The sequence below is a fragment of the Undibacterium sp. Rencai35W genome, from assembly GCF_049340185.1.
In the GTDB taxonomy this organism is placed as follows: Bacteria; Pseudomonadota; Gammaproteobacteria; order Burkholderiales; family Burkholderiaceae_D; genus Undibacterium.
Genome location: NZ_JBMPPC010000005.1, coordinates 345,115 through 402,785, shown reverse-complemented (window position 1 = coordinate 402,785; position 57,671 = coordinate 345,115). Strand labels below are relative to the sequence as shown.

General features: G+C 50.0%; 47 protein-coding genes, 1 tRNA gene and 1 pseudogene (2 of these 49 only partly in view). 29 read left to right on the top strand and 20 right to left on the bottom strand.

The features are described 5' to 3' along the window. The 3 genes from ACO0K3_RS13690 to ACO0K3_RS13680 all read left to right on the top strand — a co-directional run. Window positions 1–124, top strand: the final stretch of a protein-coding gene (locus ACO0K3_RS13690) for a two-component system sensor histidine kinase NtrB (RefSeq protein WP_422985452.1). The gene continues 1,904 nt to the left of window position 1, outside the view; the window shows 124 of its 2,028 coding nt (coding positions 1,905–2,028); its start codon lies off the left edge, out of view; the stop codon is at window positions 122–124. A gap of 81 nt (window positions 125–205) precedes the next feature. Next, window positions 206–796: a response regulator transcription factor gene (locus ACO0K3_RS13685; RefSeq protein ID WP_422961508.1), complete on the top strand. Its 591-nt coding sequence runs from the start codon at window positions 206–208 to the stop codon at window positions 794–796. 197 nt (window positions 797–993) lie between these two features. Further along, window positions 994–1,884, top strand: a complete 891-nt coding sequence (locus tag ACO0K3_RS13680; protein ID WP_422985450.1) for an AEC family transporter — start codon at window positions 994–996, stop codon at window positions 1,882–1,884. Window positions 1,885–1,968: 84 nt separating this feature from the next. On the opposite strand, the gene queG is transcribed toward ACO0K3_RS13680, so the two are convergent. Next, a complete protein-coding gene (queG, locus tag ACO0K3_RS13675; protein ID WP_422985448.1) occupies window positions 1,969–3,123 on the bottom strand; it encodes a tRNA epoxyqueuosine(34) reductase QueG in 1,155 nt (384 codons plus the stop codon). A gap of 60 nt (window positions 3,124–3,183) precedes the next feature. On the opposite strand from queG, the gene tsaE reads away from it, so the two are divergent. Further along, complete coding sequence (tsaE, locus tag ACO0K3_RS13670) at window positions 3,184–3,669, top strand: tRNA (adenosine(37)-N6)-threonylcarbamoyltransferase complex ATPase subunit type 1 TsaE (protein ID WP_422985446.1); 486 nt, start codon at window positions 3,184–3,186, stop codon at window positions 3,667–3,669. Beyond that, on the top strand, window positions 3,633–5,048 hold the full coding sequence (locus tag ACO0K3_RS13665) for an N-acetylmuramoyl-L-alanine amidase (protein ID WP_422985444.1): 1,416 nt from the start codon (window positions 3,633–3,635) through the stop codon (window positions 5,046–5,048). The genes tsaE and ACO0K3_RS13665 overlap by 37 nt, the downstream gene beginning before the upstream one ends. Window positions 5,049–5,088: 40 nt before the next feature. Here ACO0K3_RS13665 and ACO0K3_RS13660 read toward each other — a convergent pair whose 3' ends face one another. After that, complete coding sequence (locus ACO0K3_RS13660; RefSeq protein ID WP_422985442.1) at window positions 5,089–5,490, bottom strand: hypothetical protein; 402 nt, start codon at window positions 5,488–5,490, stop codon at window positions 5,089–5,091. A 3-nt stretch (window positions 5,491–5,493) separates the two neighbouring features. Next, window positions 5,494–6,138, bottom strand: a complete 645-nt coding sequence (locus tag ACO0K3_RS13655; protein ID WP_422985440.1) for a VTT domain-containing protein — start codon at window positions 6,136–6,138, stop codon at window positions 5,494–5,496. Between the two features lie 325 nt (window positions 6,139–6,463). Here ACO0K3_RS13655 and mutL point away from each other — a divergent pair, with 325 nt between their 5' ends. From mutL to ACO0K3_RS13625, 6 genes are all read left to right on the top strand, one after another. Next, window positions 6,464–8,368: a DNA mismatch repair endonuclease MutL gene (gene mutL, locus ACO0K3_RS13650; protein ID WP_422985438.1), complete on the top strand. Its 1,905-nt coding sequence runs from the start codon at window positions 6,464–6,466 to the stop codon at window positions 8,366–8,368. 382 nt (window positions 8,369–8,750) lie between these two features. After that, on the top strand, window positions 8,751–9,689 hold the full coding sequence (gene miaA / locus ACO0K3_RS13645) for a tRNA (adenosine(37)-N6)-dimethylallyltransferase MiaA (RefSeq protein WP_422985436.1): 939 nt from the start codon (window positions 8,751–8,753) through the stop codon (window positions 9,687–9,689). Window positions 9,690–9,778: 89 nt separating this feature from the next. Further along, a tRNA-Met gene (locus ACO0K3_RS13640) sits at window positions 9,779–9,855 on the top strand. Between the two features lie 301 nt (window positions 9,856–10,156). After that, window positions 10,157–10,360, top strand: a complete 204-nt coding sequence (locus ACO0K3_RS13635) for a hypothetical protein (RefSeq protein ID WP_422985434.1) — start codon at window positions 10,157–10,159, stop codon at window positions 10,358–10,360. Further along, entirely contained in the window at window positions 10,330–10,587 is a 258-nt protein-coding gene (locus ACO0K3_RS13630; protein WP_422985432.1) for a hypothetical protein, read from the top strand. Before ACO0K3_RS13635 ends, ACO0K3_RS13630 begins: the two co-directional genes overlap by 31 nt. A gap of 74 nt (window positions 10,588–10,661) precedes the next feature. Next, window positions 10,662–12,650: an AAA family ATPase gene (locus tag ACO0K3_RS13625; RefSeq protein ID WP_422985430.1), complete on the top strand. Its 1,989-nt coding sequence runs from the start codon at window positions 10,662–10,664 to the stop codon at window positions 12,648–12,650. Between the two features lie 287 nt (window positions 12,651–12,937). On the opposite strand, the pseudogene ACO0K3_RS13620 reads toward ACO0K3_RS13625, so the two are convergent. The 3 genes and pseudogenes from ACO0K3_RS13620 to ACO0K3_RS13610 all read right to left on the bottom strand — a co-directional run. Beyond that, window positions 12,938–13,189, bottom strand: a pseudogene (locus tag ACO0K3_RS13620) (DUF2058 family protein); the annotation flags it as partial. A gap of 56 nt (window positions 13,190–13,245) precedes the next feature. Beyond that, on the bottom strand, window positions 13,246–14,427 hold the full coding sequence (locus tag ACO0K3_RS13615; RefSeq protein ID WP_422985428.1) for a Fic family protein: 1,182 nt from the start codon (window positions 14,425–14,427) through the stop codon (window positions 13,246–13,248). Between the two features lie 447 nt (window positions 14,428–14,874). Continuing rightward, window positions 14,875–15,411: a DUF2058 domain-containing protein gene (locus tag ACO0K3_RS13610; RefSeq protein WP_422985426.1), complete on the bottom strand. Its 537-nt coding sequence runs from the start codon at window positions 15,409–15,411 to the stop codon at window positions 14,875–14,877. A 406-nt stretch (window positions 15,412–15,817) separates the two neighbouring features. Between ACO0K3_RS13610 and ACO0K3_RS13605 the strand changes: the two genes are divergently transcribed. Continuing rightward, a complete protein-coding gene (locus tag ACO0K3_RS13605; RefSeq protein WP_422985424.1) occupies window positions 15,818–18,886 on the top strand; it encodes an EAL domain-containing protein in 3,069 nt (1,022 codons plus the stop codon). Window positions 18,887–19,023: 137 nt separating this feature from the next. On the opposite strand, the gene ACO0K3_RS13600 is transcribed toward ACO0K3_RS13605, so the two are convergent. Together ACO0K3_RS13600 and ACO0K3_RS13595 are read right to left on the bottom strand one after the other, a co-directional pair. Continuing rightward, entirely contained in the window at window positions 19,024–19,518 is a 495-nt protein-coding gene (locus tag ACO0K3_RS13600) for an antibiotic biosynthesis monooxygenase family protein (RefSeq protein WP_422985422.1), read from the bottom strand. A 134-nt stretch (window positions 19,519–19,652) separates the two neighbouring features. Continuing rightward, a complete protein-coding gene (locus ACO0K3_RS13595; protein ID WP_422985420.1) occupies window positions 19,653–20,582 on the bottom strand; it encodes an NADP-dependent oxidoreductase in 930 nt (309 codons plus the stop codon). A 141-nt stretch (window positions 20,583–20,723) separates the two neighbouring features. Between ACO0K3_RS13595 and ACO0K3_RS13590 the strand changes: the two genes are divergently transcribed. Next, window positions 20,724–21,647 carry an AraC family transcriptional regulator gene (locus ACO0K3_RS13590; RefSeq protein WP_422985418.1) on the top strand — a complete coding sequence of 308 codons (924 nt, stop codon included), beginning with the start codon at window positions 20,724–20,726 and terminating at the stop codon, window positions 21,645–21,647. A gap of 155 nt (window positions 21,648–21,802) precedes the next feature. On the opposite strand, the gene ACO0K3_RS13585 is transcribed toward ACO0K3_RS13590, so the two are convergent. Then, window positions 21,803–22,441, bottom strand: coding sequence for an NAD(P)H-dependent oxidoreductase (locus ACO0K3_RS13585; RefSeq protein WP_422985416.1), 639 nt, complete (start codon window positions 22,439–22,441; stop codon window positions 21,803–21,805). 428 nt (window positions 22,442–22,869) lie between these two features. Beyond that, window positions 22,870–23,547, bottom strand: a complete 678-nt coding sequence (locus tag ACO0K3_RS13580) for a GntR family transcriptional regulator (protein ID WP_422985414.1) — start codon at window positions 23,545–23,547, stop codon at window positions 22,870–22,872. A gap of 157 nt (window positions 23,548–23,704) precedes the next feature. Between ACO0K3_RS13580 and dctP the strand changes: the two genes are divergently transcribed. The 11 genes from dctP to ACO0K3_RS13525 all read left to right on the top strand — a co-directional run bounded on the left by dctP (window position 23,705) and on the right by ACO0K3_RS13525 (window position 33,594). Then, window positions 23,705–24,727, top strand: a complete 1,023-nt coding sequence (dctP, locus tag ACO0K3_RS13575) for a TRAP transporter substrate-binding protein DctP (RefSeq protein ID WP_422985412.1) — start codon at window positions 23,705–23,707, stop codon at window positions 24,725–24,727. Beyond that, window positions 24,724–25,278, top strand: a complete 555-nt coding sequence (locus ACO0K3_RS13570) for a TRAP transporter small permease (RefSeq protein WP_422985410.1) — start codon at window positions 24,724–24,726, stop codon at window positions 25,276–25,278. Before dctP ends, ACO0K3_RS13570 begins: the two co-directional genes overlap by 4 nt. Then, entirely contained in the window at window positions 25,275–26,624 is a 1,350-nt protein-coding gene (locus tag ACO0K3_RS13565; RefSeq protein WP_422985408.1) for a TRAP transporter large permease, read from the top strand. Before ACO0K3_RS13570 ends, ACO0K3_RS13565 begins: the two co-directional genes overlap by 4 nt. Continuing rightward, window positions 26,624–28,291, top strand: coding sequence for a malonate decarboxylase subunit alpha (mdcA, locus tag ACO0K3_RS13560; protein WP_422985406.1), 1,668 nt, complete (start codon window positions 26,624–26,626; stop codon window positions 28,289–28,291). The genes ACO0K3_RS13565 and mdcA overlap by 1 nt, the downstream gene beginning before the upstream one ends. A gap of 74 nt (window positions 28,292–28,365) precedes the next feature. Continuing rightward, on the top strand, window positions 28,366–28,692 hold the full coding sequence (mdcC, locus tag ACO0K3_RS13555) for a malonate decarboxylase acyl carrier protein (RefSeq protein ID WP_422985404.1): 327 nt from the start codon (window positions 28,366–28,368) through the stop codon (window positions 28,690–28,692). After that, window positions 28,689–29,603, top strand: coding sequence for a biotin-independent malonate decarboxylase subunit beta (locus ACO0K3_RS13550; RefSeq protein WP_422985402.1), 915 nt, complete (start codon window positions 28,689–28,691; stop codon window positions 29,601–29,603). The genes mdcC and ACO0K3_RS13550 overlap by 4 nt, the downstream gene beginning before the upstream one ends. Continuing rightward, window positions 29,603–30,319 carry a biotin-independent malonate decarboxylase subunit gamma gene (gene mdcE, locus ACO0K3_RS13545; protein ID WP_422985400.1) on the top strand — a complete coding sequence of 239 codons (717 nt, stop codon included), beginning with the start codon at window positions 29,603–29,605 and terminating at the stop codon, window positions 30,317–30,319. Before ACO0K3_RS13550 ends, mdcE begins: the two co-directional genes overlap by 1 nt. After that, on the top strand, window positions 30,303–31,019 hold the full coding sequence (mdcG, locus tag ACO0K3_RS13540) for a malonate decarboxylase holo-[acyl-carrier-protein] synthase (protein ID WP_422985398.1): 717 nt from the start codon (window positions 30,303–30,305) through the stop codon (window positions 31,017–31,019). Before mdcE ends, mdcG begins: the two co-directional genes overlap by 17 nt. A gap of 110 nt (window positions 31,020–31,129) precedes the next feature. Further along, entirely contained in the window at window positions 31,130–31,969 is an 840-nt protein-coding gene (gene mdcB / locus ACO0K3_RS13535; protein ID WP_422985396.1) for a triphosphoribosyl-dephospho-CoA synthase MdcB, read from the top strand. Continuing rightward, entirely contained in the window at window positions 31,966–32,880 is a 915-nt protein-coding gene (locus ACO0K3_RS13530) for an ACP S-malonyltransferase (protein WP_422985394.1), read from the top strand. The genes mdcB and ACO0K3_RS13530 overlap by 4 nt, the downstream gene beginning before the upstream one ends. Window positions 32,881–32,976: 96 nt before the next feature. Continuing rightward, window positions 32,977–33,594 carry a carboxymuconolactone decarboxylase family protein gene (locus ACO0K3_RS13525; protein ID WP_422985392.1) on the top strand — a complete coding sequence of 206 codons (618 nt, stop codon included), beginning with the start codon at window positions 32,977–32,979 and terminating at the stop codon, window positions 33,592–33,594. A 92-nt stretch (window positions 33,595–33,686) separates the two neighbouring features. On the opposite strand, the gene ACO0K3_RS13520 is transcribed toward ACO0K3_RS13525, so the two are convergent. The 4 genes from ACO0K3_RS13520 to ACO0K3_RS13505 all read right to left on the bottom strand — a co-directional run bounded on the left by ACO0K3_RS13520 (window position 33,687) and on the right by ACO0K3_RS13505 (window position 38,709). Beyond that, window positions 33,687–34,418, bottom strand: coding sequence for an ABC transporter ATP-binding protein (locus tag ACO0K3_RS13520; RefSeq protein WP_422985390.1), 732 nt, complete (start codon window positions 34,416–34,418; stop codon window positions 33,687–33,689). A 1-nt stretch (window position 34,419) separates the two neighbouring features. After that, entirely contained in the window at window positions 34,420–36,414 is a 1,995-nt protein-coding gene (locus tag ACO0K3_RS13515; protein WP_422985533.1) for an ABC transporter permease subunit, read from the bottom strand. A gap of 14 nt (window positions 36,415–36,428) precedes the next feature. Next, entirely contained in the window at window positions 36,429–37,319 is an 891-nt protein-coding gene (locus ACO0K3_RS13510) for a branched-chain amino acid ABC transporter permease (protein WP_422985388.1), read from the bottom strand. Between the two features lie 232 nt (window positions 37,320–37,551). Next, on the bottom strand, window positions 37,552–38,709 hold the full coding sequence (locus ACO0K3_RS13505; protein ID WP_422985386.1) for an ABC transporter substrate-binding protein: 1,158 nt from the start codon (window positions 38,707–38,709) through the stop codon (window positions 37,552–37,554). Between the two features lie 440 nt (window positions 38,710–39,149). On the opposite strand from ACO0K3_RS13505, the gene ACO0K3_RS13500 reads away from it, so the two are divergent. Continuing rightward, window positions 39,150–39,857 carry a haloacid dehalogenase type II gene (locus ACO0K3_RS13500; protein WP_422985384.1) on the top strand — a complete coding sequence of 236 codons (708 nt, stop codon included), beginning with the start codon at window positions 39,150–39,152 and terminating at the stop codon, window positions 39,855–39,857. Between the two features lie 83 nt (window positions 39,858–39,940). Here the strand turns inward: ACO0K3_RS13500 and ACO0K3_RS13495 are convergent, their stop codons facing one another. After that, complete coding sequence (locus ACO0K3_RS13495) at window positions 39,941–42,115, bottom strand: S9 family peptidase (protein WP_422985382.1); 2,175 nt, start codon at window positions 42,113–42,115, stop codon at window positions 39,941–39,943. 129 nt (window positions 42,116–42,244) lie between these two features. Further along, the gene (locus ACO0K3_RS13490) at window positions 42,245–44,164 is read right to left on the bottom strand and encodes a glucokinase (protein WP_422957515.1); all 1,920 of its coding nucleotides are present in this window, start codon (window positions 44,162–44,164) and stop codon (window positions 42,245–42,247) included. Between the two features lie 868 nt (window positions 44,165–45,032). Here ACO0K3_RS13490 and glk point away from each other — a divergent pair. After that, window positions 45,033–46,040 carry a glucokinase gene (gene glk / locus ACO0K3_RS13485; RefSeq protein WP_422985380.1) on the top strand — a complete coding sequence of 336 codons (1,008 nt, stop codon included), beginning with the start codon at window positions 45,033–45,035 and terminating at the stop codon, window positions 46,038–46,040. A gap of 116 nt (window positions 46,041–46,156) precedes the next feature. On the opposite strand, the gene ACO0K3_RS13480 is transcribed toward glk, so the two are convergent. Beyond that, window positions 46,157–49,030: an alpha-1,6-glucosidase domain-containing protein gene (locus ACO0K3_RS13480; protein WP_422985378.1), complete on the bottom strand. Its 2,874-nt coding sequence runs from the start codon at window positions 49,028–49,030 to the stop codon at window positions 46,157–46,159. 245 nt (window positions 49,031–49,275) lie between these two features. On the opposite strand from ACO0K3_RS13480, the gene ACO0K3_RS13475 reads away from it, so the two are divergent. From ACO0K3_RS13475 to ACO0K3_RS13465, 3 genes are all read left to right on the top strand, one after another. Continuing rightward, entirely contained in the window at window positions 49,276–50,955 is a 1,680-nt protein-coding gene (locus ACO0K3_RS13475) for an alpha-amylase family glycosyl hydrolase (protein WP_422985376.1), read from the top strand. Window positions 50,956–51,018: 63 nt separating this feature from the next. Next, window positions 51,019–52,926 carry a glycoside hydrolase family 13 protein gene (locus ACO0K3_RS13470; RefSeq protein ID WP_422985374.1) on the top strand — a complete coding sequence of 636 codons (1,908 nt, stop codon included), beginning with the start codon at window positions 51,019–51,021 and terminating at the stop codon, window positions 52,924–52,926. 66 nt (window positions 52,927–52,992) lie between these two features. Beyond that, window positions 52,993–54,339 carry an alpha-amylase family glycosyl hydrolase gene (locus tag ACO0K3_RS13465; protein ID WP_422985372.1) on the top strand — a complete coding sequence of 449 codons (1,347 nt, stop codon included), beginning with the start codon at window positions 52,993–52,995 and terminating at the stop codon, window positions 54,337–54,339. A gap of 219 nt (window positions 54,340–54,558) precedes the next feature. Here the strand turns inward: ACO0K3_RS13465 and ACO0K3_RS13460 are convergent, their stop codons facing one another. The 3 genes from ACO0K3_RS13460 to ACO0K3_RS13450 form a co-directional block, all read right to left on the bottom strand. Further along, window positions 54,559–56,226 carry an alpha-amylase family glycosyl hydrolase gene (locus ACO0K3_RS13460; RefSeq protein ID WP_422985370.1) on the bottom strand — a complete coding sequence of 556 codons (1,668 nt, stop codon included), beginning with the start codon at window positions 56,224–56,226 and terminating at the stop codon, window positions 54,559–54,561. 272 nt (window positions 56,227–56,498) lie between these two features. Further along, window positions 56,499–57,506 carry a substrate-binding domain-containing protein gene (locus ACO0K3_RS13455; RefSeq protein WP_422985368.1) on the bottom strand — a complete coding sequence of 336 codons (1,008 nt, stop codon included), beginning with the start codon at window positions 57,504–57,506 and terminating at the stop codon, window positions 56,499–56,501. Window positions 57,507–57,645: 139 nt separating this feature from the next. After that, window positions 57,646–57,671 carry the 3' portion of a TIM-barrel domain-containing protein gene (locus tag ACO0K3_RS13450; RefSeq protein WP_422985366.1) on the bottom strand. 2,392 nt of this gene lie beyond the right edge of the window, so 26 of the gene's 2,418 nt are visible here — the last part of the coding sequence; the start codon falls outside the window, past its right edge; the stop codon is at window positions 57,646–57,648.

Sequence of the window (57,671 nt, the reverse complement as noted above, 5' to 3'; positions counted from 1 at the left end):
ATCGAGTGGAATGGGCATGGGACTGAACATCTGTCGCACCGCAATTGAGTTCCACGGCGGACAGCTCAGTCATCAGGATAATCCGGCTGGTGGTACTATCTTCAGGTTTTCGCTGCCGGTTTAATTTGCATTTCCCATTCCCGTATATAAAAAATAAAAGAGAGTTGTCACGCTCCCGCTAAAAATTTCTTCGGAGACTAAGTTTATGCTGCACATTGTGGATGATGAAGATGCTGTCAGAGACGCCCTGTCCTGGCTGGCGCGCTCGCGAAATATCGCGGCAACCAGCTACGATTCCGCCGAAAAATTCTTGTCCGCACTCGATCATCCCCTACAGTTCGATCCTCAGGGCGACTGCCTGTTACTCGATGTAAGGATGCCGGGCATCAGCGGTACTGCCCTATTCGATATGCTGACAAACCGCCAGATCATAAGGCGCTTGCCCGTCATTTTCTTGACGGGTCACGGCGATGTTCCGATGGCAGTCGACACCTTGAAACGCGGCGCCTTTGATTTTTTTGAAAAACCGTTTAACGACAACAAGCTCATGGACAGGGTGCAAGAAGCACTGGCCCAGTCGCGCGAAGCAGGTGCGTCGGCGGTGATTCATGAGCGGCTGGCGACCTTGTCGGCACGCGAGCGCGAAGTGCTCGATCTGATCCTGCTGGGAAAAATGAACAAAGTCATCGCCGATCAATTAGGCATCAGCATGCGCACGGTCGAAGTACACAGAGCGCATATTTTTGACAAAATGCAGGTAAAAACTGCGGTCGAATTAGCCGGATTATTGAAGTAACGCCAGCAGACAAGCTAGCTGCCGCTCATTGGCCCAATTTAGCCGATTTACCCATCCGTCTCAGCGCCATTCGCAATAGTACGCATATCTACGCATATTCTTTTGAATTTTAGGGGAGTATAGTCAAATTTAGTGCTGATTGCGCTGGTTATACGGCGCGCTTAAAATATACTCCTATCCAGTAAGACAATTTACCCATGTCTGTCGCCACGCTCCTCATCCCTGATTTTGCGCTTATCGTGCTGGGCTTTTTGCTTGCTCGCTTTGCGAACTGGGGCGGACATTTTTGGGCTGGTGTAGAAAAAATCGTCTATTACCTGATGTTCCCGGCGCTGCTGTTCTACACCACGTCGCGGACGCCGTTTAACTTCACGACCACAGGACATTTTTTGCAAATCGCGTTTATCGCGACCGCTTGTGGCATGGGCTTGGGTTATCTCGCCAAATATTTTTTCACCAGCGCACCGAAAGTGTTTGAATCCGGCGTCCAAACCGCGTTTCGCTTTAACTCGTACATCGCACTGGCGCTGGCCTCGCGCCTCGCGGGTGATCAGGGCACGGCATTGATGGCTTTGCTGATCGGTTTTCTGGTCCCTTTGTGCAATATGGCGGCGGTGTATGCGCTGGCACACAATAGCGGCAAACTTCTCATCGAAATCGCCAAGAATCCGCTGGTCGTGGGCACCGCATCCGGCGTCATCGTCAACCTTTGCCAGATCCCGGTTCATGAAGCGATCAATGCAACCTTATCGCGTCTGGGCAATGCCTCGATTGCACTCGGCCTGCTCGCAGTTGGGGCTGGCATTCGCTTATCTGCCTTACACGAAGCCAAAGCAATGGCGAGTTATTTTCTGACGATTAAATTATTGGTACTTCCACTGATCGCGCTCTTACTTGGTCACTGGATGCAATTACCTTTGCTGCAATTACAAATCGTCGTGATTTTTTGTGCCCTGCCGACGGCATCCAGTGCCTTTGTACTCGCAGCACGTATGGGCGGCAACGCGCCGTTTGTCGCTTTCCTGATCTCGGCCAGTACCGTACTGTCGGCGATCACGCTACCGTTCTGGTTATCGCTGGTGCATTGAGCCGATGTGCGGCTAACTACCTTACCGGATTCATGGCCAAATCAGTTGACAGATCAGTTGCAAAATCAGTTGCAAAATCAGTGACTACAACTCGACACCGTGCTGCTGTAAAGCCCAGATCACATGCTCGCGCACCAGATCCGATGGATGTTGTAACTGCGCCTGCAAAGCCTGAACAATCACTGCATCGCCACGCATGCTATTCGCCGCATTCCCCAAACCCACCGCGAGGTTGCGCAGCCAGCGCTCATGCCCGATACGGCGTATCGGACTACCTTCCAGATAGCGCATAAACTGCGCTTCGCTCCAGGCGAACAAGCTCACCATGCTGGCATGATCAAGTCCATTCCGCACATCAAAATCATCCACACTCGCTTGCTGGGCAAATTTATTCCAGGGGCAAAATAACTGACAGTCATCGCAGCCGTAGACACGGTTACCGATCAAGGGTCGCAGCTCAACGGGGATACTGCCATGCAATTCTATGGTGAGGTAAGAAATGCAGCGTCGGGCATCAAGCTCATATGGCGCGATAATCGCACGGGTCGGACAAACGTCGATACACGACTGGCATTGTCCGCAGTGCTCACTGACAGGCGCATCAACTGGCAAAGGAAGATCGACCAGAATCTCACCCAGAAAAAACATCGATCCGGCGTCACGGTTCAGGAGCAGAGTATGTTTGCCGCGCCAGCCTATGCCTGCTTTGGCAGCCAGTGCAACCTCCATCACCGGTGCCGAATCAGTAAACACCCGATAACCCAGCGCACCGATTCGGGCTTCAATTTTATCGGCGAGCTGCTGCAAGCGATTTCGCAATACCTTGTGATAATCGCGACCGCGTGCATACACTGAGATCACCGCCGTATCCGCCGCCTGCATCTGCGCGCGCGCATTGCTACGCCAATCGGCTTCCCCGCTTTTAGGCAAATAATTCATACGGGCAGAGATCACCCGCACCGTGCCCGGCACCAGTTCCTCCGGACGTGCCCGCTTCATTCCATGGGCAGCCATGTACGCCATCTCGCCATGATGCCCGGCATCAAGCCAGGCCTGCAAACCCGACTCAGCATGACTCAGGTCAATATCGGCAATACCCAGATCGGCAAAACCGAGCTCTTTACCCCAGGTCTTGATCTCCAGCGCCAGCGTTGCCAAATTGACCTGGCCCTGAGATCGTTGGTCTGCGGCTAGCTTGTCTGCTGTCAGGTGTACTGCTTCGTGCGCTTCTTCGTGCATTAAAGACTTCCGACGCGGTATGATGTGCAATGAAATTTCATCTGGAATGTATTACGGCAAATGTCACATTATAAAACGACACTGGCGGATGAAGCCGCCACGCAAGCGCTGGGCAAGCGCCTCGCTTTACACCTGCGCCCCGGTTTCAGCATTTATCTGCATGGCGATCTCGGTGCAGGCAAAACCGCCCTGACCCGCGCCCTGCTGCATGCCGCAGGTCATCAGGGCCATGTCAAAAGTCCTACCTATAATCTGGTCGAAATTTATCAGATCCAGCTGCAAGGGCAAGACGTCAAGATCATGCATTTTGATCTGTATCGCATGACTAGCCCAGAAGAATTTTTGGAGGCAGGCTTTCGCGAAGAATTCAATGAGCATACCGTCTGCATTATCGAATGGCCAGAAAAAGCCGAAGGTATCTTGCCTCCCGCCGATCTCAATATTTTTTTACGCATCGCCGGTCATGGCCGTGAGGTAGAATTGCAAGCCTTGTCTGACAAAGGTAATGAATGTTTAGCAAAACTGAATTTCGCTCCCAATCTGTAAGCACGTCGCCAGTCGCAAAAAAACGCCGTACCATCCTCAAGGCGGGGAGCACGCTACTCATTTCCATCATGGCACCCGATCTTGCTCTGGCAGCGATGGCAGCCCAGATACTAGCCGTACGCGTCTGGCCTGCCGAGGACTACACTCGCGTCACCCTGGAAAATAACAGCGATCTTAAAACCAGTCACTTCACGGTCAAAAATCCGGAACGTCTGGTAGTCGACATCGAGGGCATCGAACTCAATCCTACGCTCAAAGAACTGGTCGCCAAGATCCAGTCGAATGACCCTTACATCAAGCAAGTACGCGTAGGACAAAATCGCCCGAATGTCGTGCGGCTGGTATTCGACCTGAAAGAAGAAGTCAATCCGCAAGTATTCACCCTGCAGCCCGTCGGCAATTATCAGCACCGTCTGGTGTTCGATCTCTATCCCGCCAATCCTCCCGATCCTATTGCAGCCATGATAGAAAAAGGCGACTGGCATAAAGATCTGCCCAAAGATTTGACGCCACCAAGAATCGATAACAAGCCCGAGCTGAAGTCAGAACTCAAAACTGATTCTAAAGCGGACAAAGCAGATAAGACAGATAAGCCCGACAACAAGCCTGAGCACAAAACAGATCCGGCAACAGAGTCAGATAAAAACGCCGTCAAAACACCAGTTCTGACACGCATGATCACCATCGCCATCGACCCCGGTCACGGCGGCGAAGATCCGGGTGCCATCGGTCGCGGCGGTAGTCGTGAAAAAGATGTCGTGCTATCGATTGCTAAACGTCTCAAAGCCAAGATCGAACAAATCCCGAATATGCGCGTGATGCTGACGCGTGACGGCGATTATTTTGTACCGCTGAACGTCCGAGTTCAAAAAGCCCGTGCTGTGCAAGCCGACCTGTTTATGTCAGTACATGCCGATGCCTTCGTCAACTCAAGTGCCCGCGGCTCGTCGGTCTTTGTCTTGTCTGAAAAAGGCGCGAGTTCTAGTGCAGCTCGCTGGCTGGCGGATAAAGAAAACGCCGCCGATCTGATTGGTGGTGTCAACATCAAAACCCATGACAAACAACTCGCCAGCGTCTTACTCGATCTGTCCACTACAGCACAAATCAACGATAGCCTGAAACTCGGCAAGGTCGTACTCAGTGAAATCAGCAGCATCAACCGCCTGCATAAAGGCGCGGTCGAGCAAGCCGGTTTTGCCGTGCTCAAAGCACCGGATATTCCAAGCATCCTGATTGAAAGCGCCTTCATCTCGAATCCGGAAGAAGAAGCCAAACTCACGGACGATACCTATCAGGACCAGATGGCCGACGCCGTAGTCAAAGGGATTAAAAAGTATTTTTCCAGGAATCCGCCGCTGGCAAAGAATCGGCTGACCTGAACGTTGACGCGTTTTCCAGCGTCAATTCGGAGGAGTTGATCTAAGGTTTCAGGTCGGCATTCTGGATCTGGACTTCGACATCCGAATCACAACCAATGCCCGAGGCAATCCAGCGGCGAAACAGACGTTGCAAAAGACGCTGCAAAAAATTCTGCGCTAAACGCTCGGCACCTGAGCGGACGAAAGGCGGCAAAAAAGACGGCAAGTAAGTCATCCAACGCAAATACGTAGCAGGCGACAACAACAGGCCGCAACGATATCGCTGATGATCGTCACTCCACTGCAAGGCACGGCATGCACCTTGTCGCTGCCTCAGCCAGATCCGAGCGACAGGACAAGGCTCTGCCGCACAACACACGCCACAACCGTTACAAGCTTGTCCCGGCGCCGGTTTTGCCGGTGCAGCGGGATGTAGCCAGATGGTTTGCAGCTGCGTTTTCATGGTTTATTTTCTCAACATTCTCCGGCCGACTTTCCACAGAGCACCGAGCACAATCGGAAATACGGCTGCACCGACACCGACCAGCACAATCGCATTCAGATGCTCGCGGACAAAAGGGATATTACCGAAAAAATAGCCTGCTAAGACGACAGAGAACACCCAGAACAAAGCGCCGAGTATGTTGTAGACCTGAAAAGTCTTATGCGTCATGTCTGACAAGCCGGCAACGAACGGGGCAAAGGTGCGTACCAGCGGCACAAACCGTGCTAGCACAACGGTCTTGCCGCCGTGTTTTTCATAAAATTCGTGGGTCTTTTTGATTGCATTACGGTCTATCCATTTATGCTCGCGCTCCAGCACTTTGTGACCGATCATGCTGCCTATCCAATAATTCAGCGAATTACCGGTGATCGATGCGACGATCAGCAGTGTCATGAGTAACCAGAGGTCCATATCACCACGGGCGCAGAAAGTGCCTGCAATAAACAGTAGTGAATCGCCAGGCAAAAACGGCAAAATCACAAATGCGGTTTCAGAAAAAATAATCGCGAATAAGACGACATAGACCAATGTCCCGTATTGCTGAATAACCAATCCCAATGATTTATCGACATGTAAAAGCATGTCCAGTAACTGCATGAAATCCATAATTCTCCTCGGTAGCGGCGCAATCATACACTAGGGTCTGCTAACAATCGAATCGGGAGTGCGAATGATTCTGAAGAAGCACGGTGCGAGACAGAAGTGACGCTCAGAACGCCACGTGCTCTCATTTTCTCTATCAGGCCATTCCCGTAGGGTTCATGTCAGGAGACACGATGGACTGCGTTGCCCCTCTTGCTGAGGCACCAGCCTCAGCGGCGATGCGCGCCTTGCCATCCTGCGCCCTGACATGAACGCATCTCCCGACCCGATCGTTAGCAGACCCTAACGCCCATCCAATTTTGATGACGAGCACAGGTATAATCTTGGGATGAACGAGACATCCACTCCCCACCGCCCTATCCAAGCCCTGTCTGATCAACTGATCTCCCAAATCGCCGCAGGCGAGGTGGTCGAGCGGCCATCCGCCGTAGTGAAGGAGTTACTGGAAAATGCGCTGGATGCAGGATCTAGCAGCATCCAGATCCGGCTTGAAGAAGGTGGCGTCAAACGCATTGCTATTAGCGACAACGGGCGTGGCATCCCGGCAGATCAATTACCTCTGGCCGTCGCACGTCATGCGACATCCAAGATCGCGTCGCTGACGGAGTTGGAGAACGTGGCCACGCTGGGTTTCCGCGGTGAAGCGCTGGCATCAATTGCCTCCGTTGCCCTACTCACACTGACCACCCGCACAGCGGAAGCCCCGCATGCGTGGCAAATTGAGAATGGCAAAATCTCTCCCGCCTCCGGCGCGCAAGGCACAACGGTGGATGTCCAGGACCTGTACTACAACACACCGGCGCGTCGCAAATTTTTAAAATCCGAACAAACCGAGTTCGGTCATTGCGCCGAAGTCGTGCGCCGCATTGCGTTGGCGCGTCCCGATGTGACATTTTCGTTATCGCACAACGGCAGAGCGGTCGATCACTGGAATGTTAGCGCGATTGATAAGCGCAGCGCTCATATTCTGGGTGAGGCCTTTGCCAATGCCCGCCTGCCACTAGACGAGAGCGCAGGGCCATTGCGCCTGCACGGTTTTGTCGGTTTGCCAACCGCATCGAAAGGTCGCGCCGACGCCCAATTTTTCTATGTCAATGGCCGCTTTGTCCGGGATAAATTGCTGACCCACGCTGTCCGTGCCGCCTATCAGGATGTGTTGCACGGCGACCGTTACCCGTCCTACGTACTGGCGCTCGACCTTGATCCGGCGCTGGTCGATGTCAATGTCCATCCGTCAAAAATTGAAGTCCGGTTTCGCGATAGCCGTGCGGTACATCAGTTTGTATTTCATGCGGTGAACCGCGCTCTGGCACAAACGTCGGCCACGGCATTTGGCACCGTCCCGGCACCTGCCACAGCAATGGCGCCGCAACTCAATGGTGCAATCAATACAACCAACGCAGCGAACACAACATCAAACGGCAGAATGCCCTGGCTAAGCGGTGAACAAACTACATTCGGTGCGCAATTTTCACCACAACCACTGGGTCAGAGCGGCTACGGCTACGACTACGCGCCGCAACACACCGCGCAGACCGGAGTTGCCCAGAGCTTGCAAAATTACGGTGCCTTGTTCGCCCGTGACCAGAATAATGAGAATCGAACCGGCAATTCAACGCCGATAGGTGGAACTGAATTACCGGCAGACGAGCATCCGCTCGGCTTTGCGCTGGCGCAGTTGCATGGCGTGTATGTCCTGGCACAAAACAGCAAGGGACTGGTGCTGGTTGACATGCATGCAGCGCATGAACGCATCTTGTATGAGCAATTAAAAAATGCGCTCGATGCCAATAGCATGCCGGTTCAGCCTATGCTGATCCCTGTGACGTTTTATGCCGATGGCGTAGAAGTGGGCACGGCAGAAGAGCATCAGGCTACCTTGCAGGCATTGGGTTTCGATATTGCCGCAATCTCTCCGACCACGCTGGCAGTGCGTTCAGTACCTGCCTTACTCAAAAATGCTGATGCCCAGTCGCTGGCACGTGATGTGCTGCGTGAGGTCAGAGAATTCGGCGGTTCGCGAGTGCTGATTGACCGCCGCAACGAGTTATTGGGCACGCTGGCCTGCCACACCGCCGTGCGCGCCAATCGCAGCCTGACTGTCATCGAAATGAACGCCCTGCTCCGCCAGATGGAACAGACCGAGCGCGCCGACCAGTGCAATCACGGCCGTCCGACCTGGGTACAACTGGGATTGAACGACCTCGATAAAATGTTTTTGCGCGGTCAATAAGACGTACCTATAGGACAAACGCAAACAGTAAAGCCGCACACCTCGGAGACGCGAAGACGCGGAGACACAGAAAAAAATAGGCGTAAAACGGCTACATAGGATATCAACATCAAGGAAATTTTAGAAATGAATCCCTAAGCAGCATGCGCCTCCTGGCACGAAATGCCTCTGCAAGCCGCGTCAACATTGCGGGTTCATTGTCAGGAACTTCTAAAAACTTTTTAACCGTTACGTCATGGCCTCCTTACTTCTGCCACTCTTGCCTTTTCTCTGCGTCTCCGAGTCTATGTGGTGAGATGTCTTGATTTTGCATAAGTCCCACTGGTAATCCTGATCTATTTATATCAACACCGATGTTATCAACCTTAACCAAACAGGCAGTATGAGCACACGTCACAAGGTCATCGCCATCATGGGCCCGACCGCCTCGGGCAAAACGGCTGCCGCGCTCGAAATCGCCCGCCACATTCCAGCCGAGATCATCTCCGTCGATTCGGCACTGGTGTATCGCGAGATGGACATCGGCACCGCCAAACCCAGCGCAGCAGAACTCGCATCGGCACCGCATCACCTGATCGACATTATCGATCCGGCCGATGCCTACTCCGTTGCCCAGTTTCTCATCGACACCAGGCGACTCGTGGACGAGATCGCTGCGCGTGGCAAGCTCCCTCTACTGGTCGGCGGCACGATGATGTATTTCAAAGCCCTGATCAACGGCCTCGACGACCTGCCCGCAGCCGATCAGGCACTGCGCGCCGAACTCGACGCCGAAGCCGCACGCGACGGCACCCCCGCACTGCATGCCCGGCTAGCCACGCTGGACCCGATAACTGCCGCACGATTAAAGCCAAACGACTCGCAACGCATCCAGCGCGCACTGGAGATCATTGCACTAACAGGCCAGCCGATGTCCGAACTGCTGGCACAACAACCAAAAGCCGAAATGCCGTTCGAAATGCTCTCGCTGTCGCTGGAACCATCCGACCGCGCTATCCTGCACCAGCGTATTGCCAGACGCTTTGACATCATGCTGGAGCAAGGTTTTCTGGACGAAGTACGCCACCTGCGCGCACGCGGCGACCTGCATCCCGACCTGCCATCGATGCGCTGTGTCGGCTATCGCCAAGCATGGGAATATCTCGACGGCACCTGCGACCTAAACGACATGCGCGAACGCGGCATCATCGCCACCCGCCAGCTAGCCAAGCGCCAGCTCACCTGGCTACGCTCCATCCCCGAGCGCACCGTCATTGATTGCCTGGGTAAAAACCCGACAGAAACCCTGCTCCAGCACGCCATTTCTTATCGAAATTCCTAACAAAAAAGGCAAGCATCAAACATTGATAATGAAAATCGCCATTTGATATTGACACCAATAAGTCAAAATGGCATAATTTCGGGCTTCTTGGTGATATAGCTCAGTTGGTTAGAGCACAGCACTCATAATGCTGGGGTCGGTGGTTCAAGTCCACCTATCACCACCAGAATTTCGCTTTAGGAATACCTAAGACGTATGAAAAACCCGCTTTTAGCTTAGGCTAAAGCGGGTTTTTTGTTTTCTAAGCGTTCTTAACGTCCATTGACATCCAATTTGGGAATTGGATGCGCCACCTATTTGTACTATTTGTCCCGAATTAAGTCGAGCCCGCAGAACGCCAAAAAATTCAGGCAACCGCTAGCCAACTGCACACCAGCGTCGCGCAAGACAAAGCACGCCATACCCAAGCAGCCGACATACTACAACACATGGCACAGCAAGAGTCCAAATACAAACTCTAGGGCAACTTGAACGAGCTGATAGGTTCCGCCGACGGCAAAAAATTCAGCGATTACACGCAGCAATATACGCTAGACTTATTGCTAGACTACTCCAGTCGCCACCTGTACGAACTATCACACAGCTACCGCCTGCAACGCATCAACGACTCGCTGGCGCTGATGGTGATAGACCCCAGGGCATGGGCGGCGAATCTTCTCTTGTCTCATTAGAGCTGGCACTAGGCATGGTATCGCTATCATCGAACCGGGTACGCGTTGAATCGTTATTCATCGACGAAGGCTTCGGCAGCCTCGACGCAGACACCCTGCGCGTAGCGATGGACGTCCAAAACAGCCTGCAAGCCATAGGTCGTAAGGTGGCTGTGATCTCGCATGTGTACGAAATGACGGAACGGGTTACTACCAAGATTTTGGTGCAGAGCTCGGCTGGGGAGTAAGAGTTTGATTGTGGTTGGGTGATTTAAAACATGTGTGATGCTGAATTCATTTTAAAATAAATTACAAGGGCAAAATGAGAATCAAATCTGTAAAAATTGAAAATTTTAGGGCTTTCAAAAACGAAACGATTAAATTTGACAATTACAACTGCATCGTTGGTTCCAATGGTGCTGGAAAATCCACCATTCTTAACGCTCTAAACGTATTTTTTAGATCATTTAAGGACTCAACAACAGATTTGAGCAAACTATCAGAAAATGATTTTCATCATAAAAACACGGCCGATGAAATTCGCATTACAGTGACATTCGATGAATTAACTGAGGATGCAAAAGAGACTTTATCGACCTACGTGAGACATGATGTACTAATAGTCTCCGCAGTTGCTAGATTTGATTCTAATACGGGTCGAGCAGAAATAAAGCAGTACGGAAATCGATTGGTAATGAAAGATTTTAAAGCTTGGTTTGAAAAAAACAAGGAAGGCGCGAAAGTGCCTGAATTGCAGAGCATCTACAATGATTTCATAAATAAGTATCCAGACCTTCCTCAAGTAAAAACAAAAACTGACATGGAAACGGCTCTAAACACTTATGAAGAAACACATCTAGAAAATTGTGAATTAATACCATCTGAGGATCAATTCTATGGCGCAACAAAAGGCACAAATAAATTAGCTCAGTATATTCAGTGGGTGTTTGTGTCCGCATCGAAAGACGTTACTTCCGAAGCCACAGAGTCCAAAACTTCAGCACTTGGCCAATTGCTTGAACGCGCAGTTAGATCGAAAGTAAATTTTAGTGCCAAAGTCAATGATCTAAGGGAGAACGTAAAACTAGAATATCAGAAAATGTTGGACGCAGAACAGTCTGTTCTATCGGATATTTCCACATCAATTGAACGCCGATTAAAGGTTTGGGCAAATCCCTCCGTGACAGCAAAAGTTGAATGGAAACAAGATCCAGAAAAAAGTATAAAAGTCGAAGAACCATATGCACATATTTTAGTCGGAGAAAAAGGCTTTGATGGGGAACTCGGTAGATTTGGCCATGGAATGCAGCGCTCATTTCTGCTTTCAATCTTGCAAGAGTTGGCGTCCATTGGAAGCACCGGCCCAACATTAATCATGGGGATCGAAGAACCCGAACTTTATCAGCACCCACCTCAAGCGAAATATTTATCCGAAGTAATTCAAACATTATCTGAAGGTGGATGCCAAGTCATTGCATGTTCACACAGCCCATATTTTATTCCGGCTGATAATTTTTCTTCAGTCCGTGTTGTGAGGGAATGGTCTGATCCATGTTACTCGGAAGTGTCTTCTGTTGGATATCAAGAAATTTCTGTAAAACTTCAAGAAGTCGGAGAAACACTTGTCCCAACAAAAGGCTTGCTTGCCAAGCTATACCCAACACTTCGCCCAGAAATAAATGAAATGTTTTTTTGCAAAAAACTTCTTCTCGTAGAAGGAATTGAGGATATTGCACACGTTATTACCTATGTGGAATTAATGAAAAAATCAGACCAGTTTAGGTCAGAAGGTTGGCATATTGTACCTGTCGGTGGAAAAAGCAATTTGATGTATCCGATATGTATAGCACAAGCTCTGAAAATACCTGTGTATGTTATCTGTGACGCAGATACTGACAAAGAAGATCTGACCGTTATTGCAGAATTGGCTCACAGCACCGAGCAGATAAAGATAAATAAACTAAAAAAAATTAACGACGAAATAACACAACACAAAAAAGAAAACAAAGCCATTTTGCAGTTATTAAATGCCGATACTACTTTGCATTGGCCGAGCGAAACGATTGAAATAAAAAATTTGACGATGTGGAAAAGTAATATTACAGAAATCATTAAAAATGAGTTCGGCGAAAATTGGACGACATATAAAACTAAAGCAGCTGCCAACTTCGGAAATATTGCAAGCTTACAAAAAAATCCTTTGGCAGTCGCCAAGACATTAGAGCTTGCTTGGAACGCTGAAATCAAGAGCCTCGCTCTGATTTCATTAGTGAACAATATTTTCAAATTAAACCAAGATGGGAATTATTAAATGCCCATCACTTTTGATTTACACATACTTGGTTGGAAGGCCTTTGAATATCTCGTTAGGTGTATTTTTCGCGACAGTTTTGGCCAAATATTACAGGTTTTTTCAGAGGGATCTGATGATGATCGATATGCCACATTCCAAGAAACCTGTAATCAAAGAGGACAGCGTAGCAATAATTTTAAGCCCGATATAAACGTCATATAAACACGTGAAATTTAGGCATAGATTTCACAGTTTATATGCGTGTCCAATGAATTTCTAAATTTCAGGAGAAGCTCAGTCGGGAGCTACCACGTAAAGTCATCCGGGATCTGGAAGGCGGCATACGGATCATCTGCATCGATTTCGGTCGTTGTCTTCCTCACCACCAGTGACGCATCGCGCTCGGCGATTTTATCCGCGATAATCCGGGACAGTAATTCTATTTTACCCTCCAGACACACGATCACCAGTCGGCCGGCAATCAAATGCGTCTGTACCTCTGCCGACACATAGATCTTATCGATCTTGGTACCGTGAGTGTAGTAATAAGCGATGTCGCTTGGGAAGGTTAGGGTCAGCACCGCTTTAATTGAATGGATCTCTCCACTCACTTTCACACTAATTGATTCCAGCCCTCAACATTGATCAGATACTTGGTCGCTTTGCCTTTGCCGCATGAGATCACCGCGCCTTTTTGCAGCAGATCGGCGAGATCTCGGGTGGCGGTGGCTTTGGATGCGCCGGTGATTTTGCTGTGTTTTTCTGCTGTCATACCACCCAGAAATCCGCCATCGCCCGCATCGAGTAGTTTTTGCAGGGTTTTGCGCTGGCGTTGGTTGAAGTTGCTGTGCAGGTGATCGCTCCAGAACTGTGCCTTCAAGATCGCCTGGCTGATGCCTTGTTGTGTGTGTTGGCACGCCGTCGTAAATAGCTTGAGAAACCAACTGACCCAGGGCGTGATATCGAGATCGCCCGTTTGCGCCTGATGCAGTGCATCGTAATAGTCTTTGCGGTGTAGTTGCAGGGTGCGCGACATACTGATGAGGCCCGCAACACCGAGCTGCTGGGTTTGCGCATCTTGTGCCAGCGCTCTGTCGATGATGGCGCGGCCGATACGCCCGTTGCCATCTTCAAAAGGATGGATAGTCTCAAACCAGAGGTGGGCAATTGCGGCACGAATGATGCCATCGACATGATGGGTTTGCTCGGCAGGCGCATTGAACCATGCCAAGAAAACCGCCATGTCAGTGTTCACCCGGGCAGAATCGGGGGCGCGATAGTGGACGACTTCTTTGCCCGCTCTGCCACTGATAATTTGCATGGGTTCGGCAAAGCTGCGAAATTGCCCGACCTGAATACGCTGTATGCCAGAGGTACCGCCAGGGAACAAGGCCGATTGCCAGCGACAAAGGCAATCTTCATCGAGTATTGCATTTAGGTTGTTGGTCGCGTCGAACATGACTTCGATCAGGCCATCGACATCTCTTGCGCTGCTGCCGGTGTCATTAAAACCCAATTTGCGCATAACTGACGAACGCACTTGCGCTACATCTAATTGCTGCCCCTCGATGGCTGCCGTAGCGATGGCCTCTTGTACCAGAATGTCTTGCCGCAGCGTTTGCAAATCACTTCGCGCCAAGCCTATCGCTTGCGCTTTCCCTGCCAATACGCCGAGCTGCTGACGCGCCTCAGCTAATGGTGCGGCAAGTAGTTGCATATCGTATTGGCAACGCGGCCATGCAGCTTTTTGCCAAATGTATGAAGAGATGCCACGCGGAGTTTGAGCTGATTTCATCGCTTTTACGGATCATGGTTTGAGCCGTATTTTAGGATTTTACGGCTCAACTGTCCAGAAAAATACCGGGTGACACCGTAACCCGCAATTGTATAGTGCCAATAGCCGTCGGGCGTATTGCACCGATTAATTCAGACGAGGTAGCTCATTCCAGCGTCCTTTGTCTCCCTCGATTAAACGTGATGCAGCAAGCGTAGCGTGCGCACTTTGTGGGTATGCCATGCGCACCGCCCAAGCCGATACGCGTTAATCAATAGCCACTTTTGATGCTTGCCATTCGGTGCGCATGGCTCACCCTACCGATTGCTGGTTACTGGCTTGTAGAAGGAAAGTTAAGTCACTAAAGAGGGACAGCATCGCAATAATTTTAAGCCCGATATAGACGTCATATAAACATATGAAATTTAGGTATAAATTTCTAAATTTCAGGAGAAGCTCAGTCGGGAGCTACCACGTAAAGTCATCCGGGATCTGGAAGGCAGCATACGGATCATCCGCATCGATTTCGGTCGTTGTCTTCTTCACCCGCACCACTAGTGATGCATCGCGCTCGGCGATTTTGTCCGCGATGATACGGGGTAGTAATTCTGTTTTACCCTCCAGACACACGATCACCAGTCGGCCAGCGATCAAATGGGTCTGCACCTCTGCTGACACATAGATCTTATCGATCTTGGTACCGTGGGTGTAGTAATAAGCGATGTCGCCAGTGCCCTTGCTTTGGCGATTCTTTTGCACCAGCTGGACAATTTGCGCAAAAACTGCTTTTTGGCTCGCGGCCGCATCGCGTTGCGCATTGAGTTCGCGAGCGCGTTCGGCATTTTTACGCTGTACCTCAAGCGCGGCCAGACGCGCTTCATCCACGCTCTCGTTGCCAGTCCGGCGCTCGACCTTCTTTTGCTTGCTCTTTTCCTGATGGACCAGTTTGGCTTTGTTTTTATCGACTAGTCCTGCTTTTAAAAATTGATCTTGCAATGAGGCCATCTTACAACTCCGAAAAATAAGTGCCACCGGTCCAAGGCAACGCTGCCGACCAATGGCAAGCCGCTAGCATAGCAAAATTTTCTATTCTGCAAGACCGTAACCTGCAATAAGTAGGGAGAGCTTCCCCTAATTACTTTGAGGTTCCCTCGATATTTCGTCACGCAATACCTAGGTATATGTACAAAAACCCACTTATGAATTCGCACTAAAACGTGAGTTTATTGCCAACATGTTTGAGATTTATTTACTTACGAAGGTGATACGCGTACATTAGATTTATCTGCCGCTCTTGTTGCCTAATTGGTTGAATTGAGGATTTATAAGAACACACTCTTCTTCAAAAAATATTAACTGATTTAAAGTTTTTCCATTAGATGAGATAACAAGCGTTTATCCGGAGCTTTGTATGCCTAATAGCGTCGAACAAATAATGAACGAAAAGCGACTCGAATTGGTGATGGAGGCTGCGGATCTGGATTTATGGGAAAACGATCTGGTCACCGGAGTAGTCACTCGAAAAGCGACCAAAATATTTGCCGAACTCGGTTACCACGAAAATGAGATTGCCAATTATATTGACGACCTTTTTTCCATCATTCATCCCGATGATATGGCGGGTTTAAAAGAGGCGTTGAGTAATCATATCAATGGCGTTACCGAAAAATATCAGTGTGAATTCCGGTTCAGGGCAAAAGACGGCTCCTGGGTCTGGTATGCCAACCACGGCAGAATTATGGATACCGGATCAAATAATCGGGGTCAGCGATTTATTGGAGTGACGTTTAATATTGAAGAAAGGAAGCGCAAAGAAATTGAGCGAGAGAGTCTCACCAGGACACTGAAGATGCTGGGTGAATGTAATAGTGAGCTAATTCATGCCAGCAGTGAACAAGCACTACTTGAATCTATTTGCAAACTACTTGTAGAAACAGGCGGTTATCTGATGGCATGGATAGGTTTTGCTGAGCAAGACGCCGCCAAATCAATCAGTGTTCGCGCCCATTGGGGCGATCAGAATAACTACCTGGATAAAATCACAGCAAGCTGGCGAGATACCAAGCTGGGAGGCGGACCATCTGGCGAATCCATCAAGACAAATTCAGTCATCATCAATCAAGATTTTGTAGAGAATCAGGCCATGGAACCGTGGCAAGAAAACGCTGTCAAGCACGGCTTTCAATCAAGTATTGCACTCCCCGTCACTAATAAAAATGGCGTCTTCGCAGTTCTGAATATCTATGCAGCGAAAACTCAAGCCTTTCAAGCCGAAGAAGTAAAGCTGCTGAAAGAGTTAGCAGACAACTTATCTTACGGTATCGCTGCACTTCGATTGCAAGCAGAAAATACACAGGCTCAGATTGCATTAAAAAAAGAAAATGAAAAAAATCTTGCCCTGCTTCATAACGCCAGCGATGGTATCCATATATTAGATAGCCAAGGAAAACTCATCGAGGCCAGTGATTCCTTTTGCGCGATGCTCGGCTATACAAGAGATGAAATGATAGGGAAGCATTTGTATGAATGGGATGTCAACATGTGCGTGAATGAGCTAGAGCATCGCTTAGCACAGGTCTTGTCACACAAAGCACGCACACAATTCGAATCCCGCCACAAGCGCAAAGATGGCACTATGTTTGACGTGGAAGTCAGTGACTATGCGCTAGAACTAGAGGGCAAGCAGGTATTATTTAACTCGTCACGAGATATTACTGAACGTAAAAAAATTGAGGCTAGTTTACTTCAGCAACAGCAGGAATTAATCCAGAGCAATGCTAGACATCGTGATTTGCTGACCAATTTACATGTTGCGATCATCGTCCACGCACCCGATTCAACAATCATTTTTAGTAATCCTCGTGCGTCAGAACTCTTAGGTTTATCTGTCGATCAAATGCTAGGCAAAACGGCGATCGATCCGTCCTGGCGGTTTGTGAACGATAAAGAAGAAACAATGACCGTTGATGAGTATCCTGTACAACGGGTTATCGCCACCATGAAACCGCTGGAGGCTCTGGTGCTTGGCGTCAAGTCAACGAACAAAAAAAGGGTGGTTTGGTTGCTAGTCAATGCATTCCCCGAATTGGATGCAGATGGCAAGTTAAAACAAGTAGTCGTTAATTTTGATGACATCAGCGCACGCAAACAAGCGGAAGAGCGAATTCATAATCTTGCTTTTTTTGACGCACTGACAGGTCTGCCAAACCGCCGCTTACTGATGGATAGATTTGACTCCGCGATTTCAACATCTACCCGCAGTAACCACTACGGTGCAGTACTGTTCATCGATATGGATAGGTTCAAAACCATCAACGATATATTAGGTCATAATTTTGGTGATCAGTTGTTGATTGAAGTAGCACAAAGAATTCAAGCATGTATTCGAGAGACAGATACCGTAGCGCGTTTGGGTGGAGATGAATTTATTGTGCTGCTGGTTGAGTTGGACGAAAGCATCGAAACAGCTTCACAAAAGACAGCCCTGATCGCAGAAAAAATACGCGCCAACCTGGCGGCTCCATATCATCTCAATGAGAGCGAACAACATAGCTCTCCCAGCATCGGCGTGAGCGTCTATCAAGGCAATAAAGAGTTACCGGAGACTTTATTAAAGCAGGCAGATATTGCTATGTACAAAGCAAAAGATGCGGGTCGCAATACTTTGCGCTTCTTTAACCCGGCGATGCAGTTAGCAGTAGAAACGCGTGCCGCGCTGGAAGCGGATTTGCGCCATGCAGTACCTTCCGACGAATTACGCTTGTATTATCAAATTCAGGTCGATGATCAGCAGCGTCCAATTGGTGCCGAGGCGCTAGTGAGGTGGCTACATCCGGATCGTGGCCTGGTCATGCCAATGCAATTTATTCCTATTGCCGAGGAAAGTTCTTTAATTCTGGAGATCGGAGAATGGGTCATACGTACCGCATGCCAGCAATTAGTTAAATGGTCAAAGTCAGATCACACCAGGCATCTCACCGTCGCCGTCAATGTCAGCGCACAACAATTCAGGCAAACAGACTTTGTCGAACATCTTGCCAGTCTGTTGCATCATCATGGCGTAGATGCGTCAAAACTAAAACTTGAACTTACGGAGAGTGTCGTTCTTACTGATGTGGATGAGGTCATCAGCAAAATGATTGCGCTGAAGGAGTTGGGTGTAAAGTTGTCGATGGACGATTTCGGTACAGGCTATTCTTCATTGTCTTACCTGAAACGGCTACCGCTCGATCAAATTAAAATTGATCAAAGTTTTGTGCGTGATATTACAACCGACAGCAACGATGCAGTCATGGTCAAAACTATCATCGATCTAGCCAAAAATTTCCGTCTTGATGTGATTGCTGAAGGAGTGGAAACAGAGGAGCAACTCGCTTTTTTAAAGTTGCATGAATGTATGGCATATCAAGGCTATCTGTTCAGCAAACCCATTCCTGTTAATGCGTTAGACGGACTACTGAACACGTTCTTTGTTCATTAAACTCATCGCTTCTGATGAGTTCGTTTATTGACATACGGGTGGACAAATTATGGGGTACGACCTGCCCTTGATTTGGAAAGGATTGCACCCTGTTGTCACATAAGATTGAACAGATAGAAAGCAAGTGCAAAGGATCGTTACTCGCTTTCTTGCGGAGATGCAGGCTGCTCTTTTTTCTGTGAGGCGTACAAGAGCCGGGACCAGCTTGCGGGAAGTTCATCTCTTCTCATGTAGATGCGTGTGTAGTCGATATTGCGGATCGCTGCGCTACTCTCTTTTACTGCCTGAAGATGCGCGGGAGACTGGACAAATCGTAGCATTGACGCCTCGTCGCTCCAGACTGTTGCTGTCCATACTTCATCACCAAATAGCTGGCGGCGGACAGAGTATCCGATTAAACCCGGCTGTACGAGAAGGCTATCTATCACTCGCGATGCACCTTGATCAAAAAGTTTCCGTTTAGTGGCATCAATGGTCGCATGTGTGACGGCAACTAGTAATTGCTCATCCTGATTCTCGGCAAGAGTACTCTTGCGTTTGTGCTCATCGACCCATTTAAAAGGGGTAGAAATGCTACAACCAGTCACGAGCGTGAGTAAGGCTGATAAGGATAGTATTTGTATTCGCTTCATAGATAGCCCATTCGTACTATGCATTTATATGATGCATCTGTGTATGTAGTTTATTTAACGACTTCAAACATGGTTTGAACCCGCCAATCTGATAGTCCGCTGATAGGTCACTCATAGCGCGTTATCTAAAATTCTCAAAACACGATGACCGTTTTGCCGTTTCTGCGCTCGCCACGTTCAAGCAATGCAAGAGCCTCTGGCGCTTCTGCCAAAGAAATGGATTGCGCGATATGGATAGCTAATTTGCCAGCGGCTGCGAGCGCGATGACCTCTTGCAAGTATTCTGCTTTGGGATCTGCAAAAACGAGCTTGTTAGCGCGAGATAGACATGCCTTGAAAAACTTCGCTCTGGTCGGGGCAATGTCAATGATCATGCCACCTCGCTTCATAAGTCGTGCAGCGTCTTGAGTCGAGAGGCTCCCGTTGCAATCGAAGACCAGGTCAAATCCGCTATCGAGCGAGGACGGCACTGGTTTGGTGTAGTCTAACACCACGTTAATGCCTAGCGACTGTGCCTGCTCAAGGGAGTGAGGGCCGACGCGTGCGGTTATTTCAGCGCCGATACTTTGCGCAATCGCAATCGCGGCCTGCCCTACGGCACCTAATGCGCCATTAAGAAAGATTGTTTGACCCGGCTTTAAACGAGCCTTCTTGATTAGTGCGTGCCACGCGGTCACACCGGCAATCGGCAAGGTCGCGGCCTCGGTAAAGGATAAATTTTCCGGCTTTTTGACAATTAAATTCTTTGACGTGATGAGCATAGGTGCAAATGCGCCAGATCCTTTCATCGGCACCGTTCCAACAACATCATCACCAGGTGTAAAGTCATCTACGTTGACGCCAACGGATTCCACTGTGCCAGCGAAGTCTGTACCCAAGGCACGCGGAAACTTATTCCCCGTGAACAGTTTCATTTTTCCACTTCGAATTTTCCAGTCCATCGGGTTGATGGATGCCGCAGCAACCCGTATTAACACTTCATTGGCTTTGAGCTCAGGCAAGCTAAATTCGCTCATGCGCACTAGCTCGTGACCACCGTAACGCGTGTATTCGAGTCGTTTCATCGTATCTTTACTCCATGTTGGGGACGGCACTGTTACGACAGTCATTGCAGCAAGCTCTCTTTTCTTTGGCAAATTGTATTTTCTTGATTTGATACTGTCTATAATATAAAGTCTCTACTTTCTTTTCGATCGTCCAAAATCATGATGGATCCGCTCTCAGACGTACTGTCACTGCTGAAGCCTCAAAGCTTTATGTTTCGCGGTTTAGATCTGGGTGGCGCCTGGTCGATCCACTTCCCTGCCTATCAGTGCATCCGGTGCTACGCTTTGCTCACTGGCGAATGTTGGTTTGCGCTCGATGGTGCGGCTGCGATCAGGCTGCGTGCGGGAGATTGCATCATGCTACCCAGAGGTCATTCGTTTGTGCTCGCCAGCGAGCTTTCGCTGGAACCCGTTAACGCTGCGTCGTTTTTGGCGGGTGCGTTGGAGGGTGGAGTAATCACGCACCAGGGGGGCGGAGAGGTTACTGGAATCGGCGGCTATTTCACCTTTGCGAACGCGCAGTCGGCCATGTTTCTTGATGTATTGCCGGATATCGTTCACATCTGCGCAGAAGCAGACAGGTTCGCGCTGCGATGGTTTATCGAGCGCTTGATGCAGGAGTTGCGAGTACCACAGCCTGGCAGTTATTTGCTCGCCCAACAGCTGGTTCAGCAAATATTGGTTCAGGTACTGCGTCTATGCATTGCCCAGGGTGCCGTAGATAACGTTGGCTGGATTTTCGCGCTGGCGGATCCATCGATGAACGCAGCGCTGAGTGCAATGCATGCAAACCCCTCGAATCGCTGGACATTGGACTCTCTCGCAGAGCTCGCATCAATGTCGCGATCTAGTTTTGCGTCCAAATTTAAGAAAACGGTTGGCCTTCCGGCCATAGAATATTTATCGCAATGGCGCATGCTATTGGCGAAAGATCGACTTGTAAATTCCAAGGACTCTATCGCGGTCATCTCACGATCATTGGGCTACGAGTCTGAAAGTGCGTTTAGTACTGCTTTTAAACGGCTCATTGGATGTTCCCCGCGTCACTATGTATCGACACAGCAAACTCGCATGAAAGACTGAGGCAGCTACTATTGTTTAACGCTGACACAGCATTAATAAAATATTGATTGAGCACTGACTAGGCATTGTGTCAGCTTGAGCTAGGCTTGAATTGAGCCTACATGCGACGGCAGTCAGTCAGCCCAAATGATGCTGGCTGACTGCCTTGAAACAACTTACTTCACTTCAGTCACAAACTTCTCATTCGGACGGCGTACTTTTTTCAGATTGACCAGCCAGTCTTTGTCTTCTTCACGATACCCCAGTGGCAGGATCACGACGCTGCGCAGGCCGCGTTCTTTCAGACCCAGAATTTCATCGACGGCTTTTGGATCGAAACCTTCCATTGGCGTACTGTCGACTTCTTCATAAGCTGCGGCGATCAGGGCTGATCCCAGGCCGATGTAGGCTTGACGTGCGGCGTGCTGATAGTTGACTTCGGCATCGCGTGCCGGGTAGGTGCTGAGCAGCATCTGGCGATAGTTTTCCCAGCCTTCGTTTTTAAAGCCACGTTCGTCGTTGGTCAGGTCAAACATCATATTGATGCGATCTGCGGTGTAGTTGTCCCATGCAGCGAATACCAGCAGGTGGGAGCAGTCGGTGATCTGACCTTGGTTCCAGGCGACTGGTTTGATTTTTTCGCGCACTTCCGGATTGGTGACGACAAAGATTTCGTAAGGTTGCAGGCCGCTGGAGGTGGCGGTCAGGCGTGCCGCTTCGAGGATGCGGTCCACTTTGTCTTGCGGCACTGCTTTTGCCGGGTTCATCTTTTTGGTAGCGTAGCGCCATTTCAGTTTTTGGATCAAATCAGACATGGATTTCTTTCAATATGTAGTTTTTAAATGGATGGATTCGTGTTTAAGTCGGGCTGATATCAACCCGGCTCCGGTCTTTAGGTTTAATAACAATGAAAAACGATGAAGAACAATTCAATCGGATGCAATGTGTTTTTACTACCTTGGTGAGCATAGCATTGACGCCGATTTTGCGTATTTGCCTGCCCTGCAATTCAGATACTGACCGCATATAAGGACGCTCAGGCTATTTGACAATAGCGTGGCGATATCTGGGAGACATTGGAAGCGGCAACGCGGTTGAAAATTCGTCGAAAATCAGCTTAAAAAAATATACTCATGGTGAGTATATTTTCAATGCCTAAGTAAAATAAGCGGATAATCCCATGTTTGATGAAAAATATAGGGGAGTATATCTATTTAAAACAACCTGACACCTTATAGGGAAATTATTTTCCAGCCGCCTGCGCCTTGGGCAAAGACGCCATCAGATCAGCAAATCGCTGCCCCTGGATCATAATATGGCCACGTAATAACTCTGCCGTCAGCTCACCGTCTCCCGCCAGAATGGCCTGAACCACGCCGTCGTGCTCAGAAAATGAAGCGCTGACGCGATCACGCACGCGGAGTTGCAAGCGACGGTAATGACGCAGGCGCCGATGCAATGCCATCGCCTGTTCGGCCAAAAAAGCATTGTGGCTGCCCTGATAGATGATCTGATGAAAGGTCTCGTTGCAATAGAAATAATCGTCTGAGTTCTGCGCTGCACTGGCGTCTTTACAGGCCTGGTGAGCAGCCAGCAAATCTTGCTGTTCTGCGAGTGTCATGCGGCGTGCAGCAAGCCTGCCGCACATCGCCTCGAACTCCGCCATCACCTCAAACATTTCAACCAATTGCTGCGGCCCCAGCTCGGCAACGACCGCACCACGCCGCGGACGAATCACCACTACACCCATCGAGGCTAGTTGTATCAGCGTCTCGCGGATTGGTGTGCGGGAGACGCCAAACTCATTTGCCAGCTCGGTCTCATCCAGATGCTGGCCGGGAAGCAATTTGCCGATGGCAATCATTTCCTCGATGGATTCACGCAGACTCTGTGAGCGACTTTTTAAGGTGGGGGTAAGCAAAACGCCTCCTTTGTGTAATTTTGCTCATTATATGTACAAATACACTTGCTTTGTATTTATTTGAGATATATCTTGTATACACAAAAATAAATTATGCATGCAAGATCACTGAATCACGGCAATGCAAGCGACTCATCCCTTCAATCCAGGAGACAACATGTCCACACTTTCTACCCGCAGAGCCGTGCTTGCTGCTATTGCTGCCAGCCCGTTTTTTACTATGTCCACCTCTTGGGCGCAAACCGCAGCGCTGAAGATTTCGCACCAATTCCCGGGGGGTACGGTGAACGAAGGTGATTTTCGCGATCGTCTGTGCCGCATGTTTGCCACCGAGGTCGAGAAACGCTCTAAAGGTAGTCTGAAGTTCGAAATCTATCCTGGCTCCTCATTGATGAAAACCAATGCCCAGTTTTCATCCATGCGCAAAGGCGCACTCGATCTGTCGCTGGTGCCGCTGTCGTATGCGGGCGGCGAAGTTCCCGAAGTCAATATCGGCCTGATGCCCGGTCTGGTGACGTCCTATGAACAAGGCTATAGCTGGAAAAATGCCGAAGTAGGCAAAGAACTCAACCGCATTTTGCTCGATAAAGGCATTGTGGTCGTGAGCTGGATCTGGCAAGCCGGGGGTGTTGCATCGCGCGGCAAACCCATCGTCGATCCGGACGATGCCAAAGGCATGAAAGTCCGTGGCGGCTCGCGTGAGATGGATCTGATCCTGAAAGCCGCAGGCGCCGCCGTGGTATCGCTGCCATCGAATGAAATTTATGCCGCGATGCAAACCGGTGCAATGGATGCCGCCCTGACCTCATCGACATCGCTGATTTCCTTCCGCCTGGAAGAAGTATCGAAGAGCCTGACCACCGGACGTACCGGCGCGTACTGGTTCATGTTCGAGCCATTGATGATGTCGAAAATTGTGTTCGATAAACTCAGCAAAGATCAACAGGCCACCATCATGGCCGTCGGCGGCGAGCTCGAAGCCTTTGCCCGTAAATCTGCCCAGCTCGACGATTCACTGGTGGCGGCTGTGTATCAAAAAGCCGGTGCGAAAGTCGCCGACCTGAATCCGGCTACACTCAAAAAATGGCAAGCCATTGCACGTACCACCGCATGGAAAGATTATGGCGAAAAGAATGAGAACTGCGCCAAATTGCTGAAGCTGGCGGAGAAAACATTATGAGTCACGGATTTGAAATGGAGCCTGCCAAAGGCCCCGCGATCCCTGACCAGAAACTGATTGCAGTGGGATCACGCCTGCTCGATCATTTCAATCAATTCCTGATGAATCTATCGATGCTGGCACTGGTACTGACGGCATGCATATTGACCTATTCCGTCATCAGTCGCTATTTTTTTAAAGCCCCGACAGATTGGCAGGATGAGGCGTCCGTATTCATGCTGGTCGGCGTCACTTTTTTCTGCACTGCCTATGTGCAGTCGTATCGCGGCCACATCGGGATCGAGGCGCTTGCCTCGCTGTTACCGGCGAAAGTCAACGCGTTTCGCATGTTGATGGTGGATGTGCTGTCGTTTCTGTTTTGTGCATTTTTTTCATGGAAATCCTGGACGCTTTGGCATGAAGCCTTTGTCGATGGCCAAACCACGACATCGACTTTTGCACCGCCGTTGTGGATTCCTTACGGCATGATGGCGTTCGGCATGTCGCTGCTGACATTACAAATTTTTGTGCAGGTTTTGGCGCGCCTGACCAACAAGCGAGGTGCCAGATGAGTGAACTGAGCTTAGGCGCTTTATATGGCGCGGTGACTCTGGTTGTGATGTTCTCCGGGATGCCGATTGCGTTTGCGTTAGGCATTGTGGCGGCGAGTTTTATGTACTTTTTTATGCCCGCCTCATCGCTGGATACCGTGACCCAAAACGTGTATGAGGAAATGGCATCGATTACTTTATTGTCGATTCCCTTATTCATCTTAAAAGGTGCGGCAATCGGTAAATCACCTGCGGGTAAAGACTTGTATTCAGCAATCCATACCTGGCTGCATAAAGTCCCCGGTGGCCTCGGCATTGCCAACGTGGTTGCCTGTGCGCTGTTCGCGGCGATGGCGGGTTCATCACCAGCGACGTGCTCTGCCATCGGCTCTGCTGGCATACCTGAAATGCGCAAACGTGGTTACTCACCAGGATTTGCCGCCGGTATTATTGCAGCAGGCGGAACCCTGGGTATTTTATTGCCGCCCTCGATTACGATGATCTTGTATGCAGTCGCGGCCGAGCAATCTCTGGGACGCCTGTTTCTCGCAGGTGTCGGTCCCGGCGTATTGCTGGTCGTGCTGTTTGCCGGTTATGCCGTCTACCGCGCACGCAAAGAATATCGGCTCGCCCTGATCGCCTATGAACAGTCGGGTACAGAATCGGCCTATCTGGAAAAAGAGCATTTCACCCTGGCGCAAAAAGTCGAAATGCTGCCACGTGTTTTACCATTTGTGATCTTGCTAATTGGTGTCATGGTGGCGCTGTATGGCGGCTTCGCTACACCATCCGAAACGGCTGGTCTGGGCGCCCTGTTGGCGATGGCATTGATCGCCGTGGTGTACGGCGTATGGAGACCAAAAGATCTGCGGCCGATCCTGACCTCGACGATCAAAGAGTCAACCATGCTGCTCCTGATCATCGGTATGTCACTGCTGTATTCGTATGTGATGAGCTATCTGCATATCAGCCAATCCGCCGCACAATGGGTAGTCGATATGCATTTATCCAAATGGATATTGCTGGCAGTGATACTGGCGATGGTGATTGTATTTGGATTTTTCTTACCACCGGTATCGATCATCCTGATGACGGCACCGATCATCCTGCCTCCGCTGAAGGCGGCTGGCTTTGATCTGATCTGGTTCGGTATCGTGATGACGGTCGTCATGGAGATGGGGCTGATCCATCCGCCGGTAGGCTTGAATATTTTTGTGATCAAAAATATTGCGCCCGATATTCCGCTCAAGGATGTGATCTGGGGTGTGATGCCTTTCGTGGCCTTGATGTTCCTTGCCGTGTTGTTGCTATGCCTATTTCCGGGGATCGCAGTCGGCCTGCCGAATACCATCATGGGAGTGAAATAATGGGTGCGCGTCCGCAGGTCTGGAATACTTTGCAAGAGAATCGTCAGCAACGATTGACGCGTGCGCGGGATACTCTGGATCAGAGCCTGACCGGGAAAATTCTGCCGGCGGCGCGCATCATCGATCTGCTTCATCAGGTCATTGAGTGCGGCGACAGAATCTGCCTTGAGGGCAATAATCAGAAGCAAGCCGACTTCCTCGGGCAATCATTAGCAAGGCTAGATCCTGCGCGGATTCATGATCTGCATATGCTGCAATCGGTGCTGGCCTTACCTGAGCATCTGGATATTTTTGAACGGGGCATTGCATCGCGCCTCGATTTTTCGTTCTCCGGGCCGCAGGCCGGACGCGTCGCCAAGCTCGTCAGTGCGGGTAAACTGAATATCGGTGCGATCCATACGTATCTCGAATTATTCAGCCGTTACTTTATCGACCTGACGCCACGGGTATCACTGATCGCCGCAGAAGCTGCTGATCGTCACGGCAATTTGTATACCGGTCCGAACACCGAAGACACTCCAGCAATTGTGGAAGCAACCGCATTCAAAAACGGCATCGTAATTGTGCAGGTGAATCAGATCATGGATGTCTTGCCGCGCGTTGACATTCCCGGCGACTGGATTGACTTTGTCGTTGAGGCACCGAATCCGTATTACATCGAACCGCTGTTCACCCGCGATCCGGCACAGATTTCAGAAATACAGGTATTGATGGCCATGATGGCGATCAAAGGGATCTACGCAGAATACGGCGTCAAGCGCCTGAACCATGGTATCGGTTTCGACACCGCCGCTATCGAATTATTGCTACCTACCTATGCAGAATCGCTGGGACTGAAAGGCAAAATCGCCAGTCACTGGGCGCTCAATCCCCACCCTGCCCTGATCCCGGCGATTGAGGCAGGCTTTGTCGAATCGGTCTATTCATTCGGGTCCGAGCTGGGGATGGAAGACTACATCCGCGCCAGGCCCGATGTGTTTTTTGTCGGACCGGATGGCTCCATGCGCAGCAACCGCGGGCTATGCCAGGCAGCCGGGCACTATGCCTGCGATATGTTTATCGGATCGACTCTACAAATCGATTTACAAGCTAATTCATCAACCGCAACGCTTGGCAGAATCGCGGGTTTTGGCGGCGCGCCAAACATGGGGGCCGATGCGCGTGGTCGCCGCCATGCCAGTCCCGCCTGGATTAAGGCAGGTCAGCAAGCACGTCAGGGGAAAAATGTAATCCCGCGTGGACAAAAACTGGTGGTGCAGATCGTCGAAACTTTCAGAGAACATATGCAACCAGCATTTGTCGATCAGCTCGATGCCTGGGAATTAGCGGAGCAGGCAAAGATGGAAATCCCGCCAGTCATGATCTACGGCGACGATGTCACACATATTTTGACGGAAGAAGGTATTGCTAATTTACTGCTCTGCCGCAATGATGAAGAGCGCGAACAGGCCATCCGCGGTGTCGCAGGCTATACCGCAGTCGGTCTGGCACGCGATAAGCGCATGGTCGAGAATTTACGGGATCGCGGCATCATTCAGCGCGCAGAAGATCTCGGTATCGACAAGCGTCTAGCGACCAGAAATCTGTTAGCAGCAAAATCAATGAAAGATCTGGTGCGGGCATCAGGTAATTTATATCAACCGCCGAAACGATTCCGGAACTGGTGAGTAAATAGCGAATGAAGACAGCTATCTGTGAGACTGCATCTCACCCGTAAAATTAGAAAGTAATGAAAGCGATAATGGAACATTTATCTTATCGATTCGAGCATGGCCATCGCCATGTTCCGCAACAAGCAGAACTGGTTGGCGTAGTCAGCTCAGGGAATCTGGAAGTGTTAATTGAAGCCTGTCCGCAGCAGCAAGCCTGCGTGATAGAGATCAATACGGCGGCGACTGGCTTTGGCGCGATCTGGGCTGCGGTGATGACGGATTTCAATGCGCGCTGGTTGCTTGCCGATGTCAGGATTACGATCAACGACATGGGAGCGACACCCGCAGTCGTCAGCCTGCGCTTGGATCAGGCGGTAGAAACACTATTGGGCCAGCCACAGGGAGCACAAGCATGAGCAGCTATCTCGAATGCAATGCCCGCGAGCGAATTCAACAGCTCTTTGATCCGAACAGCCTCGATGAATTTTTACCTCCATCGGCCAGGGTGATCAGCCCTCATCTGGGACAACTGAACGCGCCAGTCGCCTTCGACGACGGCGTAGTAGTTGGCAAGGCGCTCTTGCATGGCGAGACTGTTTTTATCGCAGCGCAAGAAGGTGGCTTCATGGGGGGAGCCGTGGGCGAAGTCCATGGTGCAAAACTGGTGGGCATGTTACGCCGGGCAGTGATTGAAAAACCGTGTGCCGTCGTCTTGTTGCTGGAAACAGGTGGCGTACGTTTACATGAGGCCAATGCAGGATTGATTGCAGTATCTGAAGTCATGCGCGCCGTGCTTGATACCCGCGCTGCGGGTATTCCTGTGATCGTCTTAATCGGTGGATCGAATGGCTGCTTTGGCGGTATGGGCATCGTTGCGCGTTGTGCAAACTGGATCGTGATGTCAGAAGAAGCACGCCTCGCCATGTCTGGCCCGGAAGTCATTGAGACAGCAAATGGTGTGGAAGAATTCGACTCGCGTGATCGCGCACTGGTGTGGCGTACAACCGGCGGAAAGCACCGCTATATAATTGGTGATTGTCAGGCAATCGTGACCGACTCTGTCGAGGCATTTCGTGCTGCGGCAATTGAGGCCGTTCAGGTATTCCAGACTAGCGGTTCTGATCACAGCGATCAAATTGCGCTTTCACTAGGAGCACTGGAGAGTGAGCAGGAATTATTGGCGCAACGGATTAATGCCTTCGGCACATTGCGCGATCCGCTTGACATCTGGCGTGCACTCGGCATGCATGATCCAGCCAACATGCCGATGCTGGAGATCAGTGATTTCATCAGCAAGGCGCAACATCACCGACTGGGAGCCGCATAATGCAATGGCAAACACTGGCAAATGCCCTTTTCCCGCTCGGACATACTATCAGTGAGAAAGAAAGTTTTTTATCCGGCACCGGACAAACCCGTCAAGAAACAGTTGCCGTCGTCGGCACGACAAATCACGCGCCAATAGGCGTCGAAATCGCCTTAGCGCAAGCAGCATTTGTGCTCGACACCCTGCGTCAACATCCTCTGCGACCGATACTCTTGCTGGTTGATACGCAAGGCCAGCGACTACGTCATCGTGACGAAATGCTGGGTATTAACAGCTACATGGCGCACCTCGGAAAATGTGTAGAACTCGCGCGCAGAAAAGGGCACCGCGTCATCAGTCTGGTGTATGACCAGGCATTGTCTGGCGGCTTTATTACCAGCGGCTTGATGGCAGATGCCTGCTATGCATTGCCAGATGCGACCATCCGCGTAATGGGGCTGCCAGCGATGGCGAGGATTACCAAAGTGTCGGAAGAGAGACTGACCGAACTCGCCATCAGCAATCCCGTGTTTGCACCGGGACCTGAAAATTATCTCCGCATGGGTGGCGTGCAAGGAATTTGGGACGGTGATTTATCGACGCAGCTTGAGCAAGCGCTGTTGCATGTACAGAATACCGACCTGCGCAGTGCAACAGGCAAGCAGCGCGGGGGCCGTCAATTAGCACAGACTGTCATTGATGCCATCCTCGCGGATCAGCATGTACTCACGCCATGATCTGGTCTGGCTATCCGACCATGGATGGCAACAGGCAGGGAACTCAGCGACACCCGAGCATCGTCATGCGATCGAAACATGGCGACTACGTGACTGGCCGCTGATTGTACGGCGGCATGATGCTGATGCCGGAGATGAGGTCGTCTGCCTTGGACTGGCCTTACCGCCAAACAACCACGACGGCAATAAGCAAAGAATCGCTCTGCGCGTAGAAAAAACACTGATTGCGCGATCAAGCCCTGCATTATCTTTACGCAATATCATCGAAACTGCACCACGGGAATGGCAACAAGCTCTCACTCATTTTTCAAGCTTATCAAGCTTACCCGTCACATTAAAGACATCATCGTCACCGGCACTGGACATGCGTGTCTTTGGCTCGACTGCGTTGCAACGTCTTACCGGACTATCATATGTCACTGCGCGTTCGGATATTGATCTTCTATTTTCACCAAAAAATCTGAGTGAGTTAGAGCAAGGCTTGTCCTTGTTAACGTCTTTTAGCAAGCTGCTGCCACTCGATGGCGAGATCCTCTTTCCTCAACAACAGGCAGTATCCTGGCGAGAGTGGCAACTCGCCATCTCAAACCAGGCACGAGTGCTGGTCAAGACCATGCATACGGTATATCTGGCATCTACAGCGTCGCTGATTGCGTCCCTCGCTCAGAATCAAACTACGACCGGGGAGTTTGCAGCATGAGGCAATTACAGCCAGGGATGCCTGCTTCAGTTGGGCGCCGCAGCGTCATTTTTCCCCATATAAATGAAGAGAGAGAAAACGACTGTCGTCAGCGTCAAGCAGCCGTCGCCATGGACGCAAAGATCGCAAAAATTGCAGTCCGGTGTTTATATACAGAACTGTCTCTCTACCCAAAACCAGGACTGGTCTCGCTGATTGATAATGGCAGTCATACCGATATGAATGCAACAAGCTTCATGCGTAGCCTGTTTGCCTTACGCCACTACTTTAAATCGATCACTCAGGCTGGCTATGAACAGGCATCATTTAGTCAGTTAAAGAAATTAGGCATCGCCGCAGAACAAAGAATGATGCTGGCGACAAAGGGTATCAACACTCACCGTGGTGCGATTTTTAGCCTAGGCATGTTGTGTGCAACGACCGGGTGTTTAAGCGCGCAGAATATCACTCCTACACCCGATGCGATCCGGCAAACTCTTCTTGAGCAATGGGGAACTGAGCTGCGTTTACATGGGCAAAATTCCAGCCCTGAATCCGAGAATACATCGAATGGCATCCGTGTCGCGCAACGCCATGGCGCGAGCGGAGCACGGGAAGAAATTGCATCGGGATTGCCTTCGGTATTCGATATTGCCCTGCCTGCGCTGTGTAATACGCTCAATGCAGGACGCACTATGTACGAAGCCCGCATTGATACTTTCTTTGCCTTGATGGCCCACATCAGTGATACCAATGTCTATCATCGAGGCGGCGCTGAAGGCGCAGTGATCGTCAAAGAGCAGGCTCAGAGTTTCATCGATGCGGGAGGCACTGCACGTCCTGACTGGTACCACAAGGCTCTGGCTTGCCATCAATTGTTTAGTGCAAAACGTTTATCGCCGGGCGGTGCCGCGGATCTGCTTGCGGCGACTTGTTTCGTACATGATATTTGCGATGGTGAACTTGTATGACGCCTCGCTTACTGGTGCTATGTTCGGGTCAGGGTAATCAGCATGCCGGGATGTTTGACCTGTTGAGTAGTACTAATAGCGCTGAGGTCTTGCGTGATCTGTGCGCGCCAGAACTAGATGCAATCGCTGAAAAACCAGAACGTATTTTTGCTAATCAATACGCTCAGCCACTCATCGTCACTAGCCAGATGGCGATCTGGAATCTCCTGAAAGATCGCATACCGGCACCAAATCTGGTTGCGGGCTACAGCATCGGTGAGCTAAGCGCGTATGGCATTGCGGGCATGCTGGATGCACGGCAAATCGTCGGTCTGGCAAGACAGCGTGCGCAACTGATGGATGCTTGTCGCAATCCACAGCATGCGCAAATCATGGTTGCAGTCAATGGCGTTCAGCTGCGTCAGGTCAGGAACTTAATTCAAGATCGTGGCTTTGAGATTGCCATTATCAATGCAGATGATGCGCTTATCCTTGGCGGCATAGCCGATCAGTTCACAAAATTAGAAACCGAACTAGTAGCGCAAGGCGCAAAAGTGCAGCAACTTCCGGTACATATCGCCTCGCATACCTCGTGTTTACGCAATGCCTGTCAGCCGTTTCATGAGAAGCTTCAGGTGTGTGATTTCAATATTGGAACCTGTCCGGTCATCTCGGGCAAGGATGGTAGCCAGATTTACGGCAAGCACGCGGCAGTGACCCAGCTCAGCCATCAATTGCTTGAGACGATACACTGGCATGACTGCATGGATGCATTTGCAGAAAATGGCATCAGCGTTGCGTTGGAACTAGGGCCGGGTGCAGCCTTATCCAGAATGCTGCAAGCCAGACATCCGCAGATTGTCTGCCGCTCCGTGTCCGAATTCCGTAGCGTTGACGGCATCATCCAATGGTTGTCCCGACATATCGAATAACGAATTTCATCAGTAGTTCCATCTATCAATCTATTAAGCCGCTAAGCCACTAAGCCACTAAGCCACAAATTAACTAAATAACTCTAGGGAGACAGCATGAAAACAGCATTATTATCCGGGCTAACCGCCAGTCTGATTGCGACCGTAAGTTATGCCAGCGACAGATTACCGACGATTCCGCCAGACCAATACACGGCGGAACAAAAGAAAGCAGCGGAAGAATTTCTGGCGACCCGTAAAGTATCGGTATTCGGTCCCTTCGAGCCATTAATGCATAGCCCGCAAGTCATGACACAAGCCAGAGCGATGGGCGACTATCTGCGTTATAACTCGGCGATCGGCAATACCTTAAGCGAACTGGCCATTCTCATTACCGCTCGCGAATGGACGCAGGATTTTGAATGGTATGTACATTATCCCATCGCACTCAAAGCGGGGATCAAAGCATCGGTCGCCGATGCGATTGCAGATGGCATTCGTCCGACCGGCATGAGTGAAGATGAGGAAATCGTCTATGATTTTTCGATCGAGCTACATAAAAATAAACGCGTCTCAGACCGCACATTCCAACGCGCAGATAAACGATTTGGTAAAAAAGGTGTGGTGGATCTGACAGGTATCAATGCGTATTACGCTCTGCTGGCAATGCAGATGAATATGGCGCAATATCAAATCCCTAAAGACAGTAAGAAACTCACGCGCTTTCCTGAGTAAAGCCTGTCGCCAATAACTGATAGACCATAAAAAAATCCCTCCTGTACGTCAGGAGGGATTTTTTTCATCAATCAATGGTGAATCAGCAAACGTCATTCATGCGCATGGTCGCCGCCCAGATAGGCCGCTTTTACTGCAGGATCGTTTTTGAGCTTATCCGCAGGGCCATGAACAGAAATGCGACCGTTTTCCAAAACGTAACCATAGTCGGCCACGTTCAACGCAGCCGCCGCGAATTGCTCCACCAGCAGCATGGTGACGCCCTGCTCTTTCAGGCGCAAGATAATGCGAAAAACTTCTTCCACCAGAATCGGTGCCAGCCCCATAGATGGTTCGTCCAGCAAGATCACTTCAGGATTCAGCATAACTGCGCGCGCCATCGCCAGCATCTGCTGTTCACCGCCAGATAAGGTACCGGCCAGCTGATCCTGTCTTTCTTTCAATCGGGGGAATAGCTCCAGGGCTTTTTCAAGATCCGCTGCCACATCACCCTTTGGACGAGACCGTGTAAATCGAGGAAACGCTCCCAGCAACAAATTATCCGTCACGCTCATGGTGGAAAATACCCGGCGACCTTCTGGGGAATGCGCCAGGCCGGCACGAGCTATCTTGTGCGACTCCAGACCAGTGACATCTTTACCCGCCAGTTTTACGCTTCCCATTTTCGGTTTTAACATGCCAGAGATGGCGCGCATAGTCGTGGTTTTACCTGCGCCATTGGATCCTATTAAGGTCACCACTTTGCCTTTTGGTACGTCGAGAGAAATACCGTGCAGGACTTCGACTTTGCCATACGCTGCATGCAGGTTTGAAATAGATAACATGTCAGCCCCTTGCCTGATCTGCCATGACTGGCGTTGTTGATATTGCATCGGATGCAGATCCTGCGCTATCGTCGCCAACCGAGCCGCCGAGATAGGCTTCAATTACTTTAGGATCGGCCTGTACTTCTGCTGGTTTGCCCTCTGCGATTTTTTGACCGAAGTCGAGTACCGTCACGGTATCGCAAATCGACATGACCACATCCATATGATGCTCAATCAGGATAATCGTAATGCCATGCTGGCGGATCTTGCGAATGATGGCGATCAGCTCCTTTATGTCCGGCGCGGTTAAACCTGCGGCGGGTTCATCGAGCAATAAGAGCTTGGGATTAAGTCCAAGAGCGCGGCCAATTTCCAACATACGCTGTTTACCATAAGGCAAATTGCGTGCTTCTTCTTCGGTCAGTGCAGCCAGTCCCATGAATTGCAAAATAGCCGCGGCACGCACTCTGGCCTCATGCTCCTCACGCTTATAACGAGGGGTATGCAGCATGACATCGAGTACGTTACTTTTAAAGGTGTGATGCAGACCAACCAGAATATTTTCTGTTGCACTCATCTCGCCAAATAACTGTACGTTCTGAAAAGTACGGGCAACACCGCCCAAAGCGATTTCGGATGGGGTTAACCCGGAGATCGTTTTGCCATTGAACTCGACACTGCCGCCGGTAGGTTGATAAATACCTGTCAGTACGTTCATCATGGTGCTCTTGCCCGAACCATTCGGCCCGATCAGTCCATGCACCGTGCATTTGGCAATCGTCAGATCGACCTGGTTCAATGCCTTGAGTCCGCCAAATTGCATCAGTACATGTTGGGCACGCAGCAAACTGCCGGTGATTGGCGTGCTTGGATCTGCCATGCTCCAAGCTTTGGATTCATCGGCAATAGCATTGGCATGCACCGTATGCTCTATCCGGGATCCGACCAGTCCACGCATAAAACCAACAATGCCATCTTGCAGGTAGTACACCACGAACAGGGTCATTAAACCAAAAATCGTCAGGCGCCAGTCAGTGATATTTTCCAGACGATAGGAGAACATCGCCATGCCGACTGTCGCTACCAGAGGCACGATAATGTCTCTGATCGTCTTGCGTTTTTTCAGTAACATGAGAGCTCCGGCGACAACACCTATGACCGCTGCCGCCGTCGCGATCTTGCGGAACAACTCAATATCGGCCAGCAAACTAGGCAACATGACGACAATCAGCGCTCCTAACAGAGCACCGCTACGGGTCTTGCGACCACCCATGATAATAGCGAGCAGGAACATGATGGTCAGCTCGAAGTTATAGGTATTGGGCGAAATATATTCTTCTGAATAGGAATACAAACTACCCGCCAATCCAGCCAGCGCTGCGCTGATGACGAAGGCATATACTTTATAGCGATAGACCGAGACACCCATACAATCCGAGGCAATCGGACTATCACGCAATGCCTGAAATGCTCGTCCCAGATGCGATTTTAAAATCCTGTGAACGACGATCAGTGACAGTACCATCATGACGGCAACCAGATAGAAAAAACCTACTTCACCGAGTTTGACGCCGAAGAACATCGGCTTGGCAACTTTCAATCCCATCGGTCCTTCTGTCAGAAAAGTCATCTCATTAATGAGGATCTGAATAATCGTACCGAACGCTAAGGTGACCATCGCGAGATAAGGCCCTGTCACACGCAATGCCGGTAGTGCCAACAGCGCGCCGAATATCGCTGTCACGCCAATACTGGCAGGCATCGCAATCAGGAACGGCAAGCCAAATTTAAAATACAGCACGCCTGTTGTATAAGATCCGATACCAAATAATCCGGCATGCCCGAGAGATACCTGTCCCGTATAACCCACCACAATATCCAGCCCAAACAACAGAATCGCGTAGATCAGTATCGTCTCGGCTAAGTGGATGTAATAAGGGTTGTGTACGATGACAGGGAAAGCGGCTAAGGCGATCAGGCCGATGATCGCCGTAATGAAAGTTTTTTTATTCATCATCACACTCATTTTTAAACTTTCTTAATCGCTGTTTTGCCGAACAGGCCAGCAGGTTTTATCGCCAGTACCAGCAGCAGCAATAAGAGCCCCGGAACTTCTTTGTAACCTGTTGAAATATAAAATCCAGTCAGGGTTTCAGCAACGCCAAGTATCAAGCCACCGACAATCGCGCCCATACCGGATGTCAGTCCACCGATAATCGCTACCGCAAACGCCTTGAGACCCAAGGCGGTACCCATAGTGGCGCCCGTGAGTGTCAGCGGTGCTACCAGAACGCCTGCGAAGGCAGCGGTTGCCGATGACAGCGCATAAGAAAAGGTAATGACCATACTCGTATTAATTCCCATCAATCCGGCGGCGTCGCGATCGTTGGAGGTGGCAACGACGGCCTTGCCGTAAATCGACTTCCGGTTGAATAGCTCAACTGCCAGCATCATCGCCAGCGCACCCAGTACAACAACGATCTGCATCGGCTGCACGTTCGCACCCAGCACCTGGAACGGCGTCGCGGACAGCGGTGTTGGAAAAGTCAGATCGTCTTTGCCCCAGATATTTTCAGCGACATTTTTAAAGATGATGGCGAGTGCAATGGTGGACATAATCCAGCCGAATTCAGATTTAATTTTGATCGCCGGACGGACGCCAATCCATTCAACGACCGCACCTTGTAAAGCACCGAAAACAATCACAATCGGAATCATGAGCCAGTAACTCATGTAGGGTCCGCCATGAATATTACCGACCAGGCTGAGACCAACCAATGCGCCTAACATCAGTGCTTCGCCTTGTCCGAAATTCAGAGTACCGGAGGTCGCAAAAGTAAGTTGATAGCCGAACGCAATGACGGCGTAAATCATGCCCAGCGCGATGCCGCTGAACACTAATTGGAGAACAATATCCATGATGACCTTGAGAGCAAGTGTAGAACACAGGAATGACTGGCATCTCACTATCCAGATAAATCGCAGAGATCGCACAAATTCTGATTGTGCAATCTGATACATGAGATGCCAGCGCTACCTACAACGAGTACTTGTATTGATTTTTGAATTATTTCTTAATTTAATCATTAATAAATCAAGGAATCAAAAATCACTACTTAAGCAGCTGTGTTACTTGAATTGATTGAAGAGCTTATTGCGCCAGAGCGACGTGACCTTCTTTGACGGCACCCATGACTGGCATACCGGCTTTGATCGCTTCGTGATCTACTTTAGTGAAAGGCTTGTCATAAGTCGTGACGACACCTTCTACTTTTGCCTGTAAACCTTCCAGAGCTTCGCGGACTTTTGGCCCCTCTGTTGAACCGGCCTGCTTGATTGCTGCGGCTAACAAGTAGATAGAATCATAGCCCTGCGCTGCCGATACAGGTGACGGAATACGGCCACCAGGTGGGTTGTAGGCTTTCAGATAAGCGTCAATGAAGGCTTTACGTTTTGGCGTGTTGGGAATCTGGATGAAGGTTTGCGGCATTGATGCCCCTTCGCCATTCTTGCCAGCGTTGTCGATGAAGTTACCCATAGACAGTGTCCAGCTGCCGATCATCGGCACTTTCCAGTTCAGCTTTTCCATACCGTTCGCGATCTGCGCCAGCTCAGGGCCGATCCCATAAGTCAGAATCGCTTGTGCGCCAGACTGCTTTGCCTTCAGCAATTGCGCTGTCATATCCACGTCTTTGATATTGAATTTTTCAACAGCAACGGGTTTCAAGCCTTTTTTATCCAGTGCTTTTTCCAAGTCCTCACGACCGAGTTGGCCGTAGTTGGTGGAGTCCGCCAGAATCGCTACCTTACTCAGCTTGCGCTTGCCCACTGCCTCTTCGACGATCATTGCTGACTGGATTGTGTCGTGTGCGGCATTACGGAAAATATAGTTTTCAGGCTGATCAGCAAACTGCTTGGTCACCACGCTGCCGGTGGCAACATTGTTCATGACCGGGATTTTGGCTTCCTGATAAAAACGCTGGGATGCGAGCGCAACACCGGTGTTGATGAAACCAACGGTGGAGACAACTTTTTCTTTGTTGATGAGCTCTTGTGCAACCTGAACGCCGCGTTCATTTTTCGCTTCATCATCACGCTCAACTAACTGGAACGGACGACCGAGTACACCACCTGCTGCATTGATTTCGGTAACAGCGAGTTTAACGCCGTCACGCATAGACACACCCATCGGTGCAGAACCGCCGGTGAATGGGCCGGTAACACCGATTTTAATCGGATCTGCGGCTACTGCTGATAATGCCAAAGTCGCCAACGCAGCTGCAATCATTGCCTGTAATTTATATGACATGTCGTCCTCCATTTATATTATTTTGAACCATCTGATTTACTACAAAATTTCTGTTTTGAAGCGTATGGAACATCGGCATTTTCCAGAGAAGTCGTTCACTGCCGCAGCATCCACACTTACCCAACACAAACTAAGCACAAAGATTCTGGCATAGTGAATTTTATTCCCAAGTGAAAAGAAATTCATATTCACATGAAATATTTGCATGCTTACGTGAGTGCCTACGCAGTACTACTGAAAAAAGCATATTTACCTCGATTTCCCTGCTAAATTCTATTTTGCAGCGCACCAATTCTGCGTAAAAATACGGTGCTTTTCGAGAGGTAGGGTAAGCAGTATTGATTAATAATTTTCTCGCAAAAACAACGCCAGCTTTGCACCGGAGAAATTGATTGTTGCATGCAAGATAGTATGATCAGGCATCACTGCCAGGAGCCAAGATGAATCCAGAACCAGATCAACTCAGAGTACTCGCTTTTGACGTCTTTGGTACGGTTGTCGACTGGTATACCAGCGTCAGAAGAGAAATTGAACAGATCGCACCGACAATCGACGGTAATCGCTTTGCGCTGGTATGGAGAGAAGCCTATGTCCCGGCGATGCAGCGTGTGATGTCGGGTCAAACCGGCTGGACCACAATCGACGTGCTGCACCGGCAGATCCTGGAGGACTTGTTACCGCAATTTGGCTTAACACAAATGAGCAATCATCAACGAGACCACCTCAATCAGGTATGGCACCGGCTCGATGCATGGCCGGATAGTGTCGCAGGCTTAGTCAGACTCAAATCGCGTTTTACGATTTGCACTCTGTCTAACGGGAATATGAGTTTGCTCACAAATATGGCAAAACATGCGGGCTTGCCCTGGGACTGCATTTTGTCTGCGGAAATCTTCCGGCGCTACAAGCCCGACCCGGCAACCTATCTGGGCGTTGCAAGCTTGTTAGACGTGCGACCGGATCAGGTCATGCTGGTAGCCGCACATCAAAGTGACCTGGCAGCAGCCAGAGCCTGTGGACTACAAACGGCCTACATCGAGCGTCCTGCAGAATATGGACCAGCCGTCGATAAGGATATTTCAGCCAATCCGGCTAATACTTATCACGCCAGAGACCTCGCTCATCTCGCCGATCTGCTGAGTGCTTAAGCTATTTGGGGGCAAGATGTTCCTGCATGAGAAGCACATCATCTCTTCATGCAGGAAATATCCGGCTTGCCATATTGCGATAACTACTTCATCCCTAACTGATGCAGGATAAAACCGTATTCTTCCGCCGTCTGTAATTGACGGACGAAACGACCGGATTTACCGCCGTGCCCTGCTTCCATATTGACTTTGTAGAGCAAAGGCTGCTGACCTGTTTTGGTCGCACGCAACTTGGCAACCCATTTGCTTGGCTCATAATACTGAACCTGAGAATCGTACAAGCCTGTGGTGACCAGCATGGCGGGATAATCTTTTTTCTGGACGTTATCGTAAGGCGAATACGAGAGCATGTAGTCGTACGACGCTTTTTGTTTTGGATTGCCCCATTCATCAAATTCGTTGGTCGTCAGCGGAATACTCTCGTCTAGCATGGTGGTGACGACATCAACGAAAGGAACATGGGCGACTATGCCGGCATATTTATCGCCTGCCATATTGGCGACCGCGCCCATTAGCAAACCACCTGCACTGCCGCCCATTGCAACGACTTTGTCTTTAGCGGCGTAACGCTGCGCGACCAGGTAATCGGTCACATCAATAAAATCGGTGAAGGTATTTTTCTTTTTTAATAATTTGCCGTTCTCATACCAGTCACGCCCCATCTCCTGGCCACCACGGATGTGTGCAATTGCAAATACAAACCCTCGATCCAGAAGCGAGATCACTGCCGGACGAAAAACAGGATCCGTCGACATTCCATAGGAGCCATAGGCATACTGATATAGCGGTGCATGTCCGTCACGCTTAAAGCCTTTACGATACACCAGTGATACCGGAATTTTGGTGCCATCCTGCGAGTTAGCCCACACCCGTTCAGTTGTATAGTTCTGGCGTTTAAAACCACCTAATACCGGCTGTTCCTTCATCAGCTTTCTTACACCGGTTTGCATATTGACCGAATACACACTCGGCGGTGTCGTCAGCGAACTATAGCTATAGCGCAGCTCATCAGTGTCCTGCTCAGCATTAATCCCAAACGATGCCGCATAAGCAGGTTCGTCGGATTGAATAAACGTGGCCTTCTCAGGCGCATTCCAGGACATGACCTTTAAACGTAACAAGCCATCAGAACGTTCATTGATTGCGATAAAATTTTTAAACAGCGCAAAATTCTGAATGAACACAGATTTGTTATGTGGAACCAGTTCTTTCCACTGGTTCCGGTCACCTACCATGGCGTCTGCCACTGACATCAGGCGAAAATTCGGTGCCTGCCAGTCGGTCAATACAATCCAGCGTCCATTGATATGATCAATACTATATTTAACCCCGGTAGTTCTTGGGGCAAACACCGCCGGCATAGTCTCAGGATGATCGACGCTGAGAATATGCGCCTCACTCGTCTCTGTACTACGCAATTCGATGACGAGATAGCGATCATCGCCGGTAGTCGCGATGCTCATGTAATAGCTATGATCCTGCTCGGTGTAGACGATCGTGTCCTCTTTGGCATCGGTACCCAGCACATGTTTTTTGACACGGGTGGATAACAGCGTCACCGGATCGTTCTCTATGTAAAACACGGTCTTGTTATCAGCCGCCCACACCACTTGCGGGGATAAACCGGCGATCTCATCGGTAAAATTTTTGCCCGTTTTAAGATCGCGGAATTTCAACTTGTACTGACGGCGACCGCTGTCATCCTCGAGGTAGGCAAGCAATTGTTCGTTCGGACTGACAGCTCTTTGTCCGACGTCAAAATACGCTTTATTTTTCGCTTCACGATTCCCGTCCAGCATAATCTGCTCGGAACCGCCTGCGACAGGTTTGCGGCCAAATACCGGATACTCCGCCCCTTTGGCAAAACGCGTGTAATACAGATACTGACCTTTTTTAAACGGGACAGTGCTGTCATCCTGTTTGATGCGTCCAACAATCTCTTTGTATAGCCGATCAGTCAGTCCCTGATAAGCCGAAGACTGCGCTTTGAAATAAGCGTTCTCTGCATTCAGGTAATCCAACATGGCAGGTAATTTGCGGGCATCATCGCGCAGCCAGTAATACGGATCGTTCCGCGTGCCGTTGGGTGACTCGACCTGATATGGCTGTTGTGCGGCCACCGGTGGTGCCTTGGACGCTTGTAATGCCGATGTTGCCGATGATGACGGCATGACTGCTGAGGCAGCAAACACTGCGGGACAACATAGTAAGGAAACCGAGAAGGTCAGTAACGAAACGCCGATGGTACGACTGCGCATAATAGAACCTCGATAGTTAAGTCAGCCTAGCTGGCCGTACAAGGTATCTGGACTAATTCGTCTATATAAATTGCACTACTGGCTAGGCCGATTTCATGGCTGATGATGACAACAAGTTTGACGGTAAACTTATCTGCTGTGAGATGTCAGACGCGCCAGCGGAGACGCAATACTGACGCCGGGGGCCTCATTGCGGGCACCTTTATGTGAGTCGGCTCTTTTTGAGGAAGAGCTCGCTTCATCCAGGCGCTCATCCGCCTCGCCTCCCAGCAAGCTACCACCGTCTGGATTACGTCGCATGGCAACGCCGACGGCGAGCATATCAATGACGAGTAGATGCAGGATACGGCTGACCATCGGCAAATGCGTAGAGACATCTTCGACATGATCGACAATCAGTGCGGCATCTGCCTTACGTACCAGCGGTGACTGGCTCGCTGCAATCGCGATGACCGTCGCTCCGCGCTCACGCGCTTTTTCTGCGACCTCCAGCAACTCGGGCAGGCGGCCGCTGCTACTTATAATGACCACCACATCTTTTGGCTTTAATACACTGGCGGCCAACAATTGCAAACGTGAATCCGTATGCGCAACACTAGGAATACCAAGGCGTAAAAATTTGAATTGTGCATCCTGCGCAACCACGCCGTAATGACCGATTGCATAGAACTCAACGCGATCCGCATGCACGATCAGATCAATTGCCCGGTCAATCATTTCACGATTGAGCTGGCTACGCACCTGTAATATCGCTGAAGCGGTATTGCCCAATACCTTTGCACCAAGCTCCAGGGCAGAGTCGTCATTGGTTACCTGAATATGCGTGACTGGTACCGTACCAGTGAGTCCTGAAGCAAGGCGCAATTTAAAATCAGATAAGCCTTCGCAACCCAGAGAACGGCAGAACCGGATTACCGTTGGCTGACTTACTTCGGCTGCTCTGGCGATCTCTGCGATCGGATCATTCAATACCGAGCGTGCATGCGCGAGTACATGCTCAGCGACGCGTAACTCTGCCGGTGACAACTCGGACCGGGCGCGACGAATCTGGCCAAGAATTGCTGAGCCCGGATCGGCACTCAAAGTCCGCAATTGCGCATCCAGGATCGCTGAGGCGCCGGTAAAGGTTGCATGTTCCGCGGTAATGACAAAGGTCGGAATCGCTGCCACATAGCGACTAAAGCGACCCTTGTCCTCAAAGCGTGAACGGAAGCGGGACGCATCAAAATACGTACCTAAGCGCGGCACAATACCGCCGCCGATATAGATGCCACCCAAGGCACCCAGCGTAACCGCCAGATTGGCCGCAGCAGTACCCAGCAAGGCGCAAAAGACATCCAGCGTATCGACACAAACTGCATCCGTCTCGTCCAGCGCCCGCTGCGTAATATCGGGAGCAGTCAACGCCAGCGGCGCAACGCCTGCCAGTTCAGCCAGGGCACGGTAAATCAGCTCAAGTCCGGGGCCAGATACCAGACGCTCGAACGAGACATGTTCAAAGTGCTTCCATACATAGCGCAGGACGGCAATTTCGCGCTCATCTCTGGGAGAAAAACTGGTATGCCCACCTTCGGAACCGAGAGAAATCCAACCATCCCCGGCAGGAATCAGGCCAGAAACGCCCAGGCCGCTGCCAGGTCCCAGCAAGCCGATCACGCTTTGTTTACTGGCGTCGCCAGTACCGATCTGCCGGATGTCGTTAGGACCCAGCCTTGGCAATGCCATCGCCAGCGCAGTGAAGTCGTTGACGATCAGCAAGGTATCAAGACCAAGTTTCTGGCGCATTTCTTCAATCGAAAATTGCCAGTGATAATTGGTCATACTCACCAGATCGCCATCAACCGGGTTCGCAATAGCGACGGCAGCATGCTCAACGTGCTGAGAGGGAACAGATGCCAGATAGGCGGAGACTGCGGCAGCGAAATCAGGAAACTCCGCGCAGCGCAAAGAGTCAATATGCTGGAAATCACCTTTCGCCACTTCCAATGCAAAGCGGGCGTAGGTACCGCCGATATCGGCAATTAAGCGTGGACTGTCAAAAGGGAGCATGTATGTTCATTTCTTATTGTAAATATTGATCAGGTCATCCCGGGATACTTGCCAACCCATCCATTTCGGTCAGCCCGCACACAGGATCAAATCTCGCCGCGCTATTGTAGTCCTGCGGCTCAGCGAACGATAGTTGTTCACCGGCACAGGTGCTTTTTTGTTAAAAAATGCCAACAAGCAATGTAACAGCCGCCTTGGCATTGAATACAAAGTTTACTCAAAACAAGAAATGTAACTTCACTACAACACATCCATCATAGAGCATAAATCATCGTGACATCAGCCAATTCCGCCAGAACCTGAGCCATTCCGACTGGCTTATTTAGACAAGGCTGACGCAAAACGACAATCTAATCGCCATCAGTTAGATTGAACGCGCAGGCTGGATGCGGCTTTCAAAGGCTTTTCACGTCAACAGGCGCATCCAGCCTGCGGATTCACTTGAGGAATATCTAAAAACTCTTTAATCGATATTCGATGGGACGTCTTACTCCTGCCATTTTTCTGTGTTTCAGTGCCTCTATGTCCTTATGTCTCTTTGCTTAGATGTTTTGTGTCAACCCTGTAGCACTGATGTTTCAATGCGAGGCTTGTTAGAAGTTATCCATGAGTGATGGTCAGTGCCTCATGGCAAGCGCGAAAATTCAAGCTTGACGAGAGAAATTCGTCTCAGCGACGGTGTTTTTCAGTCTTTCCTTGTTTATCGGTTGCATCGAAACTGTAGTTTTGCTACATTACACTCACGAATTACCATTTAATTTTCTGACAATCATCATGCGAACATTTTTTTGTCACTCACATCCCCAGAAGCACCCTGCTAGCGACCACCGCTGCGCAAGTACATCCGAGCGCAAGGAGTAACGAAGTGATGGCATCCGTTTCCATGAACAAACTATCCCCCACTACTTTTCCGTGGCTGGTTGCTGATATCGGCGGCAGTAATGCGCGCTTTGGCTGGATCGCCAGTAAAGATGCGCGTATCGAATTTGTCCGTACGCTGCCGGTTATTGGCTTTACCGATCCGGTTGCCGCAACCAATGCTTATCTTGCCGAGCTTGCCGCACAACTCAAAGAGGACTATCAGGCACCACGCTGCGCAGCTTTTGCGGTAGCAACTGCCGTTGCCAGCGACCAGGTTGTATTCACGAATAGTCATTGGAGCTTCTCAAGAGCAGCGGTGCAATCGGCATTGCAACTGGATACGTTCATCGTCTTAAATGATTTTGAAGCACTCGCCCTGTCCCTGCCGCGACTCAGTGCGACACAGCTAAAATCCAATGGCCCGCTGCCGGTGCAAACCGGCACTCTGGCGGTGATAGGTCCGGGAACCGGCCTCGGTGTCGCCGGCGTGATTGAAACCAAAAAAGGCTGGATCGCGTTGCCAGGAGAAGGCGGTCACGCAACACTAGCTGCTGGCGACGAATTTGAGAGTGCACTGCTGAATCATGTCCGCACTTTATACCCGCATGTTTCAGCGGAGCGTTTGCTGTCCGGGATCGGTTTACCAGTGCTGCATAAAGCTGTTGCCACAGTCATGCAAGTCAGCGTCACTGAACTCTCGACTGAAGCGATCGTTGAACAAGGTCTGGCAAATAGCGATCCTGTCTGCGCTAAAACTCTGGATATATTTTGCGCCTTGCTCGGTAGCTTCGCAGGCAGCGTTGCCCTGATTCTGGGTGCGCGCGGAGGCGTGTATATCGGCGGCGGCATCGTACCGCGCCTTGGCGATTACTTCTTCCAATCTAGATTTCGCGAGCGGTTTGAAGCAAAAGGTCGCTTCGATGGCTACCTGAAGCACATTCCCACGGCCTTGATTACCGACACATTAGCAGCATTAACAGGCGCAGCAATGGCGATTGAGCAACAAGTAGAGTAAGGCCGGCCTGCGATCACTTACTGCTTATACGCTCACATCCTTACTCGCAGAATTGACCAAGCTCGCCGGAACTCATTAAACAGAAACGAGTTCCGGCAGTCCAGCGACCTGTTGGACTAACGCTCCACAAATACCACGGCACTTCTCGCAGGAACAGTGAACAAACCTGTCACCGCATCATAGCTTGCGAGCTGCGCAGGCCGCTGATCTGCCGCGCCCGGCTGACCATGTACAGGATGCAGCACATAATTTTTTGCAGCTTCTGCGGCGATATTGATTGATTGACTGGCCGGTGCCACGTTGATGAAATACATCAGGCTCTTAAAACCCGCATCCGGGTAGGAGCGCCCATCAAGATGCGCAACCAGCACCACAGGATTTTGCTGCGAACCGGTGTTGTAAAAGTGTAGGCGCTGGCGAATATCTGCGCTCGTTTTCAGGCGAAACAAAGAAGAGCTTGCCCGGATTTTTAACAGATCACGAAACATATCGCGTGCCATCGCAATATCACCGGGGCACGGCTTGATTGCCGCGTTACTCAGCAAGGGTATAAGGACGGCGTATTCGGCGGCGTTATCAGCAGATGGCGGCAAACCGGTTCCAAAATAATTATCCTGATATGACCAGTCAATCCGGTTAAACCAATCACCCGAATCAAAACTATTTTTATCCATCGACTTGGAGCGCAAGGTATCAATACCCGCATGAAAATACGCAACGCCTTGACTGAATGCATTGATAGCTGCACCCAGCATCTGCACACGCGTCCGGTCTTCATGACTGGTCGTGGTGGGTAGCTTGTAGGCATTCGCATCGAACAAGGTCTGGTTATCATGATTCTCTACATAATTGACTACCTCGGACGGTTCACTGACATATCCGGCGGGCTGACCGCTGTAATCCAGCTGCGCCAGCGGCAACTGCACATCACGCCTTGTCATCAAAAGATAATCACGGAGTGAGCCTGCCAGACCAACGCGCACCATATCGGCAACGTCCATCAATTGCTGAACGTCGGCACGATTTGATGGCTGACTGGCAAGCTCATTAGGCGCATAAAAAAGACCGTTGATATAGCCCTGTTTTTTCACTAGGTTATCACCCGACTCTGCCGCGCCACCACCTCGCACTGCATCTCTGGCTCTGTCGCTGAATGTCCCTATACCAGATCCGTTCAGCGAGAGCTGCGACGCCTGCACAAAACGTGCACCATTCTCCACCTCACCAAAATTCCAACCCTCACCGATGAGTTGCACGTCATGGCCGACAACGGATGTCAGCTTTGCCTTCAGTTGCTCCATGAGCTGACGCGGCTGATGCGCCATCAGGTCAAAGCGGAACGAATCGATTTTGTAGTGTTTTGCCCATAGCAAAACAGAATCGACCATCAGCTTTGCCATCATTTTATTTTCGGTCGCCGTGTTATCGCAGCAGGTCGACTGCTCGACTGCACCACTCGCATTCAGACGCTGATAATAGCCAGGGACGATTCTATCGAGAACGGATTTCTCTTTCTGACCCGCTGCTGCGGTGTGGTTATAGACGACATCCATACCGACACGCAATCCCGCGCGATGTAGCGCCATCACCATCTGACGAAGCTCTGTGATTCTGGTCGCACCGTTCGCAGAATCCGTGGCGTAACTCCCTTCAGGTGCATTGTAATGATAGGGATCATAGCCCCAGTTAAAACAGTCTTTTGCGGCGTTCGCCACGATAACGGCCTGCTGCGTGGTATCACTGGTCGTCCCATGAATGACGGGTGTCAGACAATCTTTTTCCGGTACCGTGGCAAAATCAAAAATAGGCAGCAAGTGAATGTCCGTTAAACCTGATGTGGCGAGCGCTTGCAGATGTCGCATGCCATTTGAATTCACCTCAGTGAATGCGGCATATTTACCGCGATGAGGCGCACTGACCGTGGGATCATTAATAGAAAAATCTCTGACATGCAACTCGTACACTACCATGTCGGTTTGCGACTTCAATGGCGCAGGTGTGGTGACTGCATCCCAACCATCTGGCTTCAGCCGCACATCATCAAGGCTGGCAATATAGCTGCGTTTGGAGTCGGTGGTTAAGCTGACGGAGTAAGGATCAGTCACCCGGTTGCGAATAACGCCCGCGCCATTCACCACCACATCAAGTAGGTATTGGTAATATTTCCCGGATAAATTATGCAGTTTGATCAAGGACCATATACCGCTTGCCGGATCGCGCAACATCGGCTCTACCGCGACAGCCTTGCCACTCCCCGTATCAAAACTGCATACATAGACCTGTTGCGCCGTCGGCGCCCACAGACGGAATTTAGTCGCCCTTGCAGCGACGGTCACACCGAGATCAGAGGCCATTGTCGCCGCATCAAACACATCATCAATCACACCTGCAACTTGTAAATGGGTAGATGCTAATACGACGCCGTCTGCACTTTCTTGCACGAGCACCAGTTGCCGACGGAGCAGTTCAGGAACACGTATGACATCCGGCTCTGCGAGCTGAAGCATCACACCCTCAGCGAGATAACTAAAACGCGTCGCCACCGGCGCTGGTGCAGCAGTACCAAAAACGCTGAGATTCAGAACGCCGTCAGCATCGCGAACTCGCTCACCCATTTGTGCAACGACCTGAGCGGTAGCGGAATAATAAAGTTTGAATTGTCCGGTACCGGTCTTCGACGGCCACTGAATCAATCTGGCATCAAGCCAGACTGCCCGCGCTTCCGCCGGTATTTTTGCAGTGTGCAATACCGTTTGAAATTGCGGCTCGTTGCATGCCTCAACACCGGCATTGATCTGTGGAAAGCGATCCGCAGCAGCGGCCTGATTACTTTGCAAAATGCTGATGACAAGAGCCACAACAATCAGCGAACGCCACATCTTATTGACCGTAACGGAGGAAATACCCGAAATAACGCTGGCAATCATCCCCTGATTCTCTAGCTGATTCTCCGACTTGTTACCTAAGCTATCCACACCGATTTGCTGCATATACCTGTTGCCCCCATCTCAATTTTTCATTCAACTCATTAGCGATTTAAACAAGCGCGCATATCCTCAGGCCAATCTCCTGCCTTCGTAGTAGAGCAACATTTTTACTGTCGATTTTATTGTAGCATAACTACAAATAATGTTAGCCAAGCGGACTTTTAAAGCTTAGAATTAGGTAAAAATTTAGGAAAACCTAAAATATACCTATAAATAGTATGTAGTTAATCTACATATATGGAGACAGTATGCATAACACAGTTCATTCTGCGTGTAATGGGCGGCCTTTGATTTCAATCACCTGTCTCGTGTTTGCACTAGCGATCAGCGCCTGCGGTGGCGGGTCAGGATCTGGCGCTACAGTCTCACTCCCCAGTACGCCAACTACACCGACGCCACCGAGCTTGCCGCCCGTCGATATCAGCGGCGTTTCTACCGGCAACGTCGCCAGCAGCTTGCCCGATGGGTGGAGCAAAGGTGCATTCATAGAAATCTACGTACGCGGCTACAAAGACAGCGACGGCGATGGCATCGGAGACTTGCGGGGTGTTATACAAAGTCTCGACTACTTACGCGACTTAGGTATTAAAGGCATCTGGCTGATGCCAGTCACACGCAGTCAGGATGCGGATCATGGCTATGCCGTCAGCGACTACCGGAATATTGAAACCGGGTACGGCAATCTTGCCGATTTTGATGAACTGGTCAAACAAGCGCATGCACGCGGTATCGGGATTATTCTCGATTATGTAATGAACCATAGCGCAGCGCAGAACCCGCTATTCATCAACTCATCCGCATCGCCCTCAAATGACTATCGCTCCTGGTATGTCTGGAAAGATACGACTCCGACTGGCTGGAGTATTTTTGGTACGAATCCCTGGTATAGCACCTCAAACGGCGCCTATTTTGCGGGCTTCTGGTCACAGATGCCCGACTTCAACATGCTCAATCCCAACGTGCTTAGCTACCATCAGGACAATCTGCGCTTCTGGATGAACCGCGGGGTTGACGGCTTTCGTTTTGATGCCGTAGGCCATCTGGTCGAAAATGGTCCGAATGACTGGTACGACCAGCCACAAAACTACCCCATCATGGGCAGCGTTCATCAAGCCATCAATGCGTATCAACGTCGTTTCATGGTGTGCGAAGCACCTGAAGACGTAGCAGGATTTTCTGCTGGTAATGTCTGCGGCAGCGCCTTTGGTTTTGGCCACAATTACGACGTCGTGAACGCAGCGAAAGGTAAAACGGATGCGATCAATGCCGTCGCGAATTACTTCAAGACGATGACAACCGAGGTCTCGACCATGGTCTCGAACCATGACTCATTTGCCGGGGATCGCTTATGGGATCAGGTCGGTGGAGATACGGCCAAATATAAACTTGCCGCCGCTACTTATTTACTGCAACCGGGTACGCCTTTTATTTACTATGGGGAAGAAATCGGCATGGCGGGAGCCGCTACACTGAGTGGCGATCCCAAGTTACGTACACCGATGAGCTGGACTAATAATGCAAGCAATGCCGGCTTCAGTACGGGTACACCATTCCGCGCCTTATCTGCGAATGTGGCAACACAAAATGTCGCCGTACAAATCGCAGATCCAAACTCTATCTACAGCTTTTATAAAGCCATGCTCAGCTTGCGCAATAGCCGCTTATCCGTCAGTCAGGGCAATTACAGCAATGTATTTGTCTCCGGCAGTCTCATGGGGTTTCAGCGTCAGTCTGGTAGTGAAAAAACGCTGGTATTGATTAATTACGGCAGCGCATCAGCGCAGGCAAATCTGAGCAATTTATCTGCTAATGCAAGTCTGGCAAGCCTCTATCCGCAAAGCGGAACGACAATACTTGCCGATGGATCGGGAAATGCCCAAATCACTATGGCAGCGCAATCTGTGCAGGTAATCAACGTGACGCCATAGCGATTGCTGGCCTCTAAAGTAAGTGTGCGACTTGAATTAGTGAATCCAAATAAATTAAAACCAATGAAGCTACTTTACTCCCTGCTTGCGTTGATTAGCCTGAGCGGACAGCTCACTAATACAGTACGTGCTCAAACGCTCGCTGCCCGGGTAACAACTACAGCAGCCGCGCCAGCGGATTACCAGATCGCGCACCTGGAACCGGCATCATGGTGGGTGGGAATGAATAATCCGCAGCTACAGTTAATGGTGCACGGCCGCCGCATTGGAGAACTGACTCCTGATATTCAGTATCCCGGAGTCACCATCACATCCGTCCAGCGAGTCAGCAATCCTAACTATCTATTTATCCAGCTCGACGTTACTCAGCAAGCCTTACCGGGTAAGCTGGACATCAACTTTAGTCGCCAGGGAATCAAGGTTCTAAACACCGGCTATCAGCTCAATGCGCGCCGCGCGCATTCTGCACAACGCAAAGGCTTCAGTCCGTCTGATGCGATATATTTGCTAGTGCCAGACCGGTTCGCAAATGGCAATCCGGAGAATGACTCGGTTGCGCAACTCATAGAAAGCAGCAATCGCGCCAAACCCGGCGGCAGGCATGGCGGTGATTTACAAGGCGTTAGCGATCATCTGGATTACATCGCTCAGATGGGATTCACCACGATCTGGCCGACTCCACTGACACAAAATAATCAAGCTGCTTATTCCTATCACGGCTACTCAGCAACCGACCTGTATCAGGTTGACGCCAGACTGGGAAGTAACGAGGACTATCGCCAGCTGGTCAGTAAAGCGAAAAGCAAAGGCCTGGGATTTATTCAGGACATCGTGCTGAACCACATAGGATCCGGGCACTGGTGGATGAGGGACATGCCTACGCCCGACTGGTTAAATTTCCCAAACAAATATACAGAAACCTCGCATGCGCGTAGCACAGTGCAAGACCCGCATGCAGCACAAGGCGATAAAGAAAAATTCGCCAGCGGCTGGTTCACAACCACGATGCCTGACCTGAATCAGCGCAATTCCCTACTAGCGACTTACCTGATACAAAACACCATCTGGTGGATTGAATACGCCGATCTGTCCGGCATTCGCACTGACACCTATTCTTACTCAGACAAAAACTTTCTCGCTGAGTGGTCGCGTAGTGTGATCAATGAATATCCGCATCTGAATCTCGTCGGCGAAGAGTGGAGCAATAACCCCGCCATCGTCGCTTACTGGCAGCGAGGAAAAATTAATCAGGACGGCTATGTTTCTAGTATGCCCGGCATGATGGATTTCCCCTTACATGACAGTCTGCGTGCGGGCTTGATGGGTGAGGAATCAGCATCAGAGGGTTTATTGAAAATGTATCTGGCAATTGCCAATGACTTTATCTATCCGGATGCCAGCAACCTGGTTATTTTTGAGGGCAACCACGATACAAGCCGGCTTTTTTCAGCATTAAATAATAGCCTGCCGCACTACAAAATGGCATTGACGTATCTCGCCACGATGCGGGGTATTCCGCAATTTTTTTATGGCACAGAAGTGTTGATGCAAAGTCCGAAAAAACGTGATGACGGCAAGGTGCGCAGCGATTTCCCGGGCGGTTGGACCGGTGACAAGGTTAGTGCATTTACAGGTAAGGGATTAAGTAAGATGCAAAAAGAAGCACAGGATTTTATGCGCCAATTACTGAACTGGCGAAAAACCTCTGCCGCTATTCAGCAGGGAAAGTTATTGCATTACCTCCCGGAAAACGGTTGCTATGTTTATTTTCGGTACACCGGCACTCAAAAAGTGATGGTGATATTAAACAAAAATACGATTGAGACTAATCTCACTACCTCACGCTTTTCTGAAATGTTAAGCCCCACGGCAAAGGGCCGCAACGTATTGACAGGACAGGAGGTCGATTTGAAAAAATCCCTGCATTTGTCGCCACTCTCAGCGACCATTATCGACATCAACGAACTCTGACAAATAACCGATTTATAGCTGACTGAACATACCTATTTTTTAACGACTGATCTCTTTGAGGACGACATGAAAAAACTACTTACCTTACTTGCATTGAGTGCCAGCACTCTCGTACCACTTACCGCTTACGCACAAGTGCAATCTTCAGTGAAACATCTGGCATGGACAAAGAACGCCACGATTTATGAAGCGAATATTCGCCAGCATTCAAAAGAAGGTAGCTTTCAAAAATTTGAGGAATATCTGCCAGAATTAAAGAAGATGGGAGTTAGTGTGATCTGGCTGATGCCGATCAATCCTATCGGCGAGATAAATCGCAAAGGCACTTTAGGCAGTTATTACGCGGTAAAAGACTATCGTGGTGTCAATCCGGAATTTGGTACACCTGCTGATTTTAAACACCTGGTAAATGCCATTCATGCAGCAGGCATGTACGTGATCATCGACTGGGTTCCTAACCATACGGCCTGGGATCATCCATGGGCCAAAGAACATCCTGATTTCTATAAAAAAGATAAGGATGGCCATTTCACGCCACCGGTTCCTGACTGGATGGACGTAATTGCACTGAACTATGAAAACAAACAACTACGCAGCGAAATGATCGAGGCAATGCGTTTCTGGCTTACAGAATATCAGCTTGACGGCTTCCGCTGCGATGTCGCCGCAATGGTACCGGTCGACTTTTGGAATGAAGCGAGAGTCGCACTCGACAAGACCAAACCCGTCTTCATGCTGGCGGAAGCAACCGAATTCCAATTACAGGAAAAAGCCTTCGACATGACCTATGGCTGGCAATTCAAGGACTTATTCAATGATGTCGCTCAGGGTAAAAAATCTGCGAAAGATATAGATGCCTACCTGAATGGCGAAGAAAAGAACTACCATCCAAATTCTTATCGCATGTTGCACATTACGAACCATGATCTGAATAGCTGGGAGGGAACAGAATTTGAACGACTTGGCGACGCGACAGAATCCTTCTTGGTGCTGTCAAATGTACTCAAGGGAATGCCACTGCTGTATAGCGGACAAGAAGCCGGCAACACCAAACGTCTGGACTTCTTTGAGCGCGACCCTATTCAATGGAAAGATCATCCGTTCAAGCAGCTATACACCAAATTATTTCAGTTGAAGAAAACGAACAAAGCGTTGTGGAACGGACTTGCCGGTGGTCAGCTAGTCAAAATCAACACGGGCAATGACGACAATGTGTTTGCATTTACCCGTCAAAAAGAGCGTAATAAAATTGTGGCTATTTTTAATTTATCGAATAAAGAACAGGTAGCAACAGTCAGCCACGCACTCAAAGATAAGGGTATGGTTGATGTCATGTCAGGCGAAAAATTACTTACAACAGGATCACAAAAATTCACTTTAAAACCTTGGGAATACAAAGTATTTGCAAAATAAAAAAAAGACAATAGATAGGCAAAATAAATAGATAAAATAAAGGGCAGATCATCTGCCCTTTATTTGCTTATGTATTGGTTACTGTATTAATTTTTGTATTAATTTTTGTATTAATTTTTGTATTAATTTTTGTATTAATTTTTGTATTAATTCCTGTATTCGTTCCTGTTTTTATATTCCCGCTTTTACCTATTTTTTACTGTTAGCCAGAATCAATTCTTACGCCTGAATTTGTATGCCAAACCACGCACCATAGGCTGGCAAACTCACTTGACTTCCCTGCACGTCGCCATGTAAGCGATGTCCGCTCATCGCCACATATCCAGAGACCTCAGGCCAGTCAAAGGTGATGGCCTCGCTACCTAAATTAAATGCCGCAATCACACCAGGCATGCCATCAAGGCTGCGGCGTAATGCCAGCACAGGTTCTGGCGCTGCAAAGAAAGTGATATCGCCACGCGTCAGCTGAGGAATTTTCTTACGCCAGTGGAGAATATGGCGACTGAAATTCAGCGCCGAATCCGGATCAGATTCCTGAAGTGAGACAGCGGCGGCACGATGCTCTGCTGGCACGGGTAGCCAGGGTTTACCTTCGGAGAATCCGGCATTGACAGAAGTAGCATCCCAAGGCATCGGTGTACGGCAGCCGTCACGGCCTTTAGACTCGGGCCAGAAAGTAATCCCCACAGGATCCTGCAACACCTCATAAGGCAAATCAGCTTCAACCAGAGCGAGCTCGTCCCCTTGATACAGGCATGGTGTCCCCTTTAACGACAACTGCATTGCGAGGACAAGCTTGGCGAATTCAGGTGTCGCTTGAACACCGCCCCAGCGGCTCATCACACGTGCCACGTCGTGGTTGCCCACGGACCACGAGGCGCCACCACCAAGTACCCGCCGCTCAAACTCTTCAACCTGTGAGCGGATGTACTGCGCCGACTTGTCAGATGTCAGTAGGTTGAAGCTGTAGGCCATGTGCAGCTTGTTATTATCGGCGGTGTATTCTGCCATCACACCGAGCGCATCATCGGAACCAATTTCACCGATAGAAATTGCGTCGTACTCATTCAAAAGACAACGGACTTTTTCAAAGAACGCGAGATTTTCAGGACGAGTATTGTCGTAGATATGTGCTTGCATGCCATACGGATTGACTGCGGAAACACTGGTCGTGTTTTGCTTTACTGCAGGAGGATTGCTACGTAGCTGCTGGTCATGAAAATGAAAAATGCAGGCATCAAGACGGAACCCATCGACACCTCGTTCCAGCCAGAAACGCATATTATCCAGATGCGCCTGTTGTACAGCGGGCTGATGGAAATTCATATCAGGCTGACTAGTCAGAAAATTGTGCAGATAATATTGCAGGCGACGAGTATCCCATTGCCAGGCAGAGCCGCCAAAAATTGACATCCAGTTGTTCGGTGGCGTCCCGTCAGCCTTAGGATCGGCCCAAACATACCAGTCCTCTTTTGAATTGGTTCGGCTGCTACGGCTCTCGACGAACCACGGGTGAGCATCCGAAGTATGAGATAGCACCTGATCAATCATGATCTTTAAACCAAGTGTATGAGCACGTTGTATCAATCGATCAAAATCAGCCAGAGTACCGAACAAGGGATCCACATTGCAGTAGTCAGACACATCATAACCAAAGTCCCTCATCGGCGATGTGAAGAACGGCGAGATCCATACAATGTCGACGCCGAGACTAGCGATGTAATCGAGCTTGGCAGTGATGCCGGGCAAATCACCTACACCGTCACCGTTCGTATCCAGATAGCTACGCGGATACACCTGGTAAATCACGGCTTCGCGCCACCAGTCAGTCTTGCCAGCAGAATTCTTGCCTGAATTTTGTTCCGATTTTTCGTGCAGATCGCTCATACCATGTCTCTTATTTTATCTATCTAGCAAGAATCAATTACCTGCTATCAACAATTACTTAGCGCAAAGTTGTCTTACCAACCTTAGATCAAATCAAATCCAAAGCGCTTTGGATTCTTCAAAGTATAATTCAAAGCGCTTTGGATTACTTGCATATTTACATGAATTCACAGAAATACTATGCATGGTTACGCACAGGGCTGACGCTGGGAAAGTTCAGCCGGCAGATAGCTGGAAGCCGTGCAAGAAGCATGCAAAAAATTATGCGGGGATTATTTACAAACGCCAACCGTCTCACCCGCCAGTAATACAGGTTGCCATAACACCTGAAGTTCGGATGGTGGCGTACCGTCAAGTAAAGCGAGAAGCATCTCTATCATGCGGCTGCCAGCCTGATCAGGATGAGGCTGATCAATTGTCGTGACGTTGTAACCGGCTAGTGAATCTTCCATTTTGCCCCAGACAATGATGGAGATTGCTGAAGAAATCTCTATTCTGGCGTCAAGCAGGGCCCGCATTGCGCCTACGCCTGACATATGGTTATCGACAATCACGGCGCTCGGCATGGTTGACCCGTTCAGGAGTTGCTGCATTGCCTGATAACCACTGCGCCGGTCGATGGTGTTATCAATCAGGTAGCGCGGATCGGCTTGCAACCCTGCATCGCTCATGGCGGTGACAAAACTGTTATAACGCTGCCTTGCAAAGTTCATCTCCAGAGGAGCGTTGATTAGCGCAATGCGTTGATGGCCGTGGGCAAGCAGATGCCTGACCGCGATACGCATTCCCTCCTCGTTGTCGTAATCAAACCAGGCATGCGGCTCGTTGACCTGAGTACGTCCGTGGGCGATAAAAGGCAAACCCTGTCCGGTCAGATAGGCAACACGTGCATCATTCAAACGGGTACGACCGACAATCAGACCGTCAACACGTCGTTCCTGCACCATGTGCTGATAGGCACGTAGCTCATTGGCAGGCGATACCGGCGCAATGATCAAATCCATCTGACGTTCTTCCAGAGTAGCCGACATACCGCCGACGATCTCCATGAACATAGGATCAGCAAGATCATTAGGTGACAGAGGATGAATAATACCGACGACATTCGTCCGCCCTACTGCCAGACTACGCGCCATAGGATTGGGCCGGTAACCCGCCGCATTGGCCGCCGCCATGACACGCTGTCGCGTCTTTTCACTGACCTCAGGATAGCCGTTTAATGCACGGCTTACCGTGGTCTCGGAAATACCCAGATTTCGTGCCAGGTTCTTAAGATTCATTGCTGTTTTCAATTTATCACGCCGTTACTTCGCATTCTAATTGACTAGCGAGCTTTATCTGCTACTTGCCCGCTATGGAATTTAATTTAGTCAGCACTTTTCAGCTGATCGTCCGCGCTTTCCGTGATTGTGTACACATCTAATGTGCGAACTGCACAGCGACTG

Bases quoted from the DNA above. Each gene is read 5' to 3' on its own strand.
- ACO0K3_RS13685 (WP_422961508.1), top strand. From the start codon at position 206: ATGCTGCACATTGTGGATGATGAAGATGCTGTCAGAGACGCCCTGTCC.
- ACO0K3_RS13680 (WP_422985450.1), top strand. From the start codon at position 994: ATGTCTGTCGCCACGCTCCTCATCCCTGATTTTGCGCTTATCGTGCTG.
- queG (WP_422985448.1), bottom strand. From the start codon at position 3,123: ATGCACGAAGAAGCGCACGAAGCAGTACACCTGACAGCAGACAAGCTA.
- tsaE (WP_422985446.1), top strand. From the start codon at position 3,184: ATGTCACATTATAAAACGACACTGGCGGATGAAGCCGCCACGCAAGCG.
- ACO0K3_RS13665 (WP_422985444.1), top strand. From the start codon at position 3,633: ATGTTTAGCAAAACTGAATTTCGCTCCCAATCTGTAAGCACGTCGCCA.
- ACO0K3_RS13660 (WP_422985442.1), bottom strand. From the start codon at position 5,490: ATGAAAACGCAGCTGCAAACCATCTGGCTACATCCCGCTGCACCGGCA.
- ACO0K3_RS13655 (WP_422985440.1), bottom strand. From the start codon at position 6,138: ATGGATTTCATGCAGTTACTGGACATGCTTTTACATGTCGATAAATCA.
- mutL (WP_422985438.1), top strand. From the start codon at position 6,464: ATGAACGAGACATCCACTCCCCACCGCCCTATCCAAGCCCTGTCTGAT.
- miaA (WP_422985436.1), top strand. From the start codon at position 8,751: ATGAGCACACGTCACAAGGTCATCGCCATCATGGGCCCGACCGCCTCG.
- ACO0K3_RS13630 (WP_422985432.1), top strand. From the start codon at position 10,330: ATGGGCGGCGAATCTTCTCTTGTCTCATTAGAGCTGGCACTAGGCATG.
- ACO0K3_RS13625 (WP_422985430.1), top strand. From the start codon at position 10,662: ATGAGAATCAAATCTGTAAAAATTGAAAATTTTAGGGCTTTCAAAAAC.
- ACO0K3_RS13615 (WP_422985428.1), bottom strand. From the start codon at position 14,427: ATGAAATCAGCTCAAACTCCGCGTGGCATCTCTTCATACATTTGGCAA.
- ACO0K3_RS13610 (WP_422985426.1), bottom strand. From the start codon at position 15,411: ATGGCCTCATTGCAAGATCAATTTTTAAAAGCAGGACTAGTCGATAAA.
- ACO0K3_RS13605 (WP_422985424.1), top strand. From the start codon at position 15,818: ATGCCTAATAGCGTCGAACAAATAATGAACGAAAAGCGACTCGAATTG.
- ACO0K3_RS13600 (WP_422985422.1), bottom strand. From the start codon at position 19,518: ATGAAGCGAATACAAATACTATCCTTATCAGCCTTACTCACGCTCGTG.
- ACO0K3_RS13595 (WP_422985420.1), bottom strand. From the start codon at position 20,582: ATGAAACGACTCGAATACACGCGTTACGGTGGTCACGAGCTAGTGCGC.
- ACO0K3_RS13590 (WP_422985418.1), top strand. From the start codon at position 20,724: ATGATGGATCCGCTCTCAGACGTACTGTCACTGCTGAAGCCTCAAAGC.
- ACO0K3_RS13585 (WP_422985416.1), bottom strand. From the start codon at position 22,441: ATGTCTGATTTGATCCAAAAACTGAAATGGCGCTACGCTACCAAAAAG.
- dctP (WP_422985412.1), top strand. From the start codon at position 23,705: ATGTCCACACTTTCTACCCGCAGAGCCGTGCTTGCTGCTATTGCTGCC.
- ACO0K3_RS13570 (WP_422985410.1), top strand. From the start codon at position 24,724: ATGAGTCACGGATTTGAAATGGAGCCTGCCAAAGGCCCCGCGATCCCT.
- ACO0K3_RS13565 (WP_422985408.1), top strand. From the start codon at position 25,275: ATGAGTGAACTGAGCTTAGGCGCTTTATATGGCGCGGTGACTCTGGTT.
- mdcA (WP_422985406.1), top strand. From the start codon at position 26,624: ATGGGTGCGCGTCCGCAGGTCTGGAATACTTTGCAAGAGAATCGTCAG.
- mdcC (WP_422985404.1), top strand. From the start codon at position 28,366: ATGGAACATTTATCTTATCGATTCGAGCATGGCCATCGCCATGTTCCG.
- ACO0K3_RS13550 (WP_422985402.1), top strand. From the start codon at position 28,689: ATGAGCAGCTATCTCGAATGCAATGCCCGCGAGCGAATTCAACAGCTC.
- mdcE (WP_422985400.1), top strand. From the start codon at position 29,603: ATGCAATGGCAAACACTGGCAAATGCCCTTTTCCCGCTCGGACATACT.
- mdcG (WP_422985398.1), top strand. From the start codon at position 30,303: ATGTACTCACGCCATGATCTGGTCTGGCTATCCGACCATGGATGGCAA.
- mdcB (WP_422985396.1), top strand. From the start codon at position 31,130: ATGGACGCAAAGATCGCAAAAATTGCAGTCCGGTGTTTATATACAGAA.
- ACO0K3_RS13530 (WP_422985394.1), top strand. From the start codon at position 31,966: ATGACGCCTCGCTTACTGGTGCTATGTTCGGGTCAGGGTAATCAGCAT.
- ACO0K3_RS13525 (WP_422985392.1), top strand. From the start codon at position 32,977: ATGAAAACAGCATTATTATCCGGGCTAACCGCCAGTCTGATTGCGACC.
- ACO0K3_RS13520 (WP_422985390.1), bottom strand. From the start codon at position 34,418: ATGTTATCTATTTCAAACCTGCATGCAGCGTATGGCAAAGTCGAAGTC.
- ACO0K3_RS13515 (WP_422985533.1), bottom strand. From the start codon at position 36,414: ATGAATAAAAAAACTTTCATTACGGCGATCATCGGCCTGATCGCCTTA.
- ACO0K3_RS13510 (WP_422985388.1), bottom strand. From the start codon at position 37,319: ATGGATATTGTTCTCCAATTAGTGTTCAGCGGCATCGCGCTGGGCATG.
- ACO0K3_RS13505 (WP_422985386.1), bottom strand. From the start codon at position 38,709: ATGTCATATAAATTACAGGCAATGATTGCAGCTGCGTTGGCGACTTTG.
- ACO0K3_RS13500 (WP_422985384.1), top strand. From the start codon at position 39,150: ATGAATCCAGAACCAGATCAACTCAGAGTACTCGCTTTTGACGTCTTT.
- ACO0K3_RS13495 (WP_422985382.1), bottom strand. From the start codon at position 42,115: ATGCGCAGTCGTACCATCGGCGTTTCGTTACTGACCTTCTCGGTTTCC.
- ACO0K3_RS13490 (WP_422957515.1), bottom strand. From the start codon at position 44,164: ATGCTCCCTTTTGACAGTCCACGCTTAATTGCCGATATCGGCGGTACC.
- glk (WP_422985380.1), top strand. From the start codon at position 45,033: ATGGCATCCGTTTCCATGAACAAACTATCCCCCACTACTTTTCCGTGG.
- ACO0K3_RS13480 (WP_422985378.1), bottom strand. From the start codon at position 49,030: ATGCAGCAAATCGGTGTGGATAGCTTAGGTAACAAGTCGGAGAATCAG.
- ACO0K3_RS13475 (WP_422985376.1), top strand. From the start codon at position 49,276: ATGCATAACACAGTTCATTCTGCGTGTAATGGGCGGCCTTTGATTTCA.
- ACO0K3_RS13470 (WP_422985374.1), top strand. From the start codon at position 51,019: ATGAAGCTACTTTACTCCCTGCTTGCGTTGATTAGCCTGAGCGGACAG.
- ACO0K3_RS13465 (WP_422985372.1), top strand. From the start codon at position 52,993: ATGAAAAAACTACTTACCTTACTTGCATTGAGTGCCAGCACTCTCGTA.
- ACO0K3_RS13460 (WP_422985370.1), bottom strand. From the start codon at position 56,226: ATGAGCGATCTGCACGAAAAATCGGAACAAAATTCAGGCAAGAATTCT.
- ACO0K3_RS13455 (WP_422985368.1), bottom strand. From the start codon at position 57,506: ATGAATCTTAAGAACCTGGCACGAAATCTGGGTATTTCCGAGACCACG.